The sequence below is a fragment of the Peptoniphilus sp. oral taxon 386 str. F0131 genome (genome assembly GCF_000090945.1).
Classification (GTDB): Bacteria; Bacillota; Clostridia; order Tissierellales; family Peptoniphilaceae; genus Anaerosphaera; species Anaerosphaera mikwangii.
Genome location: NZ_GL349422.1, coordinates 316,790 through 374,460, shown reverse-complemented (window position 1 = coordinate 374,460; position 57,671 = coordinate 316,790). Strand labels below are relative to the sequence as shown.

Sequence of the window (57,671 nt, the reverse complement as noted above, 5' to 3'; positions counted from 1 at the left end):
GCGGCTGCCTCTGATCCTGTAAATATATCTTCTTTTTCCGTAAATCCCGGATCTCTGAAATGAACATGTATATCTACAAGTCCGGGTGCTACAATCAAATTTTCCGCATTAATACATTCTGTTACTTCATCAAATTTTCCGATGCCTACAATTTTTCCGTCTTCAATTTTTATATCAGCTATTTTATCCATGCCGGAGGCAGGATCTATTATTCTTCCATTTTTAATTATCATCTTTAACCTCCTTATCAATAAAATTATATTGTAAAATAATTTATATTGTAACTGTTTTTTATCATTTTATTTATTTTTAATTTAAGGCTCAAAAAAACCTCCCTAAAGGGAGGTTTCTTTAAATTAAAGCATTCCAAGTAAAAGTGGTGCATCCGGTCCTGTAGGAATTCCTAAGAAGAACCAAACTGACATTAGTATTGTCCAGAATAATAAGAAACTCATTGAATATGGAAGCATCATTGAAATAAGAGTTCCAAGTCCTGATTCTTCGTCATATTTTTGCATAAATACAACTATCATAGCAAAATAACTCATAAGCGGAGTTATGATATTTGTTGAAGAGTCTCCTATACGATATGCAACTTGTGTAAGTGCAGGATTAAATCCAAGTCTATACATCATCGGCACAAAGATTGGAGCCATGATAGCCCATTTTGCTGATGCTGAACCCATAAATAGGTTTAGGAAAGCTGAGATTAGGATGAATAGTATTATTAGTGGTAATCCTGTTAATCCTATGCTCTCTAAGAAATTTGCTCCCTTGAATGAAAGCATAATTCCCAAGTTTGTCTTTCCGAAATATGCAACAAATTGTGCAGCGAAGAATGCAAGAACCATATATCCGCCCATTGACTTCATTGCTGCTGTCATAGCTGCAACTAAATCATAAGATGTCTTTATTTTTCCTATTGTTCTTCCGTAAACCAAGCCAGGAATTAAGAATAATAAAAGCATTGCAGGAATTAATCCGTCATGTAAGAATGCCTTTAATGTCATTTTTCCTATGTCTTCTTGTAATGTTCTGAATATTGCATTTTGAGGGAACATTAAGAATGCCATAACAGCCACATAAACAACCAATGCTATAAGTGCATTTCTAAGACCCTTGTTTTCAAGTTCAGAAATAGGTGCATTATCAGGTCTATAAGAGCCTTTATATTCGCCTAAGTTCTTTTCTACTATCTTATCAGTTACAAATGTTCCTACAATTGTTAAGAATATTGTAGATACTGCAAGGAAATACCAGTTACAAGTTGGTGCTAAACTCATGTCTATTCCTGCTGCTTTTAGAGCTTCATTTGTAATGTTTGTAAGTAGAGGGTCAGTTGTTCCAAGAATAAGGTTAGCTGAGAAACCTCCGGATACACCTGCAAATGCTGCCGCAAGTCCTGCAAGCGGATGACGTCCGGCCATTGCAAACAATATTGCTCCGATAGGAATTACTACTACATAACCTGCATCTGATGCTATATTTGACATAATACCGGCAAATACAACTATCGGTGTTAACATTTTTGGATTTGCATTGTACAACAGCTTTTTAAGTGTTGCATTAAAAAGTCCTGTCCATTCAGCAACCCCTACACCAAGCATAGCTACAAGAACTGTTCCCAATGGAGCAAATCCTGTAAAGTTTGTAGTTGCTGAATTGAAGATGTACCTTAATCCATCGGCATTAAAAAGTGAAACAACTTCTTTTGTTACTTCTTCTCCCGCCTTTGCATCAAAATAAGTTATAGGCTCGCCCTTTGCAGCAAAATGAGAAATTATAATTACTATTACTGATAAAATTACAAAGAGCATTGCAGGATGAGGAAGTCTATTTCCTATTCTCTCTACACCCTTTAAAAACCCACTTATTTCTTGTTGATTTTTCTTTTCTTTTGACATAATATCCTCCTTTTTTATTTGATACCTCAATTATAATATATAGCTCATTAGTAATGCAATCGTTTTGTACTGTGTTTTTTAATTCATACTCTTTTGTTGTAATTTACTTTGTTCCAAAAGTATTGATTTATCAATTTTAATTAATATGTATACTAAATGTGCTATGTATTATAGATTTTTCCTATTAATTTCATTCAATATTTAATTACTTTATCAATTAAAATTAATGTTATTTAAGTTTTAATTTCATGGTCAATATGTTAAAATGCTATTATATTAAGGAGGGGTTTTTATGGCAGAATATAGTGCCTTTGATGTACTTGGTCCTATAATGATAGGTCCGTCAAGCTCTCATACGGCAGGAGCGTGTAGAATCGCAAGGACTGCTCTTAAAATCTGCGGTTCAGATTTTACAAAAGTGGAATTTTTATTACATGGTTCTTTTGCGCTCACTTATAAGGGACATGGAACTGATAAGGCGTTGGTCGGTGGTATTATGGGATATGAGCCTGATGACGAAAGAATCAGAAGTTCTTTTGAAATAGCACACGATACAGGTGTAAATTATGAAATTAAAACCACAGACTTGGGTGAAATTTATCATCCCAATTCAGTTAAGGTAGTATTTCATTTCGACTATAAAGACGATGAATATGTAATAGGTTCTTCTATCGGCGGTGGTGCAATTATCATAGTAAATATAAACGGAATGCCTGTCGAGTTTAGAGGAATGTTTCCTACACTACTGTTAAAATATCACGAGCAACAGGGTGTTATTGCATACGTATCTTCTATTTTAACTTCCGATAAGTATAATATAGAGTCCATTAATACAGACAAGAATCCATTAACGGAAATTGTAACTCTTACTCTTGAAATAGACAGAGCTCTTACTCAAGATTTACAAGATAAAATACTGACTTCGGATAAATTTATAACTGCAAAATACTTGGGGGTGTAATATGTTAAATACAGCTAATGAAATTATAAATGCATGTAAAGAAAATAATTGTCATATATACGATCTTGTTATTGCAGAGGAAATGAAAAACTCTAAAAAAACTGAAGAAGAAATAAGACAACATCTTAATATAGTAATTGATGTAATGAGAAAATCGGCTGCTGAAAATCTGAATAAATCAAATGTGACAAGATTTAAAATGACAGACGGATTTGCAAAAATTACAAATGATTATGCTGAAAATCAAGAACCTATAATTGGAAAATTCTTGATGCACACCATGGCGATGGCATTTTCAACAAGTGAAGTAAATGATGCCATGGGAAAAATTGTTGCTGCTCCTACTGCAGGTTCATCAGGTATAATGCCTGCAACAATTGTCTCTGCAATCGAAAAATATAATTTTGACAACGAAACCGTTCAAAACGGTCTTTTGACTTCAATAGCAATAGGTCAAATTATAGCAAAATATGCTACTTTTGCCGGAGCTGAAGGAGGATGTCAGGCAGAATGCGGTGCTGCATCCGCAATGGCTGCAAGTGCCCTTATTGAAATGATGGGGGGAACTCCGGAACAGGCACTTCATGCCGCAAGTATAACAATCATAAATGTCATAGGTCTCGTATGCGATCCGATAGCAGGACTTGTTCAATACCCATGCACATTCAGAAATGCTTCAGGTGTTGTAAATGCATTTATATCAGCAGATCTCGCCTTAGCGGGCGTTACATCTTTTGTTCCTTTTGACGAAGTTGCACAAGCTATGGGAGAAGTCGGTAAACTTATGCATGAATCTCTAAGAGAAACCGGACTTGGCGGGCTTGCCGGAACTAAAACCGGAAAGAGAATAAGAGATGAATTTTTAGGAAAAACAGGGGGAAATTAAAATGAGTGAACAAACTACAAAAAAGAAAATAGGTCTTATACCTAGACTATTAATTGCAATAGCTTTGGGTATTTTAGTTGGTAAGTATTGTCCTGAAATAGTAACAAAAATAGCAGTTACAATTTCAGCTAATTTCGGTAAATTTTTAGGTTTCATAATTCCGCTTATGATTATTGCTTTTGTAACAAAAGGTATTTCAGATTTATCTGAAGGTGCAGGAAAGCTGCTTCTCGTAACAGTTATTCTTTCTTATGCATCTACACTTATAGCAGGTTCTTTATCATATGCAATGGCAAGTAATATATTCCCAAGCTTTATTTCACCGGAAATGGTCGAACAAATTAAGGATGCTTCAGGAAATGATTTATCTCCTTTCTTTACTATTCCTCTAAATCCGATAATTGAAGTTACTGCCGCTCTTGTACTTGCATTTATGCTTGGTCTTTGTGTTTCAATTTTAAGACAAAAGGGTTCAGGAGAAACTTTTTATAAAATAATAGATGAATTTAATAAGATAATAAATCTTGTACTTGAAAAGGCAATTATTCCTTTACTTCCTATCTTTATTTTTGGAAACTTTGCAAATATGGCATATTCAGGTTCAGTATTTGCAATTCTTCAAGTATTCATTAAGATTTTCGGTTGCATAATAGTTCTTCATATAATTTATATATCACTTATGTTTGTTGTAGCCGGAGGATTTACAGGAAAAAATCCTATAGCTTCACTTAGAAGAGCTTTACCTGCATACTTTACTGCAATAGGTACTCAATCTTCAGCAGCTACTATTCCGGTTAATATAAACTGTAATAAAAATATAGGAGTAACAAAGCAAATTAGAGAATTTGTAATTCCTCTATGTGCTACTTGCCATATGCCGGGATCTATGATTACTCTTACAGCATGTGTATTTACATTACTTCATATGTACGATATGCCTCACAGCTACTTCTTAATTTTCAAATTTATCGCAATACTTGGAGTAGCTATGGTAGCAGCACCGGGCGCACCGGGCGGAGCGGTAATGAGTGCTCTTCCATTCTTACCGGCAGTTGCAATAGCATCTGACAGTCCTCTTGCGACAATTTTAATTTCATTATACTTGACACAGGACAGCTTCGGAACTGCTGCAAATGTAACAGGAGATAATGCAGTTTCAATGATAGTTGAAAAAATTTACTACAAAAATATTTTACGCAAACCAATTCCTACAAATGAAAACAAATAAGATTAAAACGCCTTGCTTACTTTAGCAAGGCGTTTTTGTATGTAAATTTATAATTATATATTTTATCTATTATGGTATAATGTTAGAAAGGGGGAATTCAAATGTTTGGAAAAATTCTCGTTGTAGATGATGAAGCTGCAATAGCTGAAATTATAGAATTCAATTTAAAACGTGACGGATTTGAAGTTGAACTTGCTTTTGACGGAGAACAATGTCTTGAAAAAGTAAAGGACTCAAATTTTGATTTAATTATTTTAGATGTTATGATGCCGAAAATTGATGGCTTTACCGTTTTAAGAGAGCTTAGAAAAACTCGACATATACCAATTATAATGCTAACCGCCAAAGAAGATGAAGTAGATAAAATACTCGGTCTTGAACTCGGGGCGGACGACTATGTTGTAAAGCCGTTTTCAATGAGAGAACTTACTGCAAGAGTTAAAGCTATTTTGCGAAGATATGATTTTGAAACGGAGACTCCGAATTCAGAATCTAAAGTAATTGAAGCCGGCGATTTAATTATCGATTTGACTAAATATGAAATTAAAAAGAAAGGTAAGGTTATAGATTTAACCTTACGTGAATATGAACTTTTAAAATATCTTGCATCTTCTCCGGGACAGGTTTTTTCCCGTGAAGAACTTCTTGATCAAGTATGGGACTATGAATATTACGGAGATATAAGAACAGTTGATGTCACTGTAAGACGTCTTCGCGAAAAAATTGAAGACAAAGATAAGGATTTTAAATACATTATGACTAAACGCGGTGTGGGATATTATTTCGGAGGTTAAAATGTTTAACAGTATTAAGTACAGATTTATAACTATATATTTTTTACTTGTACTGATTTCAATGTCCATAGTAGGTGCATTTATTATTAATAGACTTGAGGTTCAGCAAACTCAGAATATAGAAGATAATATGACACAAACCTTAAATACTATTATAGGAGCTTCAAATTATATATCTGATGAAAATTGGAGTAATAAAAGTTCACAAATTAAAAACATCTTAAATGAGTGGAGACTGTCTGTCGGTGAGAGTATTTATGCCCTAAGTGCAGATGAGTCTCCAATAATTATTGCATCTACTACAAATAATAAGGATTTAATTGACGGCAAAGAAGCCTTTTCATATAAGGCATTGGAACCGAGCTTAATTTTAAGATCATTACAAGGTGAAACTGCGGATACAATAACCGCAAACGGAGATGTAAGTCTTAATGAAAAACACATTTCAAAGCCGATTTTCTCATCCGATGGAGATGTTAAGGGCATTTTATATATGACCGCAAATTTATCTTCTGTATATAGTCTGCTTAAAGATGCAAAAATAATACTTAGCTATGCAACTCTAATTGCACTTGCAATAACCTCACTCCTTGGGTATATAATTGCAATCTCAATAACAGAGCCCATCAGAGATGTTACTACCAAAGCAAGTGAAATGGCGAAGGGAAACTTTGACCAACGTGTAGAAGTAAAAAGCAACGATGAAATCGGAAACTTAGGCTCTATGTTTAACTATCTTACAGAAGAGCTTAATACTACAATAAATCAAATGAATCTTGAAAAAAGTAAACTCAATACGATATTTAATTACATGGCTGAAGGTGTTATAGCTGTTAGCAGAAGCGGTTATTTAATCCATGCCAACCCCATTGCCAGAGAAATATTGGACTTAGATGAAAACTATCTAAAGACAAAACAAGATCTTACAAAACTAAACATATTCGGAATAAACTATTCAGATAACTCATCTCTTGAAGGTGAAAGTGAATTGGAAATAAAAGATAAATTCTTTAAAATAAAATATGCTCCCTATAAAAAAGGAAGACTTACAAACTTGGGACTTATTGTAGTACTTCAAGATATAACAAAAGAACATACTCTTGATGTAATGAGAAAGGAATTTGTTGCAAATGTATCTCACGAACTTAAAACTCCTATAACAACTATACGTTCATATAGTGAAACGCTTCTTGATTCAAAAATGGAGCCGGACGAAGTAAAACACTTTGTAAAAATTATAAACAGAGAAAATACGAGAATGGGCAGACTTGTTTCCGATTTACTTCAGCTTTCAAATATAGACTACAAAACTTCGAACTATGTCTATGAAGAAATTGATACCTATGATATTTTAAGTCAAACTCTTGAGGGTCTTTCTGTAATGATAAAAGAAAAAAATCATAATATCAGTTTGGAAATACCTATGGATATAAGAAATATATATGCAGACAGACATGCACTTGACCAAATCTTAATGAATATAATTTCGAATGCAATTAAATATACAGATGAAGGCGGGAAAATTAAAATCAGCGCGACCTCAAACTATTTTAATGTAAATATTATCGTAGAGGATAACGGTATAGGAATACCGGAAAGCGACCTTCCTCGAATATTCGAAAGATTTTATAGAGTTGAAAAGGGCAGAAGTCGTGCTATGGGAGGAACAGGTCTTGGACTTTCAATAGCAAGAGAACTCACTCTATCAATGGGTGGAGATATTAAGATAGATTCAAAATTTAAAGAAGGCACTAAAATTTCAATAAGCTTAAAAGCAGCTTAGGTGATAAAATGAAAAAGCGAGATTTATTATTAAATACATTATTAATAGCATTAATATGTCTTACAATATTTCAAATCAGATTTTTATGGTTTAACCTTCCTGACAGATCAAATGTAATAAAAATCAACAATGAATATAATCCAAAAGAACTTTTTACAGAGCTTTTAAAGCCCCAAAAAATGATTGCCAATTTTGGAGAAGAAAGACATAGTGTAATTTATGTATTTGATGATTTATACAGAGAATATCTAAATACAATTTTAAACATATTTATAGAATCAAAAAAAGAACTTCTAACCGAAATAAGTGCGGAAGAATATATGAAGCTCCAGGAAAACAGATCCATAGTTTTCAAATTCAACCACACTATAACAGAAAATATGTTTTTAAAGCTACTTGGATTTGTAGATAAAGAGCATGACAGCAACAATGTTCCAATACAAGAAATCTATATATCAAATAATGATATAGCAATAGTAAATCAAATAGGATTTTTTAAGGTACATCTTCCTATTGATAAGGATATAACTCAAACCTTAAGCACTATTGAAAATACGGGATATAAAAATTATAAAAATTTTTACGAACTATATTCAATTGAAAAAAATATTTATATACCGCAAAAAAATACAATTACAGCAAGAGATATATACTATTTTTCAAATCTTAAAAATATGGACAGCAGCTATAAAAACAAGCTTGCTGAAAGATTTTTAAATCAGAGTATAGACTATATACGAGAAATAACTCAGATAAACGGTTCAACCTTTGTATATGAAAATCAATACCTTAAATTTTCAAACACAGGTCTCATAGAATATGAAAACGCCGAAAAATTTGAATCTCAAAAAGAAAATTTATATATCTCACTTAGAACTGCACTTAGCTTTATTGCAACAAAAACAGGTATAGCAAAAGATTTATACCTATCTAAAATAGAACTTGTCGAAAACGGAAATAATAAAGGATATAAATTTTCCTTTAATTTAAAGGAAGATTCAATTCCGATAATATTAGATAAACAAGAAAATCACGACTATATAGAAATGGAAGTATTCTCTTCCTTTGTTAAAAGCTACAAACAGATATATAGAAAAGCGGTCAATATGCCTCAAACAGAATTTAAAGAAACGGAAATCTATTCAATTGAAGATATAATTCAAAAAAATTTAATTAAATTTATGCCGGTAGAAGAATATACAAACATTAAAGATATTTTAAAAAATATACAAGATATAAATTTAGCATATATTGATGATGTTTCAAATTTAGAAAAAAACAAACTTACAATGGCAATAAATATAAATTACAACAACAGACAACTTTATTTTTCACTTGATGCCGGAAAATTTTTAATGGAGAGATAATATGGATTGGTCTAAGGCAAAAAATATACTCATAGTAGCTCTTTTAATCGTAAACCTGGTACTATTCGGCTATATTTTTTCAAACTACTATAAAACTCAAGATAAAAGCACATCTAATTCATTCATAAATGAAACTCTTAGACTTCTTGAAAAAAAAGATATAACCGTTGACTGTTATATTCCTAAAAACAAAATTAAACTTCCTTCACTTAGAGTTGAATTTGAATCCTATTCAAACCCGGATTTAAATGAAAAATTTTTTAAGGGTAAGGGTATAATAGAAACTCCAAGCATAAACTTTTCAAGAATAAGTAATGATAGTGAGATGCTAAGTATCTTAAACTCAAGAAGACTAATATATGAAAACTCATATCCAATACAATCGACCGATGATGTGGATTTTAGAGAAGCTCAAGAAATCATCAAAAACTTTCTGATAGAGCATGGATTTGACATTTCAGATATGAAGTGTGTATACACAAAAAAAGAAAATGGAAAATATTATTTAAACTACGCTAAATTATATCACGGAGTAACAGTTGAACGTTCATACTTGAATTTTATATTAGATGGCGATGTTGTAACATATATGGACAGGCTTTGGCTTGATATTTTGGATAAATCTCAATCTGATATCCGTCTTATTTCCGCACCTAAGGCACTTCTAACACTGCTTGATGAAAGTGAGGCTTTCGGCAGAAAAATTACGGACATAGAAGAATGCTTTTACTTTGACCCCGAAGAACAAGGTTATGTAGAAGATATAACAAAGGCCGTCCAGGGAAGAGCGATTCCCGCTTGGAAAATACAATTTGATGACGGAGATGATATTGAAATCGGATCATATTGATTTTATCCAACATAAAATACAAATTAAACAAAATAGGAATGATTAATCATTCCTATTTTGTTTAAAACTGTAATATTTAGAAATATGACAATTATTAATTTATAAAACTATTAAAAGTCAACTGATTTTAACATTGCTATTTCAGCGCCACCTATTTTTATAAGTCACAGCTCATATAAATTTAACCATAAGCGGTATTAAAAATACTGTAATTATCCCTGCTATTGCAATTGAAAGTCCGCTCATAGCACCCTCAATTTCTCCAAGTTCCACCGCTTTTGATGTTCCTACCGCATGAGATGCCGTCCCGATTGAAATTCCGACTGCAACTTTATCTTTAATGCCGAATATTTTAAGTATAATCGGAGCTGAAACAGCTCCTATAATTCCTCTTATCACAATTGACATGGCTGTTACGGCAATACTTCCTCCATATTCCTCACAAAGCGGAATTCCTATTGCAGTGGTAATTGACTGAGGAAGCAGAGATATTGTTATAAACTCGCTTAACCCGAACAACTTGCACAATATAATTATACTCACAAGTGCCACAACAGAACCTGATAATATCCCCATGATTATAGGCACCAAATTGTTAAGAAGTTTATCCAAATTATGATACAGCGGCACAACAAGAGCAACAGTTGCAGGTGCAATCATAAATGATATATATCTTCCTCCAACTTCATAATCTTCATAACTTATATTAAATGTCTTTAAAAAAATTATACAAAGTGCTATTGAAATCAAAAGAGGATTTATCAGGGGACTTTTTATTTTTTTCTTTAAATACATTCCAAAACCGTAGGTTGATGCCGAAAGTATAAGACCGAAATACGGTGAACTAAACATTCTTTCTCCTCCTTTGCAAAGCTGAAACTACTATTCCGGTTACTATAGTTGTTATAATCGTAGAAATTACAATTACAAGTGCTATTGAAACAGTATGACCTTTTATATTGTCATATTCGCTGATTATTCTAACTCCTGAAGGTACAAAGAAAAATGCAAGATTTTTTAAAAGACCGTGTGATGTTTTTTCGACATCTTTTATCTTAATCATCTTAAACATAATGAATACAAATAAAAACACCATCCCGTACACCGACTCCGGTATCGGAAAATTGATAAAATGCTTTGTTACAGTTCCCAAAAACAGACAAAGCACCAAAATTGAAAATTCCTTTAAATAATTCATATTTCACCCCTACCCTATATATCATACGTGATTTCTATGATACTTTATTTTTATCCCAATTTCAAATAATAATAATTTTAGTATTGTAATATGATATCTTTATTTTTAGATATCATATTACTTTAAGTTTAATTGTATGTTATACTATTTTTGTAAGTAATATTAATTTATTTTATTAGGAGGTTTATTATAAAAAGGTTATCTTATTTTTTAACAGTTTTTATGCTTATTTGTTTACTGATACATCCTGCATATGCCCAAAATTACAGTGTACGTGAACAATCAGAACCTTTAATTTTAGAAAATCTCCTTCCTAAAAGGTTGGACGTTATAAACAATCTTTTAAGAGGTTTTGATGATGATGTAATTTATAATTATACAATCAAAAAATATTTCGCTGATACATCTTACATTTCTCAATTTATATATCAAGATTTAAAACAGAATGGAGTTATATTTTCAGGCAGATTACACTTACAATTTGTACAAGATGGTTGGGTCACATATAGCGGAAATTTATATGCGGTAGGAACTTATTAAAAATGATTTTCGGTACACTTCAGATTGTTTTCATTTTTGATTTAGATTTTCTTTATGTGTGCCTTTAATGCTTAATAGAGATGAAAAAGCTGTTCAGCTTAAAGCATAGATTTATATCTATTTGTCTTTATCTATAACATTACTATCTTATATAAAAGTAAAATCTCTATAGAAAACTTTATCCTAATTTATAGTGAGCTTAGACTCACTTTTTTTATTTATGTACCATCTATATCAATTTGTTACTATACACTTTTAAACATACTATGGTACAATGTAATATTGGAGGTATATATGATTTTTTGTTCTCTTTCAAGCGGTTCAAACGGGAACTGCGAATATATCGAATATAAGAATACCAAAATTTTAATAGATGCCGGACTCTCCGGCAAAAAGATTGAAGAGCTTTTAAGTTCAATAAATGTATCTGTTGATGAAATTGATGCAATTTTTGTAACTCATGAGCATCTCGACCATGTGAAGGGTGTCGGCGTACTTTCAAGGCGCCATAATTTAAAAGTATTTGCAAATAATAATACCTTAAATGCAATGCTCCCTATAACAAAAGAAATAAAAGCGGAAAATACCTATGTCTTTGAAAATGAAAGACCTTTTTACTTTAAGGATTTATATATAAACCCGATAGGAACATTCCATGATTGCTCATGTGGAAGTTGTTTTTCAATAATCGGAGACAAAAAAATATCTCTTGTTACAGATACAGGATATATAAACGAAGATATTCTTGAACAAATCAAAGATTCAGATTTATATTATCTTGAGGCTAATCACGATTTTGAAATGCTGATGAATGGAAGTTATTCATGGTCATTAAAGCAGAGAATAGCATCAAATAAAGGACATCTTTCAAATAAAAATGCAGCCGAAGCACTAGACAAACTTTTAAACAGGAAAAAGGAAATCGTAATGCTCTCACATCTTTCTAATGACAACAATCTCCCGATGCTCGCTGCAAGAACTGTAAGAGATGAACTTTCTCAAAAAAATATCTTGGAGGGTACCGACTATATTTTAGAGGTATCACCAAGAGAAAATATATCTACAATTCATAAATTATAGGAGGAAATATGAATATACTTCTTACAAATGATGACGGATTTTTTTCAGCAGGTATCAGAGAACTTGCAAAGCAACTCATTTTTGAAGGACACAACATAACTGTCGTTGCACCTGATGTTGAAAATTCCGGTAAAAGTCATTCTATTACATTGATGAAAGAATTAAAATTTAATAAAGTTGAAATAGACGGTCTAAACTGCAATTCTTATAGTGTTTCAGGGACGCCGGCAGATTGTGTACGTACTGCACTTGAGGTACTTGGAAATGATTTTGACTACTGTTTTTCAGGCTGTAACTTAGGTTATAATGCAGGCATGGATATAATGTATTCAGGTACTGTTTCAGCGGCTATCGAAGCAAATGTATTCGGTATAAATGCAATAGCAATCTCTGCTGAATATGATAAAATAAGTGCAGATTTTAAAAGTGCGGCAAAAGTTGCAGTAGAGGTATTTAATAAACTATCATTAGGTTTAAAAACATCTCATGTTTTGAATATAAATGTACCAAAACTTTCTTATGAAAACTTAAACGGAATTAAAATTTGTAAAGTTGGCTGCTCTGTTATGGACAAATACACAACAAGTAAAACCGACGACGGATATATTTTAAAGCTTCACGGTAGAAACAAATGTATAAACGTAGAAGGAACAGACAGATATTACTTGGAACGTGGATTTGCAACTGTTACACCTCTAATACACAACCTTACAAATGAAAATCTTGTTAATCTGTTGGGAGAAAGATTATGAAAAATGAAATAAGATATACCTCATCAAATGGAATTGACGAAATTGATGCCATAATTTGGGACTGCGAAAATCCCAAATACATATTACAAATAGCTCACGGAATGTGTGAATACATTGACAGATATGAGCCTCTTGCAAAATTTTTAAATGAAAGAAATATAATAGTTGCAGGAAATAATCATTTAGGACATGGAAAAACAGCAAAAATTCTCGGATATTTCGGCAATGGAGATACTCTTTCAAATGTAATTTCAGATATAAATCTTCTTTCAAATATGCTGAAAGAAAAATATAATCTTCCGATTTATTACCTCGGCCATTCAATGGGGTCGTTTATTATGAGATATTATATTTCAAAATACAATGTTCAAAAATGTATCCTTATGGGAACAGGACATATCAGCAAATTTAATGCAAGACTCTTATACCTATTATCTTCCATAATTGTAAAGATAAAAGGCGAAAAATATGTAAGCGGTTTATTATTAAATCTAACAACAGGCTCCTACTCAAATAAGGATGAAGGTATGTATGATTGGATAAGCTACAACAAAGAAAATATAAAAAATTATGTAGAAGATGAATTTTGTGGATATCCGTTTACAGCTAACGGATATAAGACCTTGGGACAATGCCTTGTCAAAATTAACGACAAATCCAACTTAGAAAGTACTCCGAAAGATACAGCTTTATTATTTATATCCGGAAGTGATGATGTTGTAGGGGGATTTAAAAAAGGGGTTAGAAAAGTCTATAACAATTATAAAAATTTAGGCTTTAAAAACTTGGAACTCAAATTTTATAAAAATATGAAACACGAAATATTAAATGAAGAAAATAATAAAAATGTGTATGAAAAAATTTATGAATTTTTAGAAAAGTAAAAGGGAAACCTTTTACTTTTTTTACAATCTACTATAATTAAATAATTTTATTGAGGTAAATATATGAAAATTTTAACTCTTACACTATTTTGTAACATAGTAAGTTTGTATTATTTTAAAAGTTCAAATAATATGACAGGACTTTTATATGTCCTGCCAATCTACATCATATTTAAAAGTTTTTTAATGCATTTGAAAAATCAATTGCCGGTTGACTAAAGTATAAAAACATTTCATCATTTTACAAGCTGTCAATTTCATCTACCAACATAAGAAAATCTTCTGCCGCATCCGAAACTGTATCAAAGCTTCTAAGTTCTTTATTTTTATACTGAATTTCCAATATTGTCTCATCATCTCTTATTGCAGTATCAAAAATTTTTATACTTTTTTTCTCACTAAGTTCAAGTATTCTATTTGTAATATCAACACAAATATCCGAATCACTTACTTTATTTAATAAAATCCTCATTCGCTTTCCATGCTCCTGTATTTTATTCAGCGTATCTTCAAGGCTAAAATAACTGTATAAATCACAAGTAGTAGGTATAACTACATATCTTGATGCCTTAATTGCATATTCAGCGTTAGAAGCATCACTATCAATAAAAATATAATCATAAAGTCCTTCAATCTCTCCAAGATAAGATCTTAATGTATTTTCAGACGGTAAAAAATTTTTATCATAGCTTATCAAATCCACATATTTTGTATTTGTTATGCATTCCAATGCAGATGAACCTTCAACCAAATCTTTTACAGTTTTAACTGAATCTACACCCAAACTCTTTGTAATTGTCCCTTTATTATCCAAATCTATTATAAGAACTTTTCTGTTTATTCTTGTAAAATAAAGACTCAGTTCTCTAACTATTGTGGAGCATCCAACTCCGCCCTTATCATTAAAAAAAGTTATATACATTATTCAAGCTCCTTAATACATTTTATAAGACCGTTAATCTCATCTTCTGTTGTCCTGTAATTCGTTACAAATCTTATAATTTTTTCATTTTCCAAATACGGCATAACTTCAAAACGATTTTCTATCTCAAGCTGTTTAATTTTTTCAAGAGGATAAATTATAAATACCTGATTACTTTCAGGCTCCTTAAAAAATTTAACCCCTATATTTTTTAATTCTCTTACAAGTTTAACACTCATATCATAAGCTTTATCTGCAAGTTTATAGTAAAGTCCATTCTCAAATAGCGCATCAAATTGAGCTCCTATTGCAAAACTTTTTGCCATTACAGCGCCTCTTTGTTTCATAAAATTTCTAATGTTTTGTTTAAGCTCCGGTTCAACTATCACAAGAACTTCTCCATAAATCGCTCCATTTTTAGTTCCGCCAAGCGTAAAAATATCGCAGATATTACACAAATCTTCAATCTCAATATCCGATGCTGCAAGACCATGCGCCATCCTTGCCCCGTCAATATACAAATACAGCCCTCTTTCAAGACACACATTATAAATATCTTCAATTTCGGCATAACTATACACTGAACCGAGTTCCGTAGTTTGTGATATATATACTATTTTAGGAACAGTATGATATTCCTCCGTAAGCTCATCAATTTTCTTTTCAAGGAGTATATCATTTAACTTTCCGTCTTCCGTATTAATTATTTCTATTTTATGTCCCGTAGCTTCAATTGAACCTGCCTCATGACCTGTAATATGTCCACTTGCAGCTGCAATTACAGATTCATACGGAAGAAGATTTGCACTGATTGCAATAATATTTGCAACAGTTCCTCCGCTTACAAACTCTATGTGAACATTGTCATTTTTTAAATCTCTCTTTATAAGCTGCTTAGCTCTTTCACAATATTCATCATTTCCATACCCTGCATTTCCCTTTTGATTTACCAAAGCTAACTTTTTATAAACCTCTTCATGGCATAAATCATTATAATCATTTAAAAATATATTCATAAATACTCCTCCAATGCTATAATAATTATAACACTACAATTATTTTTTGTAGAGTATTAAATAGATATAGGGGCGATAATATGAAAGACAATCACGGCGCAAATATATTTGAGCTTTCAAGAAAATATAATTTTAATCCAAAGGAAATATTGGACTTTTCTTCCAATATAAATCCTCTTGGAACTTCAAAAAGAGCACTACAATATTTAAAAGATAATTTGGAACTTGTAAGTGCATATCCTGATTCTAAATACTATGCACTGAAAGAAGAAATCTCAAAATTCACATCTGCAGACCAAAGCGACATTTTCTTGGGTAGCGGAACAACGCAGTTAATCAGAGAATACACAGCTCTTGTCAAACCTAAAAAAGCAATGTTGTTTTCTCCATGCTACAGTGAATATGAAAATGAACTGAAAAAACACAACTCAAAAATATATTTTTATAATTTGTCAGAAGAGAATAATTTTGAAGTTGATGTTGATAATCTAATTTTAACTGTCAATACCGAGAAAATAGAACTGCTTACATTTGCAAATCCCAACAATCCGACAGGAACAATCTTATCAAGAGAGCAAATTGAAAAAATACTTTCGTCTACAGATGTAAAATTGCTTCTTGACGAAACCTATGTTGAGTTTACAAATAAAAATAATTTTTCATCGATACCACTTACTAAAAAATATAAAAATCTGTTTGTAATACGAGGAGTCAGCAAATTTTTTGCAGCTCCCGGAATCAGACTCGGATACGGAATTACTTCAGACGAAGACTCAAAGATGAAACTAAATGAAAACTCAATGCTTTGGGGAATAAATATTTTTGCCGATCTGATGGGACGAGTTATGTTCTCCGACAGTAAATACCAAAGCGATGTGTTTGAATTTATCAAAAGAGAAAGAAACTATTTATTGAGAGAACTTTCTTCTATGCCTGAAATAAAAGTTTTTAAATCAGAAGGCAACTTTATCTTATGTAAAATTTTAACAGATGCTGCTGCTCACGATTTAAGAGAGCACCTTTTGACAAAAGCTATGGTAATTAGAGACTGCTCAAGCTTCAAAAATTTAAACGAAAAATATTTCAGATTTTGTATTTTAAATGAAGAAGATAATAAAAAATTAATTGCTGAAATCAAAAAATTTTTTAATAAAGCAGATTAAGAAGAATACTTTTCAGTCGCATTTGGCAGGACTCGGAATTTTTCCCTTGTCATTTCAGCTTGAGGCAGTTAGTTTCCCATCACTTGTCATTTCGACTGGTGGCGGTTAGTTTTTCCTTCCTTGTCATTTCGACTGGTGGCGGTTAGTTTTTCCTTCCTTGTCATTTCGACTGGAGGTGTAGCCGAAATGGAGAAATCTCATCTCAATAAGAGATCTCTCCGCTTCGGTCGAGATGACAGAAGAAAAAAATCTCTCCACTTCGGTTGAGATGAAAAAATATACGAGTTGATAAAAAATAATTGAAATGCATAAGATACAAAAATATATAATTTATCCACACTCTAAGGGCTACAATATAGCCCTTTTTAATCGCCTAAAATCTTTCTGTTATTTATCTTAGATAATATAATTTTTTCATATGATTAAAACTTCAAAAGAAATAATTTTTAAAATAAAATTTAATTTATTTGCATAACAAAATTTGAAAACCTAATTGTTATATTATATAATATTTGTAATGAATAAGGGTGATTATATGAATGAAAATTTTCAAACTCTGCCTACTATTGTGCGCTTAAATCTAAATCAAACATTGCAAATTATACGTGCAGAGCTTACAAGCGATTTAAACATTGCAGTTGATGTATTAAATTTATCTGATATCGAAGTTTTAAAAATTTCATTTACAGTAATATATAAAAATTTAGATGACAATTATCTGTTCAACTCAACGGAATTTTACTATCAAATAGATTCTGTCGATATTCAACCTCAAAAAATCTACTTTGTTAAACCGTTTAAAATTGATGACAGATTTAAAGATGCACGTGCAATCGAAATCAGAATTAAATCGTATACTACAGCAGACGGCAAGGAGATTGTCCTTGATGAAACAAAGGAACAGCCTTATACTCTTGCACTTATAACGGATGAAAAACAGAAAAAAATAAAAAAACTGCTCGGTCCTGAAATAATAAACTATGGAGAAAATTTAATAAATGGATGGAGATGTGTTTGCGGTGCATTTAATTCCAAAGAAACTCAAGAATGTCGACATTGTAATCGAAATAAAAACTTTATACTGAACAATTTAACAGAGCCTCTAATAAATATGAAAATTATGAGTTTGATTTCAAATTCATCTGAATCGGATGACAGCGAAGTAATTGAGATGACAACTAATTTAACACAAACTCATCTTTCAAAAATTGCTCCTACAACAGACATTCTTGAACAAATAAGAGTAAATGAAGATTCAAATAAAAAACCGGCAAATAGTTTTATGATTTTCTTAAAAAGTATCTCCTACATACTCTTAATTGTTCTTGTATTAATGATGGGTATGTTTGCATTCTCATTTACACGAAAATTCAAAGCGGATCATGTACTTGATAATGCAAAAGCTCTTTTAGCATCCGGAAAATATCAACAAGCACTTGACGAACTAAATACTCTAAAAGAATCTGATAAAGTAGAAGTTGAGCTACTTATTGAAAAAGCAAAAAAACTAATTGAATCTCAGCTTGCATTTGATGCGGGTAATAACTTTATATTAGATGGCTCATACCTTGTCGCCGTTACAAAGTTTAAAGAAGTTATTCCCGAAGATACTCTAAATTTTTCAAAATCTCAAGATAAAATAAATGAGCTTGAAAATATAATTTTAGAAAAAGCGGTTAAAGCACTTGATAACGGAAATTTTGAACAAGCTATAGACATAGTAAATGAATATCTGAAAATAGTGCCGGAATCTGCAAATGCTCAAAAAATTAAAGACACTATTAAAAAATCTCAAACAAAAGATGAACCGACAGTCTCAGAAAGCCTTGAGGAAAGTCCCGAATTTGACAAAAACAGAGCGGAAATGGCAAAAAAAGCTGAAGGTCTTCTAAATACCTATCAAAAGGTAACAGAAGAAAATGCAAATCTTAGAAATAATCCTTCTCTTGATGCCGATGTAATTACAGTTCTTCCTCTTGATTCTGATCTTTACATTAAAGATACTAAAATAGAAGGTCTTGAAAGAATTTGGTGTAATGTAGAAGCAAAAAATGCTATAACAGGAGAAACATTTAACGGATGGATTTCAAATAAGTTAATGGAAATAAAAAAATAGCCTGCAACTGCAGGTTATTTTTTACAATATTTGCACTTTATAAACTTCACTATATTCATTCAAGATAATCAAATAAAAATATTAAAAATAGAACCTGATTTTTCAAGTTCTATTTTTGTACCTTTATTAAAATTTTCTTTATAAATCTATAAGTTCATATACGTTTACAACAGGTTCTTCATACGGATGATTCAATTCGATAATTCTCTTTACATCTGCCAAATCATTTTCTCTAATTCTAAATTCCATCTTGACTTCATCTAATTCACTTACAACTCCGATTTCCCCATTAAATGGATTTGCTCCCTCAATAGGTCTAAAATGTCCCCTAACTTCACTTAGCGCAAAGACATAATCATAGTGACCTTCTTTTAATATATCTCTCTCATTAAGGGCATTTGCAACTTTAACTACATATTCTTTTGGAATAAAAACTTCTACCTTTAAATGTTTTTGCAAAATCATCACCTCAAATAGATTATATCTTAGCTTTACCACTTTTTCAACGTAAAGATACTTGAATATTTTAAATGTAAAACTATAATTATATATGTACATAAAATTTTAACAGGAGGTATAAAATGAAGATACTATGCGCAGGACCTACATCAATAGATAAAAAAGTTCTTGAAAAAATGGGAAAATCAAAAACTAATCCGGATCTTGATCCAAATTACGAAAAATTTCACAGAGAATGTGAAAATAAAATATCTAAACTTCTACATACAAAAGCAACTTCCTTCTTTATGCTCGGAGAAGCTATAATATGTCTTGAAGCTTCAATATGCTCTCTTATGGAAAAGGGAGAGAGAGTTCTTGTAATCTATAACGGTTTTTTTGGAGAAGGATTTGCCGACTATGTTGAAAATTTCGGAGGAGTAGCTTATAAATATAGAGCGGACTTTGAAAAGGGAATAAATATAGATGAACTTAGAGAATTTTTAAAAAAGGACCATGACTTTAAAATTGCAACAATGGTTCACTGTGAAACTCCATCCGGAATAACAAATGACATTAAATCAATTTGCTCACTTCTAAAGGAATATGGAATTCTCACAATAGTAGATTCAGTTTCCGCAATCGCAGGAGAATATATCAATTTTGACGACTTTAATGTCGATGTACTTATCGGCGGAAGTCAAAAATGCCTTTCAGCACCTGTGGGCATAGGAATCGTTACAATATCCGAAAAAGCAAAAGAAAAAATTAAAAACCGAATCGAAAAAGTGCCAAGTTACTATATGAATTTTGAAAACTACTACAACTTTAAAGGTGCGCCGTTTCCATATACAATGAACGAAAATTTAATATACGCAATGGATGAGGCGATAAATCAGGCACTAAACTGTGACTTTGTAACTATTCACAAAAAATATGCCGAAAATACAAGAGAAATATTTTTAAAATGCGGTTTTGAATTATATCCTAAAGACAGCTTTTCAAATACGCTGACAGCAGTAAAAACTCCTGAAAATATAACAAGTGAAAATATACTTGAACAAATGAGAAAAAGAGATATCGTAATTTCAAAAGGTGTGGGAAATATGGCGGAGAAAATTTTCAGAATAGGGCACATGGGACACAACATAGATAGAGAAAACTTTAAAGCAATGTATAAAGCACTTGACGAAAGCTTTAAAGAACTTGGCGTAAAAACAAAAAGCTCTCTATATGATGAATTTATAAAATCAGATATAGACGTATAAATCTTAAGGCTATGAGTTTTTACCCATAGCCTTTTTAATTAAATCCCTACAAAAATTTCCACAATTTTTCTTATTTTCTCTAATACCGTTTCTTTTTTCTTTTCCTCCTTATTTTTAAAACATAAAAAAAGAAGTACCGGATATTTACTTTTACTTACTATTAGTAATTTATTTAATTGTGTTTTCTTTTGATATGCCTAAGGTCATGCTTTAGTATTATCGGTCATCAACTTAGCTATGTGATGTGGAATCATAGAAACCTGCATTGACATATCAACATGATAGTTTTTGCCAATACATTCGTCCCAGTATTCAAGATGTTTTTTATCTATCCACGAATTAGAATCTTCTACATTTATGCCATTTTCTCCCTGAATAGAATACCAATAGAGATACTCAGCGTTATCAGATTTCTCTCTGAAAATAGTTTCAACATACATTTTTTCTCTGTCTAAAGTAAGCAATACATCTTCCATATATTCATTTAAAAAATTCATCCACATATCTACCACTTCTGACTTGCCATCCCGAACGCGAAATCTTGATAATTCTATTTTCATAATGCAGCCTCCAATAATTATAATTTCTTTAACTCATTTTCATTTTATTATATCACATAATAAAGCTTTTCTAAATTTTCATAAAATCTGTTGTCTTCAACTGATGTTCATAAATAAAAAACTTCTTTTGCAGTTTTTTCTGACAAAAGAAGTTTTACATTCTTACATAGGTCTTTTATCCGGTGGAATTACGGCATCTACTATTCCAAGTATAAAGGCTCCTATAAAGGCTCCGATTATACCTGTTGAAAATCCGTCTACTATTTTTCCGGTAATATAGAGTATCAATGCTGCTGTTATAAATCCGATAGCTCCTCTGCCTTTAGGGGAAGCATCTATTCCCGTAAACTTAGTAATCAACCAATCAAGTATTCCTATTACAATAGCTGCAACAACCGCGCTTGAATAGTTGGAAACAGTCATAGGACTTAAAAGAGCGGCAATACAAATTGCAACTGCACTGACTAAAATTTTTACTATGAGTTTTCCCATATTACTTCCTCCTACTTCTCAATTTTTTCTATGTTTTATATATACCCAAATAGCTGCTTGAAACATAAACTAAACTTTCTTAAACTTATTTTAATTATTCTTAACACAACATTACAAATCTTGAATTATTTGATATAATGTTTGTAATTAATAAAAGGAGAGATGATTATGAGTAAATTTATAGCTGATAAGAGTTTTTTTGAATTATTTCCCAATGCTAAACTCGGCGTGCTTTTAATAAAGAATATGCAAAATAACGAAAGTCCTGTTGAAGTTAGAAGAATGCTTGTAGATGCAAACTCCGAAGCTGAAAAGTATTTAGTTAAAAATACACTTAGTGAAAATCCGGTTATCGCAGTCTGGAGAGAAGCTTTTAAAAAATTTAAGACAAAAAAAGGTGCAAGATGTTCAATAGAAGCTCTTCTAAAGAGAGTTGATACCGGAAATATTGTAGGCTCAATAAATACTCTTGTTGATATATACAATACAGCTTCATTAAAATTCGGACTTCCTTGCGGAGCCGAAGATATGGACGCATTTGTAGGAGATTTAAGACTTACAATCACAGAAGGCGGAGATGAATTTTTTGCAATAGGTTCAGACAGAAATGAAGAAACTTATCCGGGAGAACTTTGCTACAAAGATGATGAAGGTGCAATTTGTCGTTGCTTTAATTGGAGAGATTGTCAAAGAACAATGATTAAAGATGACACTAAAAATGCCTTTCTAATTATGGAAATTGTAGATGACAGAATTGATGATCTTAAATCTGCACTTGAATTTATATCTGAAAATACCAAAAAATATTTAAATGCGGATGTTTATCTTCATATGTTAGACTGTGAAAATAACGAAGTAGAACTTTAATTTAAAATCCTCATTAGTTAATGGGGATTTTTTTATTTTTTAAGATCAATTCAATTGGAATTTTTTTAAAATTTTTATATAATATAGCTTGTATATTTTTAAATCTCAAATTTTAGGAGGAAGAGAATGGAATTTTTATATGAGGGACTTCTCAGCATTACATGGCAACAAATTGTAATGTACTTGGTTGGATTTCTCTTAATTTATCTTGCAATTGTAAAAGAATTTGAACCTGCTTTATTGCTTCCAATGGGTTTTGGTGCAATAGTTGTAAATTTACCGCTTAGTGGAGCGATAAATCAGGTGATGACAGGTATAGGTGAAGTAAACGGAATTATTGAATGGCTTTTTAATACGGGAATAGAAGCATCAGAAGCTCTTCCTCTACTTCTCTTTATAGGAATAGGTGCCATGATAGATTTCGGCCCGTTACTTTCAAATCCAAAGATGCTACTTTTCGGAGCGGCGGCACAATTCGGAATATTTTTTGCTCTATCTCTTGCAACACTTCTCGGATTCGACCTTAAAGATGCTGCTTCAATAGGAATAATAGGTGCGGCGGACGGACCTACATCAATTCTCGTATCACAAATATTAAAATCAAAATATATGGGTGCAATAGCAGTTGCGGCATATTCATATATGGCACTTGTTCCAATTGTTCAGCCGTTTGCAATAAAACTTGTGACAACAAAAAATGAACGTCTTATAAAAATGAAATACAATCCGAAAAATGTAACGAAAAAAGCAAGAATATTATTTCCGATAATAGTTACAATAATCGCAGGAATAGTCGCACCGATGAGTGTATCACTCGTGGGATTTTTAATGTTTGGAAATTTGATAAGAGAATCAGGTGTCTTATACAGTCTTACTGAAACTGCAAGTACCTCTCTTGCAAACCTGATAACACTGCTCCTTGGAATAACAATCGCATTTTCAATGAGGGCTGAACACTTTGTAACAGTAGAAACACTTCTAATAATGCTTATAGGTCTAATTGCTTTTATATTTGATACAATTGGAGGAGTCTTATTTGCAAAAGTTATAAATATATTTGCAAAAGACAAAATCAATCCAATGATAGGAGCGGCAGGAATTTCGGCATTTCCTATGTCTGCAAGAGTAGTTCAAAAAATGGGACTTAAAGAAGATCCCACAAATCACCTTTTAATGCATGCAATAGGTGCAAATGTATCAGGTCAAATAGGTTCTGTTGTTGCAGGTGGAGTAATATTAAACATTATACAAAATTACTTATAGGAGGTAAAAATGAACACAAATTTTTTAATATCTCTTGAAATAATGGGAAAGGGAATGCTCGCAATATTCGTAGTTCTCGGAATACTTGCACTTATAGTGGCACTAATGTGCAGAATTTTTAATAACTGAAAAATGCCGGAGAAATCCGGCTTTTTATTATTTATTTAAAAACAGTTTTTTAAGCTACTGTTTATTTAACAAATATTTTATGACATTTTTTTAATTTAGATGTAAAATAGAATAGAAAATATATTTAATAGGTGATAATATGTTAAAAAATTATATTGCAGGTAATAAAAATTTTTGGAACGGACGAATAGATTCCAATGAGGACTACGACTGTTTCAGATGGCATCAATGGGTTGAGTTTTTAGACCTGAATGACGATAGATCAGAAGTATTTGAAGGAAAACTCGGATTCGCATTTTTGGGATTTGAGTGTGATTACGGTATAAATTTAAACAAGGGTAGAGTAGGAGCTGCAAACGGCCCCAGGAGTATCAGAAAAGAACTTTCAAATTTGCCGTGTCAATTCAACTCAGATATAAAACTCTTTGATGCGGGCAACATCTATGTAGATAATCTTTCTCTTATTGAAGCTCAGGAAAATTTAGCAAAAGCCGTAGATAAAATTTTAAGCTTGAATTTATTTCCGATACTTCTTGGCGGAGGACATGAAATTGCATTCGGACACTATATGGGATTGTTTAACCACTATAAAAATACCGGAACTAAGCAAAATATAGGTATCATAAATTTTGATGCCCATTTTGATTTAAGACCTTATGCTGAAACCGGAGGATCTTCAGGTACGATGTTCAGACAAATCTATGACATGAACAAAGAAGAGGGTATTAAATATTCCTATTTCTGTCTCGGAATCCAAAGACATTCAAATACTGTAAATCTATTTAAATATGCAGATGAAATCGGCGCTAAATATGTACTTGCAAAGGATATTGTAAACGGGGATATGTATTCAATTTTTGAAAAGCTTGATGATTTTATTCGTGAGCAGGATAATATTTATGTAACTATCTGCTCCGATGTTTTTTCAACATCCTTTGCACCGGGGGTAAGTGCTCCTCAGCCATTGGGACTTGACCCGGAAAAAGTTATCTTATTCTTAAAGAGAATTTTCTCTTACAACAAGGTAATCAGCTTTGATATTGCCGAAGTTTCACCACGATTTGACCAAGACAGCACAACCGCAAGTTTGGCAGCCGTTCTGATTTTCTCTGTCGTAACATCACTTGCAAAATTTAAACAATAATTATTTAAATAATATAAGCCTTCAGCTTTTATATATTATTTACATCGTGTAAATCGGCACAGAGTATATTTTTATATTATAAAATTTTTAAATCAAAAGTTAAAAAGAGTCTACTTTGAGAAATTTTCCTCAAAGTAGACTCTTTTTGCCGTTAAATTATTTTTAAACAACTTTTATTTAATTTTTATTTCAAATTTGAAATTAACAATTTTAGCCAATCTTCATGTACTCTATCAAATTCATCTTTTGTATTTCTTCTTGTAAGCTCATGTGTATTTGACGCTTCTATTATTTCATAATAGAACCAGTCTGTTTTGCTTAAGTCTTTGAAGTGTACTAATTCCTGTTCATGACCTGCTATTGCTGTTTGATCAGCTACTCTGTTCAGTAGTCTGTTTAACATTGCCGCCGCTTCAGCTCTTGTCAAATTGTTGTCCGGTCTGAAAGTTCCGTCTTCATAGCCAACAATTCTCTTGTTTGCTGATATTTGATTTATTTCTTTTTCGTATTTATGACCCTTTACATCTGCAAAAGTTAATAAACCGTTGCTGCTTTTATCTATTGCTGCAACCATCTTTGCAAATTCCGCTCTTGTTATTTTGTCATTCGGTCTTATATTATTTCCGTCCGGGTCAATCATATTTGCTTTTAGAGCAGCATTTATATATTTATTGTACCAAGCATTTTCTTTTAAGTCTTGGTAGTCAGCTTTTGTATTATCTGTCAAATCCATTTTTGCAAGTCTTGTTACCATTGCCGCCGCTTCAGCTCTTGTAAGGTTTCCGTTTCCTCTAACAGTTTGGTCTTCGTATCCTTTTATATATGCTATGTGGATTTCTGTTGATATATTCTTTTCTGCCGACTTTGATAGTAATAATGTTCCTACTTTTACTACCGGAGGTTTCACATAAGGACTTTCAATATCTTTTAAATATTTCAATGTAAATTGAATTACATCTGCTTGCGGTTTTGGAGCATCTTTTATTATAAAATCTCTACCTTCATCAGATTGTATAGCTTCATAGTCAAAATCAAGTTTTTGTATAACATAGCTTTCTATTGAATTATCAGTAGCTCTTATAGTAGCTACTCTTATTTCAGGTAGTTTAAATTCAGCATCCGCTTTAAAATATCCTTTTAGTGTACCTACTACTGTATAATTGGTATTAGCTTTAGCAGATGAGTTGAATTTCACCCCGCTTAAAGTTACTTTTAACTCCTCTTTTATTCCATTAACCAAATCCATTATATCTTTGTAGGTTTTTATTTTATCTTGTCCTACAAACTTCATTGTTATGGTTACTTTTCTGCCTTCTGTTTTTATATTCGTTATTTCAAATTTTCCATTTGCTCCCTCTAAAGTAGCTTGTACTGTAGCCGGGTCGAAGTCCATTTCATTCGGTAGCATAAAAGTACCTGTCATAACATGATCAAGTCCTGATATAGAGATCTCTTCAATATTAAAATTATCCTCTGTAAACAATTTTTCAAATTCTTTAAAATTATTAACTATAGGTAAAATATTTACTACGCCTGTAAAATTAATCTTTTCTTCTTTTGTTGAAACTTCATAAACTTTATCGTGTTCCGTTTCTTTTCCAACTAAAATATCACCATATAAAGTAGTTTTTTCATCAAGTGGTGATTCTAAAACTTTTTTCTTAAATTTTAGAGTGAATTGAATATCTTTATTATTAGGATCATTTGTGAGTATAAAGTCTTTACCTGCTTCTGATTGCTCTACCTTAAATTCGAAGTTAAACGGTACGTAAACATTGCCGTTTGTTGCTCTGGCCTTAGCGAAATCTTCTCTTTCCACGTTAGCTTTAAGTTTCCCACCTATTTTTCCCTTTACTGTATAGTTGGTATTAGGGCTAGCATCTATGTTAAACTTAGCTCCGGTTAATTTTACTTTTATTGTATCATCTAACTTATTTATTGCGGTAACTATTCCTTGATAGTCTTCTATTGCATCTTGCCCAACAAGTTTTATTGTTACAGTTACTTTTTTATCTTCTTTTTGTACATCTGTTATTGTAAGTGCACCATTTACACCTTCTAAAGCAGCTGATGTTGTTGTCGGGTCAAAGTCCATTTGATTAGGTAATTCAAGTGTTACTATCGTAGTATAATCCAAGTTTGAAACGTACGTTTTCAAGCCCTGAACATTCATGTAATGTTTGTTTTTTATTTCTTCTACTTTATCTTTTATAGGCTTTACATCTAAAGCTACTGTAAATTCAATATCATCTTCACTTTTTTCAAGTAAAAACACTTTATCATGTTCCGTTTCATCACCTATTAAAATATCTCCTTCTAATTTTAGCGTCTCAAGATTCGTAATTCTTGCAAACACATTTGTTCCACTTGTAAATATACCAAGTGTCATTAGCAGAGCCATCATTAAATACATAGATTTTTTAATTGCTCTTTTCATTGTTTTGTTCCTCCCTTATTTGTTAAAATTTTATAAAAATTTGGCAAAAGATATATCTAATATGTAAGATATATTTTAGCCAATTATAAACATATGCCATAATGGTGCAAATTTGTGATTTTGTCTCATTATCATGCGAATATATTTAAATTTATCACAATTTGTCAATTTTTTTCACATATCTTACATATTATTGTACTATATTAATTTGATTTTTTAAAGGATTATTTATATTTTTAAGTTTAATTAAACAATTACTTGCCATATGAAGCTTTTATAAAGAATAAACAAGTATATTTATTATTACAAAAAATTAGACAAAAAAACGGATGACTCCTATAGTATAGGAAAGCATCCGTTTTCAGTATAATTCATATATGTGTCAGAAATTCCGAATACATATAATTTACTCTGATGGGTTTTTATTATATTTTTCAAATACTCTGTCAAATCTATCTACGCTTTTTTGATCAAGTTTATACCACTGTCCGTTTATTTTTATAAAGTATCCTGTTTTTGCAAGTTCTGTCTTCTTAAAATTCTTGTCATAAATATTTATAAAATTTGGGGGAGAAGCATATTCTGTAAATTCAGTTGTCTTTTCTCCGCTGAGTGAATCTATTTCAATTAATATATCTCTTAATTTAGATTTATCATTTATAGTCGTCATTGTACTGTCCGTAAAGCGTATCAGCTCAACATAAGAAGTATCTTTCAATTCAACATATATTACTTTGTTTCTTCTTGAAAGTACCTTGTAGGAAAGGATTAGTAAGAGCATAAAAAATATTGTTATAAAAATCTTATTTTTGTTTGTCTTTTTTCTTCTTCGTCTTCTGATAATATCACTCCTAAATAGTTAATACTCCATTCATAAATACAAATGCTCTGCCACCTACACGAACCGTATCTTCATCTTTCAATTTTGCCGTTAAAACTGATTTTCTATTTAATTCTATTCCTTGCATTGATGTTATTTGTGTTATTTCACTTGAATAATTTTTATTTATATAATATAGTGTAGCTCCTGTTGATGTACCTGAACCTGCTTCCTCATTTACATCAATTGAAGGAGAGAATGTTCTTTGTCTTACATTACTATTATCTTCAAGTGCAAATACCTGAAAACTTATCACCTTTTCCCTTTCTGAAAGTTCTTTTATCTTTTCAAAGTTGGGATTTAATTTTTCAATAGCATGTACTGATTTTAGTGGTACTACTATATCATAACTACCGGTAGTTATTTTTTTCGGCTCTAATTTTATTTCACCAATGCCTATTTCATCTATTGATATATTTAGAGCGTCTGCTATTTCTTCATTTGTAATAGTTTTTTCGATTTCTTTTGTTTTCAAAAGCATATATACATTTTTTATTTTTCCATCTTCATATTCAAGCTCGACCGGAATTTTTCCATACTTTGTATGTTGAATTATCTTATTAATTCCGTTTTCTATTGGTATTATATATTCATTCTCACAAATGGAATAAAATGTTGCTATTGTCGCATGACCACACAAATCTATTTCTCTATTAGGTGTGAAAAATCTTGTATAATATTCTCCAACATCTATTCTGTTTATAAAAACCGTTTCTGATAAATTCAAATCTCTTGCAGTATTTTGCATTTCCTCATCAGTCATCTTTTCTCCGGATATTACAACTCCTGTAGCATTTCCATTAAATGCCTTGTTTGTAAATGCATTTGCCAAGTACATATTAAAATATCGCATCATTCATCACTTCCCAAAATAGCTTCACAAATTCTCGAAAGATCTTCGTCGCTATAATATTCTATTTCTATTTTTTTTACCTTACCTTTTCCCTTAAGGCTGACTTTTGTTCCGAGAAGATTGGATAAATCTCTAATTGCCTGCTCTTTATATATATCATTCGGAACAGTTGCCGGACTCTTAAATATCAATGTTGTTTCTTTTACCGTATTGCCAAGTCTAACTATTCTTTTTGCCTCTTTATACTGCTGGTTCTTGTCTTTAATTGCAAGCAAAAGTTTAGCGTGAGATGGCGTCAAAAGTCCCTTATATACAAAATCCATTACTCTCTCATCAAGTTTTAAAAGTCTTATTGTATTTCCTATATATTGTCTGCTCTTTCCAAGAGCCTGTGCAAGCTCCTCTTGTGTCAAATTATATTGCTCTATTACATTTTTATATCCTATTGCTTCTTCTATTGGATTTAAATCAATTCTCTGAACATTCTCAATCAGTGAAATTTTGTCAGCTTCCTGCTCCGATATTTCTTTTATTACTGCCGGAACTTCTTTTAATCCTGCAATTTTTGCAGCTCTATATCTTCTTTCTCCGGCTATTATCATATATTTATCCTGAGTCTTTCTAAGAACTATCGGCTGAATTATTCCAAACTCTTCAATAGATTTAGCAAGTTCATTTAGTGCCTCTTCACTAAACTTTTTTCGAGCCTGTTTTTCATTTGCAACTATATCATCAATTAAAATGCTCTTTAATTCTTTCTCATCATCTTGTCTAAGAAGTCTTTCAACAGCATTAGTATCTTTAATAAAGCTGTTAATTCCTCTTCCTAATCCGCCTTTTTTCACCATATATTCTCCTAACTGTTCGCCTTTAAAAATTCTTTAGCAAGCTTTGAATATGCTCTTGCTCCTTTTGAAAATCTGTCATATTCAAAAATACTTACTCCAAAACTCGGAGCTTCGGCAAGTCTTACGTTTCTTGGGATTGTAGTTTTATATACAATTTCTCCAAAAAATCCTCTTACCTCATCGCTCACTTGAACCGACAAATTTGTTCTGCTGTCATACATACAAAGTATAACACCCTCTATTTTTAAATTGCGATTGAAATTTTCTTTTACAAATGTGATAGTATTCATAAGCTGCCCAACACCTTCAAGTGCATAATATTCAGTTTGTACCGGAATAAGTATACTATCTGATGCAACAAGAGCCATCATGGAAAGTATTCCAAGTGATGGGGGAGAGTCTATTATTATAAAATCATAATCCTCTTTGATCTTATCTAAAATATTTTTTAAAGTGTATTGCCAATTTTCTCTATTTGAAAGCTCAATTTCAACTCCTGCAAGTTCAGAACTTGAAGCAATTAAACTTAAATTTTTAATTGATGTAGGCACTATTACATCCACACTTTCATTTATTAGCAAATCATACACATTTTTAGTGATTTCCTGATGTTCAATTCCACTTGTAGCATTAGCTTGAGGATCCATGTCAACCACTAAAATTTTCTTTTTTTGTTTTGCAAGTGCTGCAGAAAGATTTATAACAGTCGTTGTCTTTCCAACTCCACCTTTTTGATTAAAAATTGTTATAACTTTTGCCATGGTACCTCCTAATTTATTTTTATTAATATAATTATACTACATATTATAATTTTCTTCTTTATAAAAAATTATAATATTTGATTTTTTATAAAAATTTTTATAAATCTTTTAAAATTAAAATAATTTTTTAAATGCCTAAATTTAGCCCATATAATATAAAATGCTCCACGTGGAGCATTTTATATTGGCTGTTTTCATTTTTGTGCTATTATTGAAATATTTTTTCCTTTCTCGTTAAACTCCAATATTTTAAAACCTGCAATCTCTAAAAAGTTTGTGATCTCTTTTGAACTGTATACTTTCATTTCAATAATTTTTTCCCAGAAACTATTTTCATCAGATTCATTCATTTCATTTACAATTAAGAATTTACCGTTAGGCTTTAAGATTCTTCTTACTTCTTTAAAATTTTCTATGGGATTTGGCCAGAAATATATTGTTTCAAATGCCGATGCTATTTCAAAACTTTCATCATCAAACGGGAGTTTCTCTACACTTGCATGAAATACTTTTGTTCTTCCGCTTTCAACCGCTTTTTTATTTAACTGAGATGATGCTTTAACGCTCGCTTCAGAATAATCAACTCCGTATACATTTGCATCTGTTCTTGCAAGAAAATTTTCTATATTTTTTCCGCCTCCACATCCTATATCCAATATATTATCCGTTTTTTCAATTTTTAAAAAAGATATTCCCCAAAGTGCTAACTTGTTATGTCCCTTATTCATTCCATTTAACATAAATCTTCCCCAAAAATTATCTTTCGGTTTTCTCGTATTGTCAAAAAATGACCTTAGCATCTAAATCACCTCTTAAAGATAGAATACATTAAAAAATAAACTTGTTTTTCTAAAATTTATCTGTAATATACTATCTTATTTTGTCAAAAATTATTTTCTTCACATAATCTTCAACAGTTAAAATATTTTTCTTAGCTTCTTCAGATAGTTTTTTATAGTCATTCTTCTCAAGCTTTACTGTAATTTCAATCTCTCCATATTCATTTTTTAATATGTCTATTATTTGTTCTCTATTATTTTCTATAAACTCTATATCATAAGTTGAAGGAACCGCTTCAATTTTTATGCCTTCTTCTTTTGTGTCCGGATTTACTCCAAGTTTTATACCAAGCCTTAACTTTAATTCTTCAACTATTTTTATAAGTCTTTCTCTTTCCATAGTTCCTCCAAATTTAAAATTATATGGCTTATTTCAGCCATTATATAAAAGAATGCTCCACGTGGAGCATTCAAATTTTATCTTATCGGGTTGTTTTTAGGTTTGCCTCCGGCTCTTGGATATTTTTTCGGAGTTTCTTTTATCTTCTCAATGACTATGAGGTAGTGCGTAATTTCTGACGGAAGTTTTATTTGAATTACTTCTTTTAATTTTCCTCCCAATATCTCAATAGCTGTTTTTGAATTTTTAAGCTCTTCTTCATATTCAGGCCCTTTCATTGCAATAAAATGTCCTCCAACTTTTACAAACGGAAGATCATATTCAAGCAATGTAGTTAAATTTGCAACTGCTCTTGATACTGCAATATCATAACACTCTCTATGAGTATCTTTTCTTCCGAATTCTTCAGCTCTGCCATGCAATGTATAAATATCTTTTAATTTTAATCTTTCAATCACATCATTTAAAAACAGAAGTCTTTTATTTAATGAATCAAATAATGTTATATTTAAATCTTCATTGTAAATTTTAAGAACAATTCCCGGAAATCCTGCTCCTGTTCCAATATCAATAACAGATTTACTTCCATCAAAATAATTTGTTTTAAACAGAGAAAGGGAATCTAAAAAATGTTTTATATTTACTTCATCTTCTTCTGTTATTGCAGTAAGGTTCATTTTATCATTCCATGACAACAAAAGTTCTCTATATTGTTCAAGCTTTTCTAAACAATCTGTTTTTAATCCAAATTCTTCAATTCGATTTTTTAAATTCATTTCATTCTCCTAAGCTGTTCTAAATAAATTAACAGAACATTTATATCAGCAGGGGAAACTCCTGTAATTCTTGAAGCTTGTCCTATTGACTCAGGCTTTACAAGTGAAAGTTTTTCTCTGGCTTCAAGTCTTAATCCGTCAATTTTTGAATAATCTAAATTAATGTCAAGCTTTCTGCTTTCAAGTTTTTTAAATTGATTAATTTGAATTTGTTGTTTCTTGATATAGCCTTCATATTTTATTTCAATTTCAACTTCTTCTATTATATCATCTCTAATTTGAACTCTTTCTTTATCAAATATATTTACAAGTTTATAATTAAGTTCAGGTCTTCTGATTAATTCTGCTAAGCTGACTGTATTTTTTAAAGGTACAGATCCTAGTTCTTCAAGTATTCTATTATTTTCCTCTGTAGGATTTACTTTAATTTCTCTAAGTCTCTCTAATTCTTTTTCGATATTTTCTTTTCGATATACATATCTGTCATATTTTTCCTGTTTAACAAGTCCAATATCATATCCCTTTTGAGTAAGTCTTAAATCTGCATTATCCTGTCTTAAAGTAAGTCTATATTCAGCTCTTGCAGTCATCATTCTATATGGCTCTCTTGTTCCCTTTGTAACTAAATCATCAATAAGAACTCCGATATACGCTTCTGAACGATTTAATATTAAAGGTTCTTTTCCCTGAACCTTCAGCGCCGCATTTATACCTGCGATAAGTCCCTGACCTGCCGCCTCTTCATACCCGGACGAACCGTTAATTTGCCCTGCAAAAAACATTCCGTCAATTTCCATGTGCTCCAAAGAACGTTTTAAAATTGTCGCATCTATTGCATCATATTCTATCGCATAGGCCGATCTCATAATTCTACAATTTTCAAGTCCTTTTATTTTGTGATAAAGCTCAAGCTGAATCTCTTCAGGTAGGGAAGAGGAAACTCCCTGAACATACATCTCATCCGTTGTAAGTCCTTCAGGTTCAATAAACACTTGATGAGCATTCTTGTCGCTAAATCTCATTACTTTATCTTCTATTGAAGGACAATATCTTGGTCCTACTCCCTCTATATCTCCAAGATATAAAGCAGATCTGTTTATATTTTTTTTAATCAGTTCATGACATTCTTCTGTTGTATATGTTAAATAACAAACTTCCTGCTGAGTATTCATATCCTTATCTATGTTATCGAAGGAAAACGGAACAACCTTTTCATCTCCGTATTGTACTTCCATATTTGAAAAATCAATAGAAGATCTCAGCACTCTTGCAGGAGTTCCTGTCTTTAATCTCATTAAGTTAAGTCCTTCTTTTTCAAGAGAACTTGAAAGTTCATTTGCAGGTTGAAATCCTTGTGGACCTGAAGCATAATTTACTTCTCCCATATAAACTCTTCCCTTAAGATATGTTCCTGTTGCAATTACAACTGTCTTTGTATTATAAATTGCACCTGTTTTTGTAATTACAGCTTTGACACTTTTATTTTCAATTACTATTTCAGTAGCCTCAGCTTCTCTTAAATACAAATTTTCCTGATTTTCAATAACTCTCTTCATGCTGTCATGATATGCTCTCTTATCAGCCTGTGCTCTTAGGGAGTGTACTGCCGGACCTTTAGATGTATTTAACATTCTCGATTGAATAAAAGTTCTGTCTATATTTCGTGCCATTTCTCCACCAAGTGCATCAATCTCACGAACTAAGTGTCCTTTTCCCGTTCCTCCAACATTTGGATTGCAACTCATTGCTGCAATAGAGTCCAAATTTATACAAAGAAGCGCTGTCTTTTGTCCAATTCTTGCAGCGGCAAGAGCAGCTTCACAACCGGCATGACCTGCACCAATTACTACAACATCAAATTCTCCGGCAATATATTGTCTTATTTCTGCCATAAATACCTACTTTCCTATACAAAATTCACTAAATACTTTGTCGAGAACATCTTCCGTAGAGGTTTCTCCTGTAATTTCTCCAAGACTTGAAAGAACATCCTCCAAATTAACTTCCAATAAATCAAGAAACATTTCATTTTCAATGTCATTTAGAACGTATTTCATAGACTCTTTTGCAGCCTTTAATGCTCTAATATGTCTTAAATTATTTACATACAGCGTAGAATTTTCTTTTACCTCCCCATCAAAGAACATTTCTTTGATTTTCTCTTCTATTCTAAGAATTTCTCCTTCACCAACAACAGATATATCAAGATAATCTCTATCTTTAACTAAATCTTCTATATCATCTTTACTTACTTTTTTATCTAAATCAGATTTATTTAATAAAATAATACTTTTCTTATTTCCTATCAGTCTTATTATTTCATAGTCGTCATTATCAAACGGTCTTGAAGTATCAAAAATTGCAATTATCAAATCACTTCCGTCTATTGACTTCTTTGCAAGGTCAACTCCTATTCTTTCAACAGTATCATCAGTATCTCTTATTCCGGCGGTATCTGTAATCTTTAAAAGTATTCCGTCTAAATTTACAAAATCCGTTATTACATCTCTTGTTGTTCCGGGAATATCTGTTACTATCGCACGTTCATCTCTCAGAAGTCCATTTAACAACGAACTTTTACCGACATTCGGTTTACCGAGTATTACAGTATTAATTCCATCTCTTAAAAGCTTACCTCTGTTTGAATTTTTAATTAACTCATTTAAGCTTTCAACTACATGTACCGCATCTTCTCTAAGTGAGCTGTATGTCGCCTCAACAATTTCATCTTCAGGAAAATCTATATTTGCAACAATTAATGCCGTCATTTTCATAACACGCTCTCTTATATCGGCAATTCTTCCTGATAAAGAACCCTCAAGTTGTCTTAAACTCATGTTATATGAAATATCCGACTTACTTTTTATTATATCTATTACCGCCTCAGCTTGTGCTAAATCAAGTCTGCCATTCAAAAATGCCCTCTTTGTAAACTCACCCGGCTCTGCAAGTCTTGCTCCTCTGTCCAAAGTCAAATCTAAAATTCTTCTAACTGAAATTATTCCTCCATGACAATAAATTTCAACAACATTTTCTCTGGTATAAGTATGTGGCATTAACATCTTCACAATTAAAACTTCATCTATTAACTTATCATTATCATATATATGTCCGTAGACCATAGTCCTGTTATCACTTTCTATAAGTGTTTTAGATCCCATGGGGACAAAAATAGAATTTGCAATTTCTATTGAATTCTCTCCGCTCATTCTTACTATGCCTATTCCCGCTTCGCCTGTAGCTGTAGAAATTGCAGATATTGTATCTGTTATCATAAAATCACCATCTTTCACTTCAAACTATTATAATATACTAAAATCAAGTAATTTTCCATAGTTGGATACGATTTTTAAAAAGTTTTTTCAAAAAAATAGCGGATAAACAACTTATATTAAAAAATAAGTAAATTTATCCACTCATGCTTTAAATCTATTCACAAAAATTAATCCGATTTTTCAATATTTAGTTCTCTTTCGCAATATTCATAAGAGAATTTTTTAAATTTTCTTCTATCGCAGCAAGTTCAATTGAAGCTAAGTCTCTCTTTTTCCTTCCCTCAATTTGTATCCTTCTAACTTCAGTAAGAGCCTCTATAAGTTTTTCATTAGTATTTTTAATTGTATCTATATCTACAATTCCTCTTTCAGATGCACGAGCTGTTTCAATAGTACTCATCTTCAACTTTTCAGCATTCTTGCGAAATAAATCATTTGTAAAATCGGTTACCTCTTTTTGAGTCTTTGCGGCTTGCATAGAATGAGCCGCTCCAAGTCCAAGAACCATTTGAGATTTCCAAAGAGGTATTGTATTTACTATCGTAGATTGAATTTTTTCAACCATAACAGTATTTGACGACTGAACCATTCTGATTTGAGGTGCCATTTGTAAACTAATCATCTTTGTAAGCTCAAGATCATGAATTTTCTTTTCAAATCTGCTAATCATATTTTCATAATCATTTACACGTTGTGCATCTACCGGAAGGTTTGAAACTTTTGCATTCTCTTCAAGTTTAGGAAGTTCAATATTTCTTGCCATAGAAAGTTTTTTCTTTCCGGCTTCAACATACATGGAAAGTTCTTTAAAATAGTCTCTGTTTAAATCATACATTTGATCTAAAGTTGCAATATCTTTTAAAAGTTGAAGCTGATGATCTTCAAGTGCCTTTTTAATTAACTCTACATTAGTTTCAACCTTTGAATATTTTGTTTTTAGAGCAGCCGTCTTGTTTACGGTCTTTTTAAAAAATGCAGTTAGCCCCTTTGATTCTTCATCTACATCAAAATTCTTAAGCTCTGTTACAACTCCTGTGAGTAAATCTCCAACCTCTTCCAAATCTTTTGTTTTTACCTTATCCAAAGTTTTTTCAGAAAAGCTTGCTATTTTACTTTGAGCACCCGCTCCGTATTGAAGAACTAAATTCGAATTTGTTATGTCAATCTTCTGTGCAAATTCGTCAATTTGTCTTTCCTCCTCCTCGGATAATATCAACTCTTTTTTATCTTCAAGCTCACTTAACTTTTCAATTTCCTTAGAAGTTTCTTCCTCCACATTCTCATAATCTAAAACAAGTTCAATTTTATTTTCATTATTTTTCATAGCCTACTCCTCATTTAAAGTCGTCATTAAGCAGTCCTTCTTGCTTAAGCATAGTCTTTAAAACGGATATGTCCGTCTTTATGTCAATTACATTATCTTCATACATATTATTTAACAGCTTTTTAAAAGATTCTATTATAATATCAAGCGATTCCTCAATTTCATTCATTGCAATTCTCGTATTTTCAAGTTCTGAAACATTAGATTGAAGAGATTTATATTCTCCCAAAAGCTTTAAAGTAGTCGGCAAATAATAAACCATAAATTTATCAATAGAACTTTTATCCTCAGGATTATTTTTTACATCCTCAAATATTTTTTGAACAATGAGCAAAAGCTCTTTTACCTTAGTTTTTACAGGTTCTTTAAGAGAATTTTCATAACTTATAAGCTGAGCTATGCATTCATTTTCAACATTTGCACTCTCCATTTCAGGTTTTGATTCATAATTTAAAGAGTACTGTTTATATTCATCATAAGTTTTCTTATCAAGTATAAAAATCGATTCATTTTCCACAAGTCTGCCCTGTTTAAAATAATCTTTTTTAACAAATTCTTTCAAATCGCTTACTACAAGATCCTTACTTTCATTTACGGCAAATGTCAAATCTGAAATAGTTACAACAGTTGACGAACCGAATTCTCTTAAATATTTTTTAAATCTCACCATCTTCTCATAAGTATTTTTTGACTTTTTAATACCAAAAAAACTTCCTATAAGTACCGGAACCATATAAAAAAATACAATTTTTGCATCTGCATCACTTAAAGCAATCGGAATAAAAATCAAACTCAAAATTATGTGAAGTCCGAATAAAAACTTCCAAAACCTCAAATTACCTAAAGCCTTTTTCTCCTCTTTAGGTTTTTGCTCAACAAGAGCGGCATTTTCAACAGGTTTTAACATAGCACCTGCAACATTGTTTCTGTTTTTTCTATTTTTATTTATAGCCGACGAAATTTCATCAAGCGTAAAATTAAAAGTATCGGAAATAACATTTTTAATCTTTTCAAAATCTTTACTCTCTATAAAATTGTTAATAGCATTTAAAGAATCATCATATATATTTTTCTTATCCATAAATTTCTCCTCAATAATATAATATTATGATTCTGACTATTTTTAAAGCATTATTTTTATATAAGCACAAAATAAGTAAACTATTTTAATTTTTATATAAGTTAATATTAAAATCGTCATACTTTACTTTTATTCTTATTTGTAAAATAAAAGAAGTATATCCCATAAGATATACTTCTCTATTTTAATATTTTCTTTCTTTTTGAATTACTACTTTTCTAAACGGATCCTTACCTTCCGAATGGGTAATTACTCCTTCATAATCTTGCAATGCTTCGTGAATTATCTTACGTTCCGATGCATTCATAGGCTCAAGTCTTACCGAACGATTTGTCTTTAAAACTTTTGTCGCCATTTTAGCTGCAAGTTCTCTTAAAGTAGCTTCTCTCTTTTTTCTGTACCCGCTTGAATCAACAATAACTCTAATATATTCATCAGAATTTTTATTAATTATAAGACTGAGCAAATATTGAATTGAATCAAGAGTTACACCTCTTTTTCCAATCACAATTCCAAGTTTTTGCTCATCTCCAAGCACATCAACCCTTAAAATATTTTCTTCTCTTTCAACTGAAAGATCATAGTCAATTGAAAGTGAGTTCATTATTTTATTCATAAATTCTCTTGCAATTTCTTCAGCTGATTTGTTTGAAACATTAGTATTTTCTTTTTCAATTTCAGTTTCAATTTTTACTTCAACTACTGTTTCTTCAACTGTCTCTTCTACAATCAATTTATCTTCAATTTCATCCTTTACAGGCTTTTTTTGGCTCTTCTCTGTACTTTCACTGAATATTTCTCTTAGTATGTCTTTAGTATCTTCAATTTTTGATACCTTAACTGTGGCATCTTTTGAACCTATAAGACCTAAAAATCCCTTTGAAGGTTCTTCTATTATTTCTATTTTTGCATCTTCTCTCTTAATATTCAGTTCATTTAGAGCCTGACTTACGGCTTCTTCTACAGTCTTAGCTGTCTTAATTACATAATTCATTTAACTTCCTCCGCCACACTTCCGGCTATAATGCGGTTTGTAATAAGCTGTTGAACTATTGCAAAAACATTACTTACTGTCCAATATAGTACAAGTCCTGATTGAAATTTTCTTGCCATTGTAAAAATCATAATAGGCATTACAATCATCATACTTGTCATCATAGAATTGGACTGTTTATTTTGCATAGTTTTTTGTGCAGGATTCTGGTTTGACACAAAAGACGTTAAAAATGTTGTTATAGCAGCTATTATACCTAAAATCATTGTAGGGTCTTTTTCTTGTAAATTTGCAATGTAAAAGAAATTTTTACTCATTGCATCAAACATTGCTTTATCAGTAAAAGCATACTTTGCCGGTTCCCAAAAGACTCTATAAAATGCAATTAACACTACAAATTGAAGTATCATAGGTAAACAACCTGATAACATATTATAGTTTGCCTCCTTGTAAAGCTGTTGTTGCTTTACTGCAAGTGTCTTCGGATCATTTTGGTATTTCTTTTTCAGCTTTTCTATCTCAGGTTGAAGTTCCGCCATCTTTTTTTGATTTTTAATCATTGAAATATTGATGGGGACTACCAAAAGCTTAATTATAATAGTTGAAATTATTATTGAGAGAGCAAAAAAAGAAATATTCTTAGGTTCACTTGGAAAAATTGAAACTAATCCATCATAGATTAATTTTAAAAACATTCCCAAAACTCTACTTATAGCACTCATTATGCCTCCTATTTCTTAAGGAAGAGGATCGTATCCGCCTTTATGGAATGGATGGCATTTTAAAATTCTCCTAATACTCAAATAGGTTCCCTTAAAAAATCCATACTTCTCATAGGCCATATAGGAATATTGCGAACAAGTGGGATAAAATCTACAATGTGCTCCCACAAAAACATATTTGGAAATAACTTTTTGATAAAATTTTATAAAAAGCATCATAACATACTTCATAACATCACCTTAACTTCTTGGACAAATGTATAAAAGATTTTTCAAGCTCCTTATAACTCAAATCTACACAAGTTTTTTTAACTACAAATACATAGTCATAACCTTCAGGTAAAATATCAAAATTAAGTCTATATATTTCTCTGAGTCGTCTCTTTATTTTATTTCTAATCACTGCATTACCTATTTTTTTAGTAATTGTAAAACCGACTCTCTTATTATCCAAACCGTTTTTCTTAAAAAAAACAGTTAAATTCTTATTTCCATTAATATTTCGTTTCGCATAAACCCTTTGAAAATCAATATTCTTTTTTAAATAACAATCCTTTATTTTCCTCATAGTTATGCTGAAAGAATTTTTCTGCCCTTTCTTCTTCTGGCTTTGATTACATTTCTACCTGCTCTGGTTCTCATTCTTGCTCTGAAACCATGTTCTCTTTTTCTTTGCTTATTTTTTGGTTGAAAAGTTCTCTTCATCTACAACTCCTCCTTTCTTTGCAATATTTAATTATACAGTTACAATGGCTTTATTGTCAAGCAAACTTACAATTTTTAAATTTTCTGTTCTTAAAAAAAGATAATACAAACTTATTTTTCAAACAAAATATATTAACTTTAAAATTTTTATATTATAATAAATTTAGAATTTATTTTTAATAATATGAGGATTATAATACTATGTTTTTATGTTTAGTAAGCAGCTTTATTTTTATATTTATAATTTATATCTTCTTAAAATTAAAAAATACATCATTTAAAAATATCATTAAAAATAAAAAGATACTCTTTTTAATGAGTATATTACTTATTTTTATAATATTGAGTGAAATATATGTAGTTATTGGAAAAATTAAGGCAAAAAATCTCATGTGGGACTATTTATATGAAAATAATTATACTCAAGAACAAATTGAAACTATAAATGTAAAACATTCTTTTATTAACAGAATTTTATCTTATCCTGAATGGCGAATTAAAGTTATATATAAAAATAACTATTTTCATGTCTATAGGATGAAAAACGGAAAAATTTATGAATAAAAAGCCTACTGAAAAGTAGGTTTTAATTTTGTTGATAAGTATGTATTTTTTTGTTAAAATATATGTTGATAATATAATTTTGTTGTGAATAAAAATATGGACTGTTTATAAATTGAGTTGTTCACAATTTATTTTTAAATTGTTAATAAACTCTATTTTTTATCGTATTTTTCTTAAATTTATAGTTTTTACCATTTAACTTATTCACAATAAAGTATAAATTTTTTGTATTATTTTTAATTATCAACAGTTTATTAACAATTGTTGATAAACTTATACATAAAATATAATTAACATTAAAATTTGTTTATAGGAGGAAATTATGGATTCAAATCTTTCTAATATATGGAATGATGTAATGAATAAATTACGACAACAATCTATGTCTACTGTATCATTTGATACATGGTTTAAAGATATGAATTTAAAAAAAATTGATGAAGAAAAAAAGATTTTTTATGTAACTGTTCCTATAAGATTTATAAGGGAAAGGCTTGCAAATAATCAATCTCAACTTAAATTTATAAAAAAATGTATAAAGGAAGTTACAGGATGTGAGTATGATCCTGTAATACTTACTGAGGATGAAGATGAAATTATACCTCTTAGAAAAAAAGACACTTTATTGCCTGAAACAAGATTAAATCCAAAATACATATTTGAAAATTTTGTTGTTGGAAAAAGTAATGAATTTGCTCATGCCGCTGCTCTTGCAGTTGCGGAAAACTATCTTGATCCTTCAGATGCTCATTCAAATCCTCTTTTTATATATGGAGGAGTAGGTCTTGGAAAAACACATCTCATGCAGGCAATAGGACACTTTGTACATCAACAGGATCCTAATAAAAAAATATTATATGTAACAAGCGAACAGTTTACAAATGAACTTATAAATTCAATTCAAACTAACAAGAATGAACATTTTAGAAATAAATACAGAAAAGTTGACTTGCTTTTAATTGATGATATTCAATTTATAGCTGATAAAGACAGAACTCAAGAAGAATTTTTTCATACATTTAATGAACTTCATGAATCAAATAAACAAATTGTACTGACATCGGATAAACCTCCAAAGGATATAAAATCTCTTGAGGAAAGGCTTATCTCAAGATTTGCATGGGGGCTTGTTGTTGACATAGGAACTCCCGATCTTGAAACACGTATTGCAATTCTTCGTTCCAAGGCTGATTCCGAAGGATTTAATGTACCTGACAACATAATAAATTTCATAGCTCAAAATGTAAAAAGCAATATTAGAGAGCTTGAAGGCGCTCTTTCAAGAATTATGGCTTATTCAAAACTTACAGTGGGTGAAATGACAGAACAAACTGCAGCCATAGTTTTAAGAGATATTTATAATACAAAGAAAAAGAAAGTAATTACTTCCAAACTTATAAAAGAAGTTGTTGCAAAAAACTTCAGAATAACAATTGAAGATATAGATTCTAAAAAAAGAACTCGAAACATTGCATATCCTCGACAGATAGCAATGTATATTACAAGAGATTTAACGGAATTATCGCTTCCCAAAATTGGAGAAGAATTTGGAGGAAGAGATCATTCTACCGTAATTCACGCTTATAATAAAATAGAAAGTGATATGGCATCAGATACTTCTCTAAGAATAAAAATAAGCAATTTAATAAAAGAAATTAAAAGTTAATTGTTGATTAATTTTAATTTAACTATAAGTTATTAACAATTTTATTAATAAATATAATCTCTTAAATATACAGTTAAAATATATTTATCAACAAATTAACAGTCCCTACTACTATTATTATCTATATATACTATTATAGGAGGCAAGATATGAAAATTAGAATAGAGAGAAAAGAACTATCAAGACATATATCAATAGTTCAAAAAGCAATTTCATCAAGAACAACAATGCAAATTTTAGAAGGTATATTAATAATTGCAAAAGATAATTTATTGACACTGATTGCTTCTGATACTGAAATAAGTATAAAAACAACACTTCCCGCAATAATCTCGGATGAAGGAAAAATTGTAGTAAATTCAAGACTTTTCGGAGATATTATAAGAAAACTTCAAGGAGATATCATCGATTTTGAAATAAATCAAACAAATATGAATATAAAATGTCTAAAAAGTGAATTTAATATTCAATGTCAAGTTCCTGATGAATTTCCGGATCTTCCAAGAGTAGATGAAAACTTGACAATAAAATTAAAATCAAGTGATTTTAAAGAAGCTATCAGAAAAACTTCATTTGCAGTTTCTTTTGATGAAACAAGAGTTGCATTTACAGGAGTTTTAATGGATATAAAAAATAAAAAAATAAATTTTGTTGCACTTGACGGTTTTAGAATGGCACTTAAAAGCTTGGATACTGAATGTGAAGAAAATATAAGTGCAATAATTCCTGCAAGAAGTTTAAATGAACTTGTAAAAATAATCGAAAATGAAGAATATGTAAATTTAACTATCGGAAGAAATTCACTTAAATTTGATTTAGATAAAACTATTTTCTATACAACTTTATTAAGTGGAGAGTTTTTCAAATATGAAGGACTTATTAAAAATGACCAGTCAATAATCGTTGAAGTTTTAAAACATGATTTACAAAGTTCTCTTGAAAGGGCAACTCTTCTTGCAAAAGAAGATAAAGCAAATCTTGTTAAATTAGATATGAAAGATTCTGAAATAGAAATAACTTCAAATTCTGAAATAGGAAATGTTGAAGAAAGTGTAGATGCGAAAATTTCGGGAGAAAATTTAAAAATAGCCTTTAATTCAAAATATTTATTAGAGGGAGTCAGAATAATAGAATCTGAAAAAGTTACACTTAATTTCACAGATTCTATTAATCCATGTATCATAAGAGAAGAAGATGACAAAGATTATATTTATCTTGTATTACCTGTGAGACTTGCTAATTAGGTGATAAAATGGAAAATAATTATATAAAATTAGACAGTTTTCTAAAACTTAAAAATTTAGTTCAAAGCGGAGGAGAAGCAAAGCTTTTTATACAACAGGGAGAAGTTTTTGTAAACGGAGAAATTGAATATAGACGAGGAAAAAAACTTGTAAATGGAGATAAAGTTGAATTTAACGGAGAGACATTTATTGTCGGCGAATAATGAAGATTTTAAATTTAGAGCTTTCAAATTTTAGAAATTATAAATATTTATATTATAATCCAAAAGGACAAATAAATGTTATAACCGGTGAAAATGCAATGGGAAAAACAAATTTACTTGAGGCAATTTATGTTTTAACTGTTGGAAAATCATTTAGAACCGTAAAAGACAGTGAGCTTATTCAAATTGGAGGAGAACAGACAAATTTAAAAGCTCTTTCAATCAATTTTGAATATGAGGATTATTTGGATGTAAATATCTATAAGGATAAGAAAAATAAATATTCTATAAATTCTGATGATATGAATTTAAGCCAATATAGAAGGGATTTTTCTTCTGTTATATTTTCTCCGTCAGATTTAAATATGGTAAAATTTTCTCCATCGGAAAGGAGAAAATATTTAGATAGTTTAATTTTAAAATTAAGTTCTGTATATGAGCATAATTTATATAGATATAGAAAAATAATTTTTGAGAGAAATAAATTATTAAAGAAAAATATAAATTATGATTTGCTTGAAGTATATGATTTTCAACTTGCAAAGTATGGAGTTAAAATTTTAAGGGAAAGACTTAAAATTTTAAAAGAATTTGAAAATTATGTAAAATATCATTTTTTAAATTTATCCGGAGGGGAAAGTTTAAAAATAACATATTTAAGTACAATTCCTCTGATGTCTGATGAAGAAGAAATGGAAAAAATATTTTTAGACAGTTTGAAAAATTGTAGAAAAAGAGATTTAGAAATAAAGTTCACTACAATAGGTCCTCACAGAGATGATATAGATTTTAAAATAGAAAATTTAAGTGCTAAAACTTATGGTTCACAGGGAGAAATAAGAACTGTTGTTTTAAGTCTTAAGTTATCAGAAGTGGATATTATAAAAAATTATCAAAAAAACAGCCCTTTACTACTTCTTGACGATGTATTTTCAGAACTTGATAAAAATAGAGCATCTTATTTAATAAATAGTTTAAAAAATATGCAGACATTTATAACTTCTACAAATTTAAATGAAGAGAATTTCAGAAGTTTAAATGCTGATTTTTATGAAATAAAAAATGGACAGATTATCAATTATTAGATTAGGAGAAGGAAATGAAAGAAAATAAAAACAGACAGTATGGAGCAGAAGACATACAAGTCCTTACAGGTCTTGAACCTGTAAGAAAAAGACCGGGTATGTATATCGGTTCTACAGGTTCAAAGGGACTTCATCATTTAGTTTATGAAGTTGTGGATAACTCAATAGATGAAGCACTTGCCGGAATTTGTGATCATATTTTAGTTGAAATTTATGAGGATAATTCTGTCAGTGTATCAGATAACGGTTCGGGGATTCCGACTGAAATACACCCACAGACAGGAAAAAGTACAGTTGAAACAGTTCTTACAATTTTACATGCAGGTGGAAAATTTAATAACGGAGCTTATAAAGTTTCAGGAGGACTTCATGGAGTTGGGGTTTCAGTTGTAAATGCACTTTCCACGGAGCTTATTGTAAATGTAAAGAGAAACGGAAATATATATGAACAAAAATTTTCGAGAGGAATTGCAAAAACTCAGTTAATTGAAGTAGAGAAGCTGAAAAAAGAAGAAACCGGAACAAAAATATTTTTTAGACCTGATCCTGAAATTTTTGATACTGTTGAATTTGAATTTGAAATTTTATCTAAGAGATTTAGAGAAATGGCATTTCTAAATAAGGGGATAAAAATTCAATTTATAGATCATAGAATTGGAAAAGATGAAACATATCACTATGAAGGTGGAATTAAATCATTCGTAGAATATATAAATAGAAAAAAAACTGCAATACACAAGGAAATAATATATATTGATGAAATTAGAGAAAATACAGCTGTTGAAATAGCACTTCAGTATACGGATTCATACACAGAAAATATACTCACATTTGCAAATAATATAAATACAGAAGAAGGAGGGTCACATCTTTCGGGATTTAGATCTGCTCTTACAAGATGTATTAATGATTATGGAAGAAAATATAATATAATTAAGGAAAAAGAAGAAAATCTTTCGGGAGAAGATGTTAGAGAAGGACTTACAGGAGTAATAAGTGTAAAACTTCCAAATCCTCAATTTGAAGGACAAACTAAAGCAAAACTTGGAAATTCAGAAACAAGAGGTATCGTAGATTCATCTGTATCTGAAAATTTGTCGAGCTTTCTTGAAGAAAATCCTAAAGTTGCAAAGACAATACTTGAAAAATCTCTATCAGCAAGAAGAGCAAGAGAAGCTGCAAGAAAAGCAAGAGATCTTACAAGAAAGAAAAATATACTTGAATCTATGACACTTCCCGGAAAACTTGCCGATTGTCAAAATTCAGATAACGAAACAACAGAAATATTTTTAGTCGAAGGAGATTCTGCCGGCGGTTCTGCAAAAGATGCAAGAGATTCAGTATTTCAAGCAATACTTCCTCTAAGAGGAAAAATAATGAATGTAGAAAAGGCAAGACTTGATAAAATATTAAATTCTGATGAAATAAAGGCCATGATAACAGCTTTCGGAACAGGAATAGGCTCTGAATTTTCAATAGATAATTTAAGATATAATAAGATAATAATTATGACAGATGCCGATGTTGACGGTGCACATATAATGACACTTCTTCTTACATTTTTCTTCAGATATATGCGTCCTCTTATTGAAGAAGGACATGTGTATGTTGCACAACCTCCGCTTTTTGGAATATTAAAAGGTACGAAGGCTCTTAGATATTGTTATGATGATAGAGAATTACAAAGAGCTTTAAATGAGCTTGGACGTGATAAAAAATTTGACATTAAAAGATATAAAGGTCTTGGTGAAATGAATCCTGAAGATCTTTGGGAAACAACGATGAATCCTGATCACAGAATACTTTTAAAAGTTGAAATAAAAGATGCAATAGAAGCTGATGAGACTTTTTCAATGTTAATGGGTTCTGAAGTAGAACCAAGACGTGATTTCATACAGGAAAATGCCTTATTTGTTGAAAATATAGATGCATAGGAGGAAATATGACTGAAATTTATGATAAAGGAGTAATTGATGTAGGATTAGAAGAAAAAATGAGAAAATCCTATCTTGATTATTCTATGAGTGTAATAGTATCTCGTGCCTTGCCGGATGTTAAAGATGGATTGAAACCTGTTCATAGAAGAATAATTTACGGAATGCAAGTTCTTGGACTTCAACCGAATGGACCATATAGAAAATCTGCAAGACTTGTCGGAGATGTAATGGGTAAATTTCACCCTCATGGTGATTCATCAATCTATGATGCTGCAGTAAGACTTGCACAAGAATTTAATACAAGATATCCTCTTGTTGACGGACAGGGAAACTTTGGTAATATAGACGGAGACAGTGCTGCCGCTATGCGTTATACTGAGCTTAGAATGACAAAGCTCACTCAGGAAATGCTAAGAGATATAAATAAAGATACTGTTGACTTTAAACCGAATTTTGATGAAGAAGAAATTGAACCTGTTGTTTTGCCGTCAAGATTTCCAAATCTTTTGGTAAACGGTTCAGCAGGTATTGCGGTAGGTATGGCTACAAATATGCCGCCTCATAATTTAACAGAAGTAATAAACGGAACAATAAGTTTTATAGATAATGAAGAAATTACTATTGATGAACTTATGAATACAATAAAAGGGCCGGATTTTCCAACAGGTGCATATATTATGGGCAGAGAGGGAATAAAAGAGGCTTATAAGACAGGAAGAGGAAAAATTCAAGTTCGAGCAGTTGCAGAAATTGAAGAAGAAAAAAATAAGAGAAGAATAGTAGTAAGAGAAATTCCTTATCAGGTTAATAAATCAAATCTTATAATGAAAATTGCAGAGCTTGTAAAAAATAAAGTAATAGATGGAATTTCTGCAATAAGAGATGAATCTACAAGAAAGGGAATAAGAATTGCAATTGATCTAAAGAGGGATGCAAACCCTAATGTAGTTTTAAATAAGTTATATAAGAATACTCAAATGCAAACAACTTTTGGAATAATAAATCTTGCACTTGTAAATGGAGTACCTAAGATATTAAATTTAAAGGAACTTATTTCATACTATGTAGATCATCAAATTAATGTAGTTACAAGAAGAACAAAATTTGATCTTGAAAAAGCTAAAGCAAGAGCACATATAGTCGAAGGATTGAAAATTGCACTTGATAATATTGACAGAATAATAGAAATAGTAAGATCATCAAGAAATGATGATGAGGCAAAAATTAAGTTTACTGAAGAATTCGGACTTACAGAAATTCAAGGTCAAGCAATTCTTGATATGAGAATTAGAAGACTTACAGGACTTGAAAGAGAAAAGCTTGATGAAGAATATAAAGAATTAATAAGATTAATTGCAGAGTTTACCGAAATATTAGAAAATCATGAAAAGCTTATGTCTATAATAAAAGATGAATTAATAGAAATAAGAGATAAATTCGGTGATTTAAGACGTACTGTAATAAAATCCGCGGCAGGAGAAATTGATCTTGAAGATATAATAAAAGAAGAAGATGTTGTAATAACACTTACTCAATTCGGATATATTAAGAGAATGCCGGAGGGAACATATAAACCTCAAAAGAGAGGTGGAAGAGGAATATCAGCTCTTACTACAAGAGAAGAAGATTTTGTAAATGATTTATTTATAACATCAACTCATGATTTGATATTGTTCTTTACAAATCTTGGACGAGCCTATGTTCTTAAAGCATATGAAATACCTGAAAGTTCAAGACAATCGAAAGGAACGGCAATAATAAATATATTAAATCTTTCTGCAAATGAAAAAGTTCAGTCAATAATTCCTGTTAGGGAATATGACCCTAATTTAAATATAGTTATGGCTACAAAAGATGGAATTATAAAGAGAATATCTTTTGAAGAAATAAAAAATATAAGAAAATCAGGAATTAATGCAATGACTTTAAGGGATGGAGATTCAATAATAGGTACAAGACTTACAACGGGAGAAGATGAACTTATATTAGTAACTAAAAAGGGAATGAGTATAAGATTTAAAGAAGATGAAGTAAGACTTACAGGAAGAACATCCATGGGAGTTAAAGCAATAGAACTTAATAAAGATGATGAAGTAGTAGGATTTGATGTAGTAAGTGCCGATAAGTATCTTCTTGTAATATCTCAAAACGGTTTTGGAAAACTTACACCGATTGATGAATATAGAATTCAATCAAGAGCAGGTAAGGGAATAATAACATATAAGGTAAAAGATAAAACCGGAGATCTTGTATCTGCTAAGATAATTGATAAAAATGATGAAATTATGATGATTACTTCAGAGGGAATAATAATAAGAATAGAAACTGAAGGTATTTCTGTAATGGGAAGATCTACATCAGGAGTAAAACTTATGAATATAAAAGATTCAGAAGTAGTTGCAGTTGCAAAATATATTGGTGATTGAGGAGAAAAGTATGTTCAATATAGAATTTGAAAATTCAGAAAAATTAATAGTGTATCCAAAAGGAGAGCTTGATGTATATACCTCACCTGAATTTAAAGAAAGTGTTATAAATAAATACAGAAAAGATAAAAAAAATATATTAATAGATGCTGAGGAACTTGAATATATTGATTCAACAGGACTTGGAGCGTTGATTTTTATATTAAATGAAATTTCGGAAGATGAGAATAAAATAACACTTATAAACGTAAAATCAAGTATAAAAAAATTATTTACAATAACAAAGCTTGACAGCGTATTCGAAATGAGGGATTAATATGGAAAATATATACCTTTCTATACCAAATAAGGCGGAATATTTTAGTTCAGTAAGACTTTTTGTATCAGGTATAATGTCAAATTTAAACCTTGATATAGAAACAGTTGAAGATATAAAAATGGCAATAAATGAAGGACTTACAATAGCGTATGAACTTCAATGCAACGAAATGATAAATATCGAAATTGAAGTAACAGATGAAAAATGTAAAGTTACAATATCTGAAATATGTAAAGAAAAAATAGAAAGACTTGAACAGCTTTCACTTTCAAACACAATAATAGAATGTCTTGTAGATGATAGTTATATTGAAGATGAATCAATAATATTTATAATTAATTTATAGGGAAGATGCTATGAAATTAGAAGAATATCATATTTTGGGAAGAAAACTTGATAAAAGTGAAAGAAAAGAGCTTTTTGAAGCATATAAACTGAATAAAGACCCTGAAATCAGAGATATTTTAATAGAAGAGCATCTGTATATAGCAGAAATATTATCTAAAAAATACTCAGGAAGAGGAATAGATTATGATGACATATTTCAAGTTGCATCTATCGGACTTATATATGCTATTGACAGATATGATTTTGAAAAAGGATATGAATTTTCATCATTTGCAACACCTACAATCATAGGAGAAATAAAAAAATATTTCAGAGATAAGGGTTGGACAATCAGAGTTCCACGAAGAATTCAAGAACTATCCAAAAAAATAAATAATGCTAAAACTCAACTAACTCAAGAACTTCAAAGAATTCCTACAGTAGAGGATATAGCAGATTATCTTGAAACAACACCTGAAGAAGTAATTGAAGCTATGGAAGCAAGTAAGGTATATACACCACAATCATTAGATGTAACTTATGACACTAATGGAGATGATAAGGAATTGAACCTTGCAGATTTAGTTGGAGAAAATGAAAAATATTTTGAAAAGATAGAAATGAAAGATTTTTTAGAAAGAGCTATGTCTGAATTAAATGATATGGAAAGAACTATTCTGATAGAAAGATACTTTGAAAAGAAAACTCAAGTTGCCATAGCTGAAAAATTAGATATATCTCAGATGACAATATCTCGAATAGAAAAAAAAGTGCTGAAAAAAATGAGAGAAGAGATAAAAAAAATAATGTAGAGAGCGGATAACACCGCTCTTTTATTTATGCTAAGCTATATTATAAAAATTAATAATAAAAATTTAAAATAGAACAGAAAATAAAAAAACCGAAGATAATATTTTTAAATCTCCGGCATAATTTATATTATTAAAAATTTCTTCTTATTACAAAGTTTAAAATTTCATCTTCAAATGTTACACTTGCCTCATCAATAAGCGTTCCGAGTATATTATAGTCACTACCTGTGTGACCGAATCCTAAAATTCCGTCATAATAATCTTCAACTTCACTCATTCTCTTTGAATTCATTATAAACATTAAGTCATCTACACTTTTTGGTGGAGTTTTGGTTTTTCCTCTCGCACTTATAATGAAATGATCTTCATAAAATGTTACATATATTGAAAATGTATGAATGTTTTCCGAAAAAAAATAGTACATCAATTCATCTGATATTTCTCTTGCTTTTATTTCTTCTTTTTTTATTATGCTATTCATCTTTAAACCTCTCAATTATATTATTAATAGATTTTATTATAGGTACAATTGTTGCTGCAATAAAACCTCCTGAAAAACCGTTATTATAAAGATTTGTTCCCCCATGTAAATATCCTATATTCATTACCATTGAAACATGGAAAAAACCTGCAATAATTCCCCAAATTACTCCAAATTCTCCTGCAATCGGAGCTAAGGTTGTTCCGAAAAGTGCAGTTATCATTGATATTGTAGATTTAGGATTATATTTATTAAAAAACTGTGCGAGATACACTCCGATTAAAATAGGAATTGAATTTTTGGGGTGATTTCCAAATGCAGAAAATCCGATTATCGTAAATATGGCTCCAAGTATCGGACCGTTTAAATTTCCTCCAATCAGTAAGACATAGATAGTTGAGATAGTTCCCATAATCGCCATATTTATAAGAGTTATTCCGCTTCCATATATCAAATCAAAATCGGCAATCAGTCTTCCTGTATTATTCATAAGTTTTTTATATCCGGAAAATGATCTGTTATTTATGATAAATCCAAGTATAAATAAAAATAAGAAAAATGGAAATAGAAAAAATGAAATTTTTAAATTATTTCCTAAGGATATAATATTTCTGATTTCAACATTTTTATCGAACATTCTCAAAAATCCGGTTAAGAACATTCCAATCATTCCTGCGGTAAAACCTGTATTATATAAATTATAACCTTGATGAAAACTTAGAAATGAAGATGCAAGAGGTGAAATTACAAATCCGATTAAAATTCCCACACTGCATCCTGCGATTATTCCATATTTCAAACTAAGCCCGGCTGAAAATGTAAGAAAACTTACCATTGGACATAACGCTGTTGCAAACATACTTATAATTAAAACTTTGTTAAATTTTACTTTTTCAACAAGGCAATACAAATACACACCAAACATAATTGGCAATGAATTATATATGTTTTTTCCGAAAAATGAAAATCCGCATACAGTAAATACTGCGGCAATAATAGGACCTGTTATAGTTGCTTTGTTTTTCTTTAATACGAAAGCGGATATAAGTGTCATAATACCCCCGTTAAACAGAGTGGCACCTATATTTGAAATTGCTATGTAATCTGTAATCAAATGGCATGGAGAAAGTATAATTTTCTTCATGCCATTTAGTATTTCTGTAGGTGAATTAAAAGCAAGGCTGCTCAGCATTAATAAAAATGCAAAATAAAATATGAATTTTAATTTAAAATTATTTGATATTGATTTGTTGTTTTTAAGTCTTGAAAATACTTGAGTCTCGATAATAAACACCTCCAAAGGGGTAATATGGGATTAAATAATAGTTTCAAGTTTAGTTTTTTTGTCAAATAAATATAGATTTGTATATGTTGCGTATTCATATGGAGTTAAAAGTATGACACCAAGTCCAAACAGCAATGATGATAGAATTTCCCATCCTATAAAAGAAAGATTTAGAACAAAAATATCATATTTCTCACCATCAGTCATTTCTTTACTTATTGAAATTGCTTCTCCAAGAGATAAATCAGGGTTTTCAGCAAGAATATAATCTACGAAGTAATATTCATATGATTTATAAATTCCGGGAATTATTAAAAGTAAGGTCCACAGTGCAATAAATATGTCTTTTAATAATAATTTAACGGATAATTTAAACCAAGAGTTATCTCTATATGCACTTATAACATTAGAAATGTCGGCATTATCATTTTCATATCCGTCTATAAAAAATCTCAGCATTCCGATTTTAATCGGGTTTAATATAAAAATTTTAACAACGGATAAAATAATTATAATCATAACTATAATAGAGTTTGCTATTGTAAAAGTTGCTGCACTTACAATTGATACTAAAGGTTTAAAAATATTTGATATTCTTAATAATTTTAAACCTTCTTTAGGTAAATTTGAGTTTTCGCTTTTTACATTTAAAAAGTGTTTGTGCGGCATCATATATTTATTTAAATGAAACTGGTATTTGTACTTAGTTTCGGAAAAAGGAAAATGGCTTTCTCTTTTTTCAAAATTAATATTGGCATTCAGAATTGAAAATATAATACATACTATAATAGCCTCTTTTAAATATTTTCTCAAAAATATTTTTGCATTGTCCTTAAGTTGTTTTCTTGTCCACATTTTAATACCTCCTATAAATTAATTATAGCATTAGTTAAATAAAAAATTCAATTAATAAAGTTGAGTAATCCACAAATGAACAAAAAACCTCTTAAATTGTTAATAACTTTAAGAGGTTTTTATAATTAATCAACAGTTTAAATAAATATAAAACCGGCTTCCAAAACTATTCCGAGAATTGCACCTATAGCAATTAATTTTAGCATATCAACCTTTCTGTAATAGAGTATAAATCCGATTATAAATGTTATTATTGCAGAAATTTTCACATTTGAAAATCCGTTTGGAAACATACTTGTGTGTATAAGCTTTAATGCAGACATAAAAATTAACGATGCAAGACCGGCTCTTATACCGTTTAGCATCCATTCAAGAACTTTAAATTTTTTATTCTTTTTAAATAAAAAATGTCCGAGAAACATCATTAAAAGAAATTGTGGAGTTACAATAGCTGCTGTTGCAACAACCGAACCTAAAACACCGCCGACTTTTTGTCCTACAAAAGTTGCGGAATTTATTGCGATAGGACCGGGAGTCATTTGTGAAATTGAGACTAAATCACGAAATTCCATTTTAGAAATCCAATTATTTTCATTTACTATGTATCTTTCGATAAGTGGTATTGAAGCATATCCTCCTCCAAAAGCAAGTGTTCCGATTTTTAAAAAAGTAAAATACAGTTGAACAATTAAATTATCCATGGTACCTCCTGTCTATTACAAAAAAGACACTTATTCCGAGAACTGCACAAAGAAGAATCAAATGAGAAGTTTTTACTTTTAGGAAAAAACCTAAAATAAAAATTAAAATCATGACTATACTCGAAAATCCGGGATATTTTTTATATGCAATACTTCCCATATTATAAACTGTAAGTAATAGTACAGCACATATTACTCCGCTTATTCCGTCAAGTATGGCATTTACAAAAAAATTTGTTCTGAACTTGGAATAAAATATGGAAACAGTTGAGAGAATTATAAGACATGGAAGAACTGATGCGCTCAGTGTAGTTAATGCACCTGCTACACCTCTTAATTTATAGCCTGTTAAAATTGATGTTGATATTGCCATTGCACCCGGTCCTCCCTGGGCAAGAGCCAAAATATCAAGCATTTCATCTTCAGAAAGCAGTTTATAATCATTTACAAAAACATCCTTTATGACGGGTACAATTGTATATCCGCCTCCGAATGTAACGGCATTTATTTTAAAAAATGTCAAAAAAAGCTTAATTAAAGATATTTTTTTCATAATAAAATCACCGTTTTTATTATAACACCATTGTCAAATAATGGAAAATTTCTAAAATTTATGTAATAATAATATAAGGAGGATATTATGAATAGAGTAGGAATAATAGGAATTGGAAATATGGGTAAGGCCATAGCCTATGGACTTATAAAAAATAATAGAGAAATTATAATTTCAAATAGAAGTAATGAGAAATTAAGAGAATTTGAAGAATATAAAAATGTAAAAATAGCATCTTCAAATTCAGAACTTGTAGAAAATTCGAAATATATAATATTAGCCGTAAAACCTAATATGTATGAAACAGTAATTGATGAAATAAGAGATACGGTTAATGATAAAATTATAATTTCGATAGCAGCGGGATTTACTATTGAAAAATTAAATAAATTACTTCCAAATAAAAAAATTGTAATGACTATGCCGAATACGCCTGCGATGGTTTTTGAGGCAATGTCTGCAATATGTCCTAATGAAATTTTAACGGAAGATGAAATTTTAGAAGTTATTGAAATTTTTAATTTATTTGGAAGGGCGGCAAGACTTGATGAGTCACAATTTTCTGCATTTTCAGCAGCTTGTGGTTGTCTGCCGGCTTATGTATATATGTTTATTGAAGCTGCAGCTGATAGTGCGGTTTTAAATGGAATGAAGAGGGAAGACGCCTATAATTTTATTTCTCAAACTGTTTTGGGATCTGCAAAAATGGTGCTTGAAACACAAGAACATCCTGCAAAGCTTAAAGATATGGTAACTTCACCGGGAGGTACAACTATAGAGGGAGTTAGAGTTTTAGAAAAAATGGGATTTAGAGCGGCAATTATAGATGCAATTTGTGCTGCGAATGAAAAATCTAAAAATATGTAAGGGGGAGAAACATATGAAAGATTTAATTATTTTTTTGGCTGAAGGATTTGAAGAAATAGAAGCTTTAACAGTTTGTGATTATTTGAGAAGGGCAAATCTTGAAGTGGAACTTGTCAGTATTTCTGAAGAGAAAGAAGTAAAATCTTCTCACGGAGTAAGAATTATTGCAGATAAGACAATAGATGAAATAAATTTTGAGGAATATAGAGGGGTATATATTCCGGGAGGGTTACCGGGTGCAGTAAATCTTGCAGCCGAAAAGAGAGTACTTGAACTTGTAGAAATGTACTATATGGAAGAAAAAATTGTGTCTGCAATTTGTGCAGGACCTGTTGTACTTGACAAAATAAATTTATTAAAAGATAAAAAGTTTACGTGCTATCCGGGATATGAAAACAATTTGAGTTCTAAAAATAGATTGGATAATGCAGTTGTATGTGATGAAAATATAATTACGGGAATGGGACCTGCATTTGCACAAAGTATAGCTTTTAAATTAATAGAAGCATTAAAAAACAAAGACAGTGTTGAAAAAATAAAAGAAGATACACTTTTTGTGAAATTAGTTGATTTTATAAAAAGAGATGAAGTAAAATAATTTGGATGTGATTTTTTGTATAGTGGATATTTAACTGATGTAGGAAATTTAAAAGTAGGTCATGCACAAAATTTTGACGGACTTACAGGAGTTACGGTAATAATACCTGAAAAAGGAGCTGTATGTGGAGTAGACGTAAGAGGAAGTGCTCCGGGAACAAGAGAAACGGATTTATTAAGACCTGAAAATCTTGTAGAGAAGGTAAATTGTGTTATGCTAAGCGGAGGATCTGCTTATGGACTTAATGCTGCAAGCGGAATTATGAAATACTTAGAGGAAAAAGAGCTTGGAATGGATGTTACCGTATG

At 30.5% G+C, this 57,671-nt stretch carries 62 protein-coding genes (1 of these 62 cut by a window edge); 31 read left to right on the top strand and 31 right to left on the bottom strand.

The features are described 5' to 3' along the window. Positions 1–233, bottom strand: partial view of a dihydroorotase gene (locus HMPREF0629_RS01815; protein ID WP_039856445.1) — the beginning only. 1,021 nt of this gene lie to the left of the window's left edge; the window shows 233 of its 1,254 coding nt (coding positions 1–233); the start codon lies at positions 231–233; its stop codon lies beyond the left edge, outside the window. Positions 234–356: 123 nt separating this feature from the next. Continuing rightward, positions 357–1,904, bottom strand: coding sequence for an AbgT family transporter (locus HMPREF0629_RS01810; protein WP_009221666.1), 1,548 nt, complete (start codon positions 1,902–1,904; stop codon positions 357–359). A 292-nt stretch (positions 1,905–2,196) separates the two neighbouring features. On the opposite strand from HMPREF0629_RS01810, the gene sdaAB reads away from it, so the two are divergent. The 7 genes from sdaAB (at position 2,197) to yycI (ending at position 9,773) form a co-directional block, all read left to right on the top strand. After that, on the top strand, positions 2,197–2,865 hold the full coding sequence (gene sdaAB, locus HMPREF0629_RS01805; RefSeq protein ID WP_039856441.1) for an L-serine ammonia-lyase, iron-sulfur-dependent subunit beta: 669 nt from the start codon (positions 2,197–2,199) through the stop codon (positions 2,863–2,865). A gap of 1 nt (position 2,866) precedes the next feature. Then, the gene (gene sdaAA / locus HMPREF0629_RS01800) at positions 2,867–3,751 is read left to right on the top strand and encodes an L-serine ammonia-lyase, iron-sulfur-dependent, subunit alpha (RefSeq protein WP_039856438.1); all 885 of its coding nucleotides are present in this window, start codon (positions 2,867–2,869) and stop codon (positions 3,749–3,751) included. 1 nt (position 3,752) lies between these two features. Beyond that, entirely contained in the window at positions 3,753–4,979 is a 1,227-nt protein-coding gene (locus tag HMPREF0629_RS01795) for a dicarboxylate/amino acid:cation symporter (protein WP_009221665.1), read from the top strand. Positions 4,980–5,080: 101 nt separating this feature from the next. After that, positions 5,081–5,773, top strand: coding sequence for a response regulator (locus HMPREF0629_RS01790; RefSeq protein ID WP_009221664.1), 693 nt, complete (start codon positions 5,081–5,083; stop codon positions 5,771–5,773). Between the two features lies 1 nt (position 5,774). Next, positions 5,775–7,556: an ATP-binding protein gene (locus tag HMPREF0629_RS01785; RefSeq protein ID WP_009221663.1), complete on the top strand. Its 1,782-nt coding sequence runs from the start codon at positions 5,775–5,777 to the stop codon at positions 7,554–7,556. 8 nt (positions 7,557–7,564) lie between these two features. Then, positions 7,565–8,923 carry a hypothetical protein gene (locus HMPREF0629_RS01780; protein ID WP_009221662.1) on the top strand — a complete coding sequence of 453 codons (1,359 nt, stop codon included), beginning with the start codon at positions 7,565–7,567 and terminating at the stop codon, positions 8,921–8,923. 1 nt (position 8,924) lies between these two features. Continuing rightward, positions 8,925–9,773 (top strand): two-component system regulatory protein YycI, encoded by an 849-nt coding sequence (gene yycI, locus HMPREF0629_RS01775; RefSeq protein WP_009221661.1) that lies wholly within the window; start codon positions 8,925–8,927, stop codon positions 9,771–9,773. 171 nt (positions 9,774–9,944) lie between these two features. Here yycI and HMPREF0629_RS01770 read toward each other — a convergent pair whose 3' ends face one another. After that, positions 9,945–10,625, bottom strand: a complete 681-nt coding sequence (locus HMPREF0629_RS01770; RefSeq protein WP_009221660.1) for an LrgB family protein — start codon at positions 10,623–10,625, stop codon at positions 9,945–9,947. After that, a complete protein-coding gene (locus HMPREF0629_RS01765) occupies positions 10,618–10,971 on the bottom strand; it encodes a CidA/LrgA family protein (protein WP_009221659.1) in 354 nt (117 codons plus the stop codon). The genes HMPREF0629_RS01770 and HMPREF0629_RS01765 overlap by 8 nt, the downstream gene beginning before the upstream one ends. A gap of 222 nt (positions 10,972–11,193) precedes the next feature. On the opposite strand from HMPREF0629_RS01765, the gene HMPREF0629_RS01760 reads away from it, so the two are divergent. The 4 genes from HMPREF0629_RS01760 to HMPREF0629_RS01745 all read left to right on the top strand — a co-directional run bounded on the left by HMPREF0629_RS01760 (position 11,194) and on the right by HMPREF0629_RS01745 (position 14,227). Next, positions 11,194–11,511, top strand: a complete 318-nt coding sequence (locus tag HMPREF0629_RS01760) for a hypothetical protein (protein ID WP_009221658.1) — start codon at positions 11,194–11,196, stop codon at positions 11,509–11,511. A 294-nt stretch (positions 11,512–11,805) separates the two neighbouring features. Further along, positions 11,806–12,591, top strand: coding sequence for an MBL fold metallo-hydrolase (locus HMPREF0629_RS01755; RefSeq protein WP_039856433.1), 786 nt, complete (start codon positions 11,806–11,808; stop codon positions 12,589–12,591). Between the two features lie 8 nt (positions 12,592–12,599). After that, the gene (gene surE, locus HMPREF0629_RS01750; RefSeq protein WP_009221656.1) at positions 12,600–13,343 is read left to right on the top strand and encodes a 5'/3'-nucleotidase SurE; all 744 of its coding nucleotides are present in this window, start codon (positions 12,600–12,602) and stop codon (positions 13,341–13,343) included. Further along, complete coding sequence (locus HMPREF0629_RS01745) at positions 13,340–14,227, top strand: alpha/beta fold hydrolase (RefSeq protein ID WP_009221655.1); 888 nt, start codon at positions 13,340–13,342, stop codon at positions 14,225–14,227. The genes surE and HMPREF0629_RS01745 overlap by 4 nt, the downstream gene beginning before the upstream one ends. A 241-nt stretch (positions 14,228–14,468) precedes the next feature. On the opposite strand, the gene HMPREF0629_RS01740 is transcribed toward HMPREF0629_RS01745, so the two are convergent. Further along, a complete protein-coding gene (locus tag HMPREF0629_RS01740) occupies positions 14,469–15,149 on the bottom strand; it encodes a ParA family protein (RefSeq protein ID WP_009221654.1) in 681 nt (226 codons plus the stop codon). Further along, on the bottom strand, positions 15,149–16,165 hold the full coding sequence (locus tag HMPREF0629_RS01735; protein WP_009221653.1) for a low specificity L-threonine aldolase: 1,017 nt from the start codon (positions 16,163–16,165) through the stop codon (positions 15,149–15,151). The genes HMPREF0629_RS01740 and HMPREF0629_RS01735 overlap by 1 nt, the downstream gene beginning before the upstream one ends. Before the next feature lie 80 nt (positions 16,166–16,245). On the opposite strand from HMPREF0629_RS01735, the gene HMPREF0629_RS01730 reads away from it, so the two are divergent. Next, on the top strand, positions 16,246–17,328 hold the full coding sequence (locus HMPREF0629_RS01730) for a histidinol-phosphate transaminase (RefSeq protein WP_009221652.1): 1,083 nt from the start codon (positions 16,246–16,248) through the stop codon (positions 17,326–17,328). Positions 17,329–17,863: 535 nt separating this feature from the next. Then, entirely contained in the window at positions 17,864–19,444 is a 1,581-nt protein-coding gene (locus tag HMPREF0629_RS01725; RefSeq protein ID WP_039856431.1) for an SH3 domain-containing protein, read from the top strand. 138 nt (positions 19,445–19,582) lie between these two features. On the opposite strand, the gene HMPREF0629_RS01720 is transcribed toward HMPREF0629_RS01725, so the two are convergent. After that, the gene (locus tag HMPREF0629_RS01720) at positions 19,583–19,903 is read right to left on the bottom strand and encodes a hypothetical protein (protein WP_235043775.1); all 321 of its coding nucleotides are present in this window, start codon (positions 19,901–19,903) and stop codon (positions 19,583–19,585) included. A 122-nt stretch (positions 19,904–20,025) separates the two neighbouring features. Here HMPREF0629_RS01720 and HMPREF0629_RS01715 point away from each other — a divergent pair, with 122 nt between their 5' ends. Continuing rightward, positions 20,026–21,150 (top strand): alanine--glyoxylate aminotransferase family protein, encoded by a 1,125-nt coding sequence (locus HMPREF0629_RS01715; protein ID WP_009221649.1) that lies wholly within the window; start codon positions 20,026–20,028, stop codon positions 21,148–21,150. A 203-nt stretch (positions 21,151–21,353) separates the two neighbouring features. On the opposite strand, the gene HMPREF0629_RS01710 is transcribed toward HMPREF0629_RS01715, so the two are convergent. Both HMPREF0629_RS01710 and HMPREF0629_RS01705 read right to left on the bottom strand, forming a co-directional pair. After that, positions 21,354–21,710, bottom strand: coding sequence for a DUF6176 family protein (locus tag HMPREF0629_RS01710; RefSeq protein ID WP_009221648.1), 357 nt, complete (start codon positions 21,708–21,710; stop codon positions 21,354–21,356). Positions 21,711–21,872: 162 nt separating this feature from the next. Next, a complete protein-coding gene (locus tag HMPREF0629_RS01705; protein WP_009221647.1) occupies positions 21,873–22,202 on the bottom strand; it encodes a phage holin family protein in 330 nt (109 codons plus the stop codon). A gap of 168 nt (positions 22,203–22,370) precedes the next feature. On the opposite strand from HMPREF0629_RS01705, the gene HMPREF0629_RS01700 reads away from it, so the two are divergent. The 4 genes from HMPREF0629_RS01700 (at position 22,371) to hutG (ending at position 25,605) form a co-directional block, all read left to right on the top strand. Next, positions 22,371–23,069 (top strand): B3/4 domain-containing protein, encoded by a 699-nt coding sequence (locus HMPREF0629_RS01700; RefSeq protein WP_039856426.1) that lies wholly within the window; start codon positions 22,371–22,373, stop codon positions 23,067–23,069. A gap of 126 nt (positions 23,070–23,195) precedes the next feature. Next, on the top strand, positions 23,196–24,332 hold the full coding sequence (locus HMPREF0629_RS01695) for a sodium ion-translocating decarboxylase subunit beta (RefSeq protein WP_009221645.1): 1,137 nt from the start codon (positions 23,196–23,198) through the stop codon (positions 24,330–24,332). A gap of 9 nt (positions 24,333–24,341) precedes the next feature. Beyond that, a complete protein-coding gene (locus HMPREF0629_RS08100; protein WP_039856423.1) occupies positions 24,342–24,461 on the top strand; it encodes an OadG-related small transporter subunit in 120 nt (39 codons plus the stop codon). A 139-nt stretch (positions 24,462–24,600) separates the two neighbouring features. Beyond that, a complete protein-coding gene (gene hutG, locus HMPREF0629_RS01685) occupies positions 24,601–25,605 on the top strand; it encodes a formimidoylglutamase (protein ID WP_009221644.1) in 1,005 nt (334 codons plus the stop codon). 184 nt (positions 25,606–25,789) lie between these two features. On the opposite strand, the gene HMPREF0629_RS07780 is transcribed toward hutG, so the two are convergent. The 17 genes from HMPREF0629_RS07780 to rpmH form a co-directional block, all read right to left on the bottom strand. After that, on the bottom strand, positions 25,790–28,042 hold the full coding sequence (locus tag HMPREF0629_RS07780) for an S-layer homology domain-containing protein (protein ID WP_050747981.1): 2,253 nt from the start codon (positions 28,040–28,042) through the stop codon (positions 25,790–25,792). Positions 28,043–28,448: 406 nt separating this feature from the next. Then, entirely contained in the window at positions 28,449–28,823 is a 375-nt protein-coding gene (locus HMPREF0629_RS01675; protein ID WP_009221642.1) for a hypothetical protein, read from the bottom strand. A gap of 70 nt (positions 28,824–28,893) precedes the next feature. Continuing rightward, the gene (locus tag HMPREF0629_RS01670; RefSeq protein ID WP_039856421.1) at positions 28,894–29,778 is read right to left on the bottom strand and encodes a PhzF family phenazine biosynthesis protein; all 885 of its coding nucleotides are present in this window, start codon (positions 29,776–29,778) and stop codon (positions 28,894–28,896) included. Next, positions 29,775–30,623, bottom strand: coding sequence for a ParB/RepB/Spo0J family partition protein (locus HMPREF0629_RS01665; RefSeq protein WP_009221640.1), 849 nt, complete (start codon positions 30,621–30,623; stop codon positions 29,775–29,777). The genes HMPREF0629_RS01670 and HMPREF0629_RS01665 overlap by 4 nt, the downstream gene beginning before the upstream one ends. 8 nt (positions 30,624–30,631) lie before the next feature. Continuing rightward, complete coding sequence (locus HMPREF0629_RS01660) at positions 30,632–31,384, bottom strand: ParA family protein (RefSeq protein ID WP_009221639.1); 753 nt, start codon at positions 31,382–31,384, stop codon at positions 30,632–30,634. Positions 31,385–31,578: 194 nt separating this feature from the next. Continuing rightward, entirely contained in the window at positions 31,579–32,184 is a 606-nt protein-coding gene (locus tag HMPREF0629_RS01655) for a class I SAM-dependent methyltransferase (RefSeq protein WP_009221638.1), read from the bottom strand. 70 nt (positions 32,185–32,254) lie between these two features. Continuing rightward, positions 32,255–32,563: a hypothetical protein gene (locus HMPREF0629_RS01650; protein WP_009221637.1), complete on the bottom strand. Its 309-nt coding sequence runs from the start codon at positions 32,561–32,563 to the stop codon at positions 32,255–32,257. Between the two features lie 77 nt (positions 32,564–32,640). Next, positions 32,641–33,339 (bottom strand): 16S rRNA (guanine(527)-N(7))-methyltransferase RsmG, encoded by a 699-nt coding sequence (rsmG, locus tag HMPREF0629_RS01645; protein WP_009221636.1) that lies wholly within the window; start codon positions 33,337–33,339, stop codon positions 32,641–32,643. Next, positions 33,336–35,231 carry a tRNA uridine-5-carboxymethylaminomethyl(34) synthesis enzyme MnmG gene (gene mnmG / locus HMPREF0629_RS01640; RefSeq protein ID WP_009221635.1) on the bottom strand — a complete coding sequence of 632 codons (1,896 nt, stop codon included), beginning with the start codon at positions 35,229–35,231 and terminating at the stop codon, positions 33,336–33,338. The genes rsmG and mnmG overlap by 4 nt, the downstream gene beginning before the upstream one ends. Before the next feature lie 6 nt (positions 35,232–35,237). Beyond that, positions 35,238–36,611 (bottom strand): tRNA uridine-5-carboxymethylaminomethyl(34) synthesis GTPase MnmE, encoded by a 1,374-nt coding sequence (gene mnmE / locus HMPREF0629_RS01635; protein ID WP_176686350.1) that lies wholly within the window; start codon positions 36,609–36,611, stop codon positions 35,238–35,240. A gap of 190 nt (positions 36,612–36,801) precedes the next feature. Then, on the bottom strand, positions 36,802–37,938 hold the full coding sequence (locus HMPREF0629_RS01630) for a toxic anion resistance protein (RefSeq protein WP_009221633.1): 1,137 nt from the start codon (positions 37,936–37,938) through the stop codon (positions 36,802–36,804). Between the two features lie 10 nt (positions 37,939–37,948). Beyond that, a complete protein-coding gene (locus tag HMPREF0629_RS07620; protein ID WP_009221632.1) occupies positions 37,949–39,019 on the bottom strand; it encodes a 5-bromo-4-chloroindolyl phosphate hydrolysis family protein in 1,071 nt (356 codons plus the stop codon). Between the two features lie 184 nt (positions 39,020–39,203). Next, the gene (jag, locus tag HMPREF0629_RS01620) at positions 39,204–40,013 is read right to left on the bottom strand and encodes an RNA-binding cell elongation regulator Jag/EloR (protein ID WP_009221631.1); all 810 of its coding nucleotides are present in this window, start codon (positions 40,011–40,013) and stop codon (positions 39,204–39,206) included. Next, entirely contained in the window at positions 40,010–40,735 is a 726-nt protein-coding gene (locus tag HMPREF0629_RS01615; RefSeq protein WP_036730444.1) for a YidC/Oxa1 family membrane protein insertase, read from the bottom strand. Before HMPREF0629_RS01615 ends, jag begins: the two co-directional genes overlap by 4 nt. Before the next feature lie 15 nt (positions 40,736–40,750). Further along, positions 40,751–40,966, bottom strand: a complete 216-nt coding sequence (yidD, locus tag HMPREF0629_RS01610) for a membrane protein insertion efficiency factor YidD (RefSeq protein WP_009221629.1) — start codon at positions 40,964–40,966, stop codon at positions 40,751–40,753. Between the two features lie 4 nt (positions 40,967–40,970). Continuing rightward, positions 40,971–41,303: a ribonuclease P protein component gene (rnpA, locus tag HMPREF0629_RS01605; RefSeq protein ID WP_009221628.1), complete on the bottom strand. Its 333-nt coding sequence runs from the start codon at positions 41,301–41,303 to the stop codon at positions 40,971–40,973. Positions 41,304–41,305: 2 nt separating this feature from the next. Continuing rightward, the gene (rpmH, locus tag HMPREF0629_RS01600; RefSeq protein WP_009221627.1) at positions 41,306–41,440 is read right to left on the bottom strand and encodes a 50S ribosomal protein L34; all 135 of its coding nucleotides are present in this window, start codon (positions 41,438–41,440) and stop codon (positions 41,306–41,308) included. A gap of 342 nt (positions 41,441–41,782) precedes the next feature. Here rpmH and HMPREF0629_RS08055 point away from each other — a divergent pair, with 342 nt between their 5' ends. The 10 genes from HMPREF0629_RS08055 (at position 41,783) to HMPREF0629_RS01550 (ending at position 52,023) form a co-directional block, all read left to right on the top strand. Then, entirely contained in the window at positions 41,783–42,004 is a 222-nt protein-coding gene (locus tag HMPREF0629_RS08055; RefSeq protein WP_218015356.1) for a hypothetical protein, read from the top strand. Positions 42,005–42,326: 322 nt separating this feature from the next. Next, positions 42,327–43,670: a chromosomal replication initiator protein DnaA gene (gene dnaA / locus HMPREF0629_RS01590; protein ID WP_009221625.1), complete on the top strand. Its 1,344-nt coding sequence runs from the start codon at positions 42,327–42,329 to the stop codon at positions 43,668–43,670. 149 nt (positions 43,671–43,819) lie between these two features. Then, positions 43,820–44,914 (top strand): DNA polymerase III subunit beta, encoded by a 1,095-nt coding sequence (dnaN, locus tag HMPREF0629_RS01585; RefSeq protein ID WP_009221624.1) that lies wholly within the window; start codon positions 43,820–43,822, stop codon positions 44,912–44,914. A gap of 8 nt (positions 44,915–44,922) precedes the next feature. Further along, entirely contained in the window at positions 44,923–45,117 is a 195-nt protein-coding gene (locus HMPREF0629_RS01580) for an RNA-binding S4 domain-containing protein (RefSeq protein WP_009221623.1), read from the top strand. Then, the gene (gene recF / locus HMPREF0629_RS01575) at positions 45,117–46,202 is read left to right on the top strand and encodes a DNA replication/repair protein RecF (protein WP_009221622.1); all 1,086 of its coding nucleotides are present in this window, start codon (positions 45,117–45,119) and stop codon (positions 46,200–46,202) included. The genes HMPREF0629_RS01580 and recF overlap by 1 nt, the downstream gene beginning before the upstream one ends. 14 nt (positions 46,203–46,216) lie before the next feature. Continuing rightward, entirely contained in the window at positions 46,217–48,136 is a 1,920-nt protein-coding gene (gyrB, locus tag HMPREF0629_RS01570) for a DNA topoisomerase (ATP-hydrolyzing) subunit B (RefSeq protein WP_009221621.1), read from the top strand. A gap of 8 nt (positions 48,137–48,144) precedes the next feature. Further along, positions 48,145–50,565 carry a DNA gyrase subunit A gene (gene gyrA / locus HMPREF0629_RS01565; protein WP_009221620.1) on the top strand — a complete coding sequence of 807 codons (2,421 nt, stop codon included), beginning with the start codon at positions 48,145–48,147 and terminating at the stop codon, positions 50,563–50,565. A 10-nt stretch (positions 50,566–50,575) separates the two neighbouring features. Then, on the top strand, positions 50,576–50,881 hold the full coding sequence (locus HMPREF0629_RS01560; RefSeq protein ID WP_036730436.1) for an STAS domain-containing protein: 306 nt from the start codon (positions 50,576–50,578) through the stop codon (positions 50,879–50,881). Position 50,882: 1 nt separating this feature from the next. Next, positions 50,883–51,230: an anti-sigma B factor gene (locus HMPREF0629_RS01555; RefSeq protein WP_009221618.1), complete on the top strand. Its 348-nt coding sequence runs from the start codon at positions 50,883–50,885 to the stop codon at positions 51,228–51,230. Between the two features lie 10 nt (positions 51,231–51,240). Next, a complete protein-coding gene (locus HMPREF0629_RS01550) occupies positions 51,241–52,023 on the top strand; it encodes a SigB/SigF/SigG family RNA polymerase sigma factor (protein WP_009221617.1) in 783 nt (260 codons plus the stop codon). A 130-nt stretch (positions 52,024–52,153) separates the two neighbouring features. On the opposite strand, the gene HMPREF0629_RS01545 is transcribed toward HMPREF0629_RS01550, so the two are convergent. The 5 genes from HMPREF0629_RS01545 to HMPREF0629_RS01525 all read right to left on the bottom strand — a co-directional run bounded on the left by HMPREF0629_RS01545 (position 52,154) and on the right by HMPREF0629_RS01525 (position 55,898). Beyond that, positions 52,154–52,504: a hypothetical protein gene (locus tag HMPREF0629_RS01545; protein WP_009221616.1), complete on the bottom strand. Its 351-nt coding sequence runs from the start codon at positions 52,502–52,504 to the stop codon at positions 52,154–52,156. After that, positions 52,497–53,798: a DUF1576 domain-containing protein gene (locus tag HMPREF0629_RS01540; protein WP_009221615.1), complete on the bottom strand. Its 1,302-nt coding sequence runs from the start codon at positions 53,796–53,798 to the stop codon at positions 52,497–52,499. Before HMPREF0629_RS01540 ends, HMPREF0629_RS01545 begins: the two co-directional genes overlap by 8 nt. Positions 53,799–53,819: 21 nt before the next feature. Beyond that, positions 53,820–54,644, bottom strand: coding sequence for a DUF975 family protein (locus HMPREF0629_RS01535; RefSeq protein WP_009221614.1), 825 nt, complete (start codon positions 54,642–54,644; stop codon positions 53,820–53,822). A gap of 137 nt (positions 54,645–54,781) precedes the next feature. Continuing rightward, positions 54,782–55,345 carry a chromate transporter gene (locus tag HMPREF0629_RS01530; protein WP_255263797.1) on the bottom strand — a complete coding sequence of 188 codons (564 nt, stop codon included), beginning with the start codon at positions 55,343–55,345 and terminating at the stop codon, positions 54,782–54,784. Then, the gene (locus tag HMPREF0629_RS01525) at positions 55,338–55,898 is read right to left on the bottom strand and encodes a chromate transporter (RefSeq protein WP_039856417.1); all 561 of its coding nucleotides are present in this window, start codon (positions 55,896–55,898) and stop codon (positions 55,338–55,340) included. The genes HMPREF0629_RS01530 and HMPREF0629_RS01525 overlap by 8 nt, the downstream gene beginning before the upstream one ends. An 87-nt stretch (positions 55,899–55,985) precedes the next feature. Between HMPREF0629_RS01525 and proC the strand changes: the two genes are divergently transcribed. The 3 genes from proC to HMPREF0629_RS01510 form a co-directional block, all read left to right on the top strand. Beyond that, the gene (gene proC, locus HMPREF0629_RS01520; protein WP_009221613.1) at positions 55,986–56,765 is read left to right on the top strand and encodes a pyrroline-5-carboxylate reductase; all 780 of its coding nucleotides are present in this window, start codon (positions 55,986–55,988) and stop codon (positions 56,763–56,765) included. A 13-nt stretch (positions 56,766–56,778) separates the two neighbouring features. Continuing rightward, positions 56,779–57,363: a DJ-1 family glyoxalase III gene (locus HMPREF0629_RS01515; protein WP_009221612.1), complete on the top strand. Its 585-nt coding sequence runs from the start codon at positions 56,779–56,781 to the stop codon at positions 57,361–57,363. A gap of 15 nt (positions 57,364–57,378) precedes the next feature. After that, positions 57,379–57,671 (top strand): P1 family peptidase (locus HMPREF0629_RS01510; protein WP_009221611.1); only part of this gene is annotated, 293 nt, incomplete at its 3' end.

Bases quoted from the DNA above. Each gene is read 5' to 3' on its own strand.
- HMPREF0629_RS01810 (WP_009221666.1), bottom strand. From the start codon at position 1,904: ATGTCAAAAGAAAAGAAAAATCAACAAGAAATAAGTGGGTTTTTAAAG.
- sdaAB (WP_039856441.1), top strand. From the start codon at position 2,197: ATGGCAGAATATAGTGCCTTTGATGTACTTGGTCCTATAATGATAGGT.
- sdaAA (WP_039856438.1), top strand. From the start codon at position 2,867: ATGTTAAATACAGCTAATGAAATTATAAATGCATGTAAAGAAAATAAT.
- HMPREF0629_RS01795 (WP_009221665.1), top strand. From the start codon at position 3,753: ATGAGTGAACAAACTACAAAAAAGAAAATAGGTCTTATACCTAGACTA.
- HMPREF0629_RS01790 (WP_009221664.1), top strand. From the start codon at position 5,081: ATGTTTGGAAAAATTCTCGTTGTAGATGATGAAGCTGCAATAGCTGAA.
- HMPREF0629_RS01785 (WP_009221663.1), top strand. From the start codon at position 5,775: ATGTTTAACAGTATTAAGTACAGATTTATAACTATATATTTTTTACTT.
- HMPREF0629_RS01780 (WP_009221662.1), top strand. From the start codon at position 7,565: ATGAAAAAGCGAGATTTATTATTAAATACATTATTAATAGCATTAATA.
- yycI (WP_009221661.1), top strand. From the start codon at position 8,925: ATGGATTGGTCTAAGGCAAAAAATATACTCATAGTAGCTCTTTTAATC.
- HMPREF0629_RS01770 (WP_009221660.1), bottom strand. From the start codon at position 10,625: ATGTTTAGTTCACCGTATTTCGGTCTTATACTTTCGGCATCAACCTAC.
- HMPREF0629_RS01765 (WP_009221659.1), bottom strand. From the start codon at position 10,971: ATGAATTATTTAAAGGAATTTTCAATTTTGGTGCTTTGTCTGTTTTTG.
- HMPREF0629_RS01760 (WP_009221658.1), top strand. From the start codon at position 11,194: ATGCTTATTTGTTTACTGATACATCCTGCATATGCCCAAAATTACAGT.
- HMPREF0629_RS01755 (WP_039856433.1), top strand. From the start codon at position 11,806: ATGATTTTTTGTTCTCTTTCAAGCGGTTCAAACGGGAACTGCGAATAT.
- surE (WP_009221656.1), top strand. From the start codon at position 12,600: ATGAATATACTTCTTACAAATGATGACGGATTTTTTTCAGCAGGTATC.
- HMPREF0629_RS01745 (WP_009221655.1), top strand. From the start codon at position 13,340: ATGAAAAATGAAATAAGATATACCTCATCAAATGGAATTGACGAAATT.
- HMPREF0629_RS01740 (WP_009221654.1), bottom strand. From the start codon at position 15,149: ATGTATATAACTTTTTTTAATGATAAGGGCGGAGTTGGATGCTCCACA.
- HMPREF0629_RS01735 (WP_009221653.1), bottom strand. From the start codon at position 16,165: ATGAATATATTTTTAAATGATTATAATGATTTATGCCATGAAGAGGTT.
- HMPREF0629_RS01730 (WP_009221652.1), top strand. From the start codon at position 16,246: ATGAAAGACAATCACGGCGCAAATATATTTGAGCTTTCAAGAAAATAT.
- HMPREF0629_RS01725 (WP_039856431.1), top strand. From the start codon at position 17,864: ATGAATGAAAATTTTCAAACTCTGCCTACTATTGTGCGCTTAAATCTA.
- HMPREF0629_RS01715 (WP_009221649.1), top strand. From the start codon at position 20,026: ATGAAGATACTATGCGCAGGACCTACATCAATAGATAAAAAAGTTCTT.
- HMPREF0629_RS01710 (WP_009221648.1), bottom strand. From the start codon at position 21,710: ATGAAAATAGAATTATCAAGATTTCGCGTTCGGGATGGCAAGTCAGAA.
- HMPREF0629_RS01705 (WP_009221647.1), bottom strand. From the start codon at position 22,202: ATGGGAAAACTCATAGTAAAAATTTTAGTCAGTGCAGTTGCAATTTGT.
- HMPREF0629_RS01700 (WP_039856426.1), top strand. From the start codon at position 22,371: ATGAGTAAATTTATAGCTGATAAGAGTTTTTTTGAATTATTTCCCAAT.
- HMPREF0629_RS01695 (WP_009221645.1), top strand. From the start codon at position 23,196: ATGGAATTTTTATATGAGGGACTTCTCAGCATTACATGGCAACAAATT.
- HMPREF0629_RS08100 (WP_039856423.1), top strand. From the start codon at position 24,342: ATGAACACAAATTTTTTAATATCTCTTGAAATAATGGGAAAGGGAATG.
- hutG (WP_009221644.1), top strand. From the start codon at position 24,601: ATGTTAAAAAATTATATTGCAGGTAATAAAAATTTTTGGAACGGACGA.
- HMPREF0629_RS07780 (WP_050747981.1), bottom strand. From the start codon at position 28,042: ATGAAAAGAGCAATTAAAAAATCTATGTATTTAATGATGGCTCTGCTA.
- HMPREF0629_RS01675 (WP_009221642.1), bottom strand. From the start codon at position 28,823: ATGCTCTTACTAATCCTTTCCTACAAGGTACTTTCAAGAAGAAACAAA.
- HMPREF0629_RS01670 (WP_039856421.1), bottom strand. From the start codon at position 29,778: ATGATGCGATATTTTAATATGTACTTGGCAAATGCATTTACAAACAAG.
- HMPREF0629_RS01665 (WP_009221640.1), bottom strand. From the start codon at position 30,623: ATGGTGAAAAAAGGCGGATTAGGAAGAGGAATTAACAGCTTTATTAAA.
- HMPREF0629_RS01660 (WP_009221639.1), bottom strand. From the start codon at position 31,384: ATGGCAAAAGTTATAACAATTTTTAATCAAAAAGGTGGAGTTGGAAAG.
- HMPREF0629_RS01655 (WP_009221638.1), bottom strand. From the start codon at position 32,184: ATGCTAAGGTCATTTTTTGACAATACGAGAAAACCGAAAGATAATTTT.
- HMPREF0629_RS01650 (WP_009221637.1), bottom strand. From the start codon at position 32,563: ATGGAAAGAGAAAGACTTATAAAAATAGTTGAAGAATTAAAGTTAAGG.
- rsmG (WP_009221636.1), bottom strand. From the start codon at position 33,339: ATGAATTTAAAAAATCGAATTGAAGAATTTGGATTAAAAACAGATTGT.
- mnmG (WP_009221635.1), bottom strand. From the start codon at position 35,231: ATGGCAGAAATAAGACAATATATTGCCGGAGAATTTGATGTTGTAGTA.
- HMPREF0629_RS01630 (WP_009221633.1), bottom strand. From the start codon at position 37,938: ATGAAAAATAATGAAAATAAAATTGAACTTGTTTTAGATTATGAGAAT.
- HMPREF0629_RS07620 (WP_009221632.1), bottom strand. From the start codon at position 39,019: ATGGATAAGAAAAATATATATGATGATTCTTTAAATGCTATTAACAAT.
- jag (WP_009221631.1), bottom strand. From the start codon at position 40,013: ATGAATTATGTAATTAAGACAGCTAAGACTGTAGAAGAAGCCGTAAGT.
- HMPREF0629_RS01615 (WP_036730444.1), bottom strand. From the start codon at position 40,735: ATGAGTGCTATAAGTAGAGTTTTGGGAATGTTTTTAAAATTAATCTAT.
- yidD (WP_009221629.1), bottom strand. From the start codon at position 40,966: ATGAAGTATGTTATGATGCTTTTTATAAAATTTTATCAAAAAGTTATT.
- rnpA (WP_009221628.1), bottom strand. From the start codon at position 41,303: ATGAGGAAAATAAAGGATTGTTATTTAAAAAAGAATATTGATTTTCAA.
- rpmH (WP_009221627.1), bottom strand. From the start codon at position 41,440: ATGAAGAGAACTTTTCAACCAAAAAATAAGCAAAGAAAAAGAGAACAT.
- dnaA (WP_009221625.1), top strand. From the start codon at position 42,327: ATGGATTCAAATCTTTCTAATATATGGAATGATGTAATGAATAAATTA.
- dnaN (WP_009221624.1), top strand. From the start codon at position 43,820: ATGAAAATTAGAATAGAGAGAAAAGAACTATCAAGACATATATCAATA.
- HMPREF0629_RS01580 (WP_009221623.1), top strand. From the start codon at position 44,923: ATGGAAAATAATTATATAAAATTAGACAGTTTTCTAAAACTTAAAAAT.
- recF (WP_009221622.1), top strand. From the start codon at position 45,117: ATGAAGATTTTAAATTTAGAGCTTTCAAATTTTAGAAATTATAAATAT.
- gyrB (WP_009221621.1), top strand. From the start codon at position 46,217: ATGAAAGAAAATAAAAACAGACAGTATGGAGCAGAAGACATACAAGTC.
- gyrA (WP_009221620.1), top strand. From the start codon at position 48,145: ATGACTGAAATTTATGATAAAGGAGTAATTGATGTAGGATTAGAAGAA.
- HMPREF0629_RS01560 (WP_036730436.1), top strand. From the start codon at position 50,576: ATGTTCAATATAGAATTTGAAAATTCAGAAAAATTAATAGTGTATCCA.
- HMPREF0629_RS01555 (WP_009221618.1), top strand. From the start codon at position 50,883: ATGGAAAATATATACCTTTCTATACCAAATAAGGCGGAATATTTTAGT.
- HMPREF0629_RS01550 (WP_009221617.1), top strand. From the start codon at position 51,241: ATGAAATTAGAAGAATATCATATTTTGGGAAGAAAACTTGATAAAAGT.
- HMPREF0629_RS01545 (WP_009221616.1), bottom strand. From the start codon at position 52,504: ATGAATAGCATAATAAAAAAAGAAGAAATAAAAGCAAGAGAAATATCA.
- HMPREF0629_RS01535 (WP_009221614.1), bottom strand. From the start codon at position 54,644: ATGTGGACAAGAAAACAACTTAAGGACAATGCAAAAATATTTTTGAGA.
- HMPREF0629_RS01530 (WP_255263797.1), bottom strand. From the start codon at position 55,345: ATGGATAATTTAATTGTTCAACTGTATTTTACTTTTTTAAAAATCGGA.
- HMPREF0629_RS01525 (WP_039856417.1), bottom strand. From the start codon at position 55,898: ATGAAAAAAATATCTTTAATTAAGCTTTTTTTGACATTTTTTAAAATA.
- proC (WP_009221613.1), top strand. From the start codon at position 55,986: ATGAATAGAGTAGGAATAATAGGAATTGGAAATATGGGTAAGGCCATA.
- HMPREF0629_RS01515 (WP_009221612.1), top strand. From the start codon at position 56,779: ATGAAAGATTTAATTATTTTTTTGGCTGAAGGATTTGAAGAAATAGAA.